The sequence below is a fragment of the Kitasatospora sp. NBC_01560 genome, from assembly GCF_045208415.1.
Classification (GTDB): domain Bacteria; phylum Actinomycetota; class Actinomycetes; order Streptomycetales; family Streptomycetaceae; genus Kitasatospora.
In genome coordinates this window covers 7928955-7985979 of record NZ_CP109364.1, presented here as the reverse complement: position 1 = coordinate 7985979, position 57025 = coordinate 7928955, and the positions used below count along the sequence as shown (strand labels likewise).

At 74.8% G+C, this 57025-nt stretch carries 49 protein-coding genes and 1 riboswitch (1 of these 50 running past the window's edge); of the genes, 23 read left to right on the top strand and 26 right to left on the bottom strand.

Annotated features, from left to right (window positions below; translation table 11 throughout):
- Window positions 1-337 carry the 5' portion of a DUF2975 domain-containing protein gene (locus tag OH807_RS34590; RefSeq protein ID WP_406207291.1) on the bottom strand. Its footprint begins 149 nt before the window's first position, so 337 of the gene's 486 nt are visible here — the first part of the coding sequence; its start codon is at window positions 335-337; its stop codon lies beyond the left edge, outside the window.
- A 596-nt stretch (window positions 338-933) separates the two neighbouring features.
- On the opposite strand from OH807_RS34590, the gene OH807_RS34585 reads away from it, so the two are divergent.
- Together OH807_RS34585 and OH807_RS34580 are read left to right on the top strand one after the other, a co-directional pair.
- Window positions 934-1497, top strand: a complete 564-nt coding sequence (locus OH807_RS34585; RefSeq protein WP_406207288.1) for an EF-hand domain-containing protein — start codon at window positions 934-936, stop codon at window positions 1495-1497.
- A 201-nt stretch (window positions 1498-1698) separates the two neighbouring features.
- On the top strand, window positions 1699-2238 hold the full coding sequence (locus tag OH807_RS34580) for a flavoprotein (protein WP_406211343.1): 540 nt from the start codon (window positions 1699-1701) through the stop codon (window positions 2236-2238).
- 111 nt (window positions 2239-2349) lie between these two features.
- Here OH807_RS34580 and OH807_RS34575 read toward each other — a convergent pair whose 3' ends face one another.
- Window positions 2350-2925 carry a TetR/AcrR family transcriptional regulator gene (locus OH807_RS34575; protein ID WP_406207285.1) on the bottom strand — a complete coding sequence of 192 codons (576 nt, stop codon included), beginning with the start codon at window positions 2923-2925 and terminating at the stop codon, window positions 2350-2352.
- Between the two features lie 116 nt (window positions 2926-3041).
- On the opposite strand from OH807_RS34575, the gene OH807_RS34570 reads away from it, so the two are divergent.
- Window positions 3042-3650, top strand: coding sequence for a dihydrofolate reductase family protein (locus OH807_RS34570; RefSeq protein ID WP_406207283.1), 609 nt, complete (start codon window positions 3042-3044; stop codon window positions 3648-3650).
- On the opposite strand, the gene OH807_RS34565 is transcribed toward OH807_RS34570, so the two are convergent.
- Window positions 3601-4623 (bottom strand): EamA family transporter, encoded by a 1023-nt coding sequence (locus OH807_RS34565; RefSeq protein WP_406207280.1) that lies wholly within the window; start codon window positions 4621-4623, stop codon window positions 3601-3603. The genes OH807_RS34570 and OH807_RS34565 overlap by 50 nt on opposite strands.
- Before the next feature lie 253 nt (window positions 4624-4876).
- Here OH807_RS34565 and OH807_RS34560 point away from each other — a divergent pair, with 253 nt between their 5' ends.
- Window positions 4877-5296: a gamma-glutamylcyclotransferase family protein gene (locus OH807_RS34560; RefSeq protein ID WP_406207277.1), complete on the top strand. Its 420-nt coding sequence runs from the start codon at window positions 4877-4879 to the stop codon at window positions 5294-5296.
- Between the two features lie 33 nt (window positions 5297-5329).
- Here OH807_RS34560 and OH807_RS34555 read toward each other — a convergent pair whose 3' ends face one another.
- Entirely contained in the window at window positions 5330-6790 is a 1461-nt protein-coding gene (locus OH807_RS34555; protein ID WP_406207274.1) for a catalase, read from the bottom strand.
- Between the two features lie 326 nt (window positions 6791-7116).
- On the opposite strand from OH807_RS34555, the gene cbiE reads away from it, so the two are divergent.
- From cbiE to OH807_RS34525, 6 genes are all read left to right on the top strand, one after another.
- Window positions 7117-8352 carry a precorrin-6y C5,15-methyltransferase (decarboxylating) subunit CbiE gene (cbiE, locus tag OH807_RS34550; RefSeq protein ID WP_406207271.1) on the top strand — a complete coding sequence of 412 codons (1236 nt, stop codon included), beginning with the start codon at window positions 7117-7119 and terminating at the stop codon, window positions 8350-8352.
- Window positions 8349-9110, top strand: coding sequence for a precorrin-4 C(11)-methyltransferase (gene cobM, locus OH807_RS34545; RefSeq protein ID WP_406207268.1), 762 nt, complete (start codon window positions 8349-8351; stop codon window positions 9108-9110). Before cbiE ends, cobM begins: the two co-directional genes overlap by 4 nt.
- Window positions 9110-9943 carry a cobalt-precorrin-6A reductase gene (locus OH807_RS34540; protein ID WP_406211342.1) on the top strand — a complete coding sequence of 278 codons (834 nt, stop codon included), beginning with the start codon at window positions 9110-9112 and terminating at the stop codon, window positions 9941-9943. Before cobM ends, OH807_RS34540 begins: the two co-directional genes overlap by 1 nt.
- A gap of 158 nt (window positions 9944-10101) precedes the next feature.
- Complete coding sequence (locus OH807_RS34535; RefSeq protein ID WP_406207265.1) at window positions 10102-10515, top strand: hypothetical protein; 414 nt, start codon at window positions 10102-10104, stop codon at window positions 10513-10515.
- An 86-nt stretch (window positions 10516-10601) separates the two neighbouring features.
- Window positions 10602-11105, top strand: coding sequence for a DinB family protein (locus tag OH807_RS34530; RefSeq protein WP_406207262.1), 504 nt, complete (start codon window positions 10602-10604; stop codon window positions 11103-11105).
- Window positions 11106-11135: 30 nt separating this feature from the next.
- Window positions 11136-11642 (top strand): protein phosphatase, encoded by a 507-nt coding sequence (locus OH807_RS34525; RefSeq protein WP_406207259.1) that lies wholly within the window; start codon window positions 11136-11138, stop codon window positions 11640-11642.
- Between the two features lie 24 nt (window positions 11643-11666).
- On the opposite strand, the gene OH807_RS34520 is transcribed toward OH807_RS34525, so the two are convergent.
- From OH807_RS34520 to OH807_RS34500, 5 genes are all read right to left on the bottom strand, one after another.
- Window positions 11667-13196 (bottom strand): UDP-N-acetylglucosamine 1-carboxyvinyltransferase, encoded by a 1530-nt coding sequence (locus OH807_RS34520; RefSeq protein WP_406207256.1) that lies wholly within the window; start codon window positions 13194-13196, stop codon window positions 11667-11669.
- A 115-nt stretch (window positions 13197-13311) separates the two neighbouring features.
- Entirely contained in the window at window positions 13312-14592 is a 1281-nt protein-coding gene (locus OH807_RS34515; RefSeq protein ID WP_406207253.1) for a cobalt-precorrin-5B (C(1))-methyltransferase, read from the bottom strand.
- A 198-nt stretch (window positions 14593-14790) separates the two neighbouring features.
- On the bottom strand, window positions 14791-16332 hold the full coding sequence (locus OH807_RS34510) for a precorrin-2 C(20)-methyltransferase (protein ID WP_406207250.1): 1542 nt from the start codon (window positions 16330-16332) through the stop codon (window positions 14791-14793).
- A complete protein-coding gene (locus OH807_RS34505; RefSeq protein WP_406207247.1) occupies window positions 16329-16955 on the bottom strand; it encodes a precorrin-8X methylmutase in 627 nt (208 codons plus the stop codon). The genes OH807_RS34510 and OH807_RS34505 overlap by 4 nt, the downstream gene beginning before the upstream one ends.
- Entirely contained in the window at window positions 16952-18268 is a 1317-nt protein-coding gene (locus tag OH807_RS34500; protein ID WP_406207245.1) for a cobalamin biosynthesis protein CobG, read from the bottom strand. Before OH807_RS34500 ends, OH807_RS34505 begins: the two co-directional genes overlap by 4 nt.
- Window positions 18269-18447: 179 nt before the next feature.
- Window positions 18448-18533: riboswitch (cobalamin riboswitch) on the top strand.
- A 112-nt stretch (window positions 18534-18645) separates the two neighbouring features.
- On the opposite strand from OH807_RS34500, the gene cobN reads away from it, so the two are divergent.
- A complete protein-coding gene (cobN, locus tag OH807_RS34495) occupies window positions 18646-22260 on the top strand; it encodes a cobaltochelatase subunit CobN (protein WP_406207242.1) in 3615 nt (1204 codons plus the stop codon).
- Window positions 22261-22386: 126 nt separating this feature from the next.
- Here cobN and OH807_RS34490 read toward each other — a convergent pair whose 3' ends face one another.
- On the bottom strand, window positions 22387-23556 hold the full coding sequence (locus OH807_RS34490; protein WP_406207239.1) for a hypothetical protein: 1170 nt from the start codon (window positions 23554-23556) through the stop codon (window positions 22387-22389).
- A 135-nt stretch (window positions 23557-23691) separates the two neighbouring features.
- Here OH807_RS34490 and OH807_RS34485 point away from each other — a divergent pair, with 135 nt between their 5' ends.
- The gene (locus OH807_RS34485; RefSeq protein ID WP_406207237.1) at window positions 23692-23898 is read left to right on the top strand and encodes a hypothetical protein; all 207 of its coding nucleotides are present in this window, start codon (window positions 23692-23694) and stop codon (window positions 23896-23898) included.
- A gap of 81 nt (window positions 23899-23979) precedes the next feature.
- A complete protein-coding gene (lnt, locus tag OH807_RS34480) occupies window positions 23980-25545 on the top strand; it encodes an apolipoprotein N-acyltransferase (protein WP_406207234.1) in 1566 nt (521 codons plus the stop codon).
- Here lnt and OH807_RS34475 read toward each other — a convergent pair.
- From OH807_RS34475 to OH807_RS34460, 4 genes are all read right to left on the bottom strand, one after another.
- Complete coding sequence (locus tag OH807_RS34475) at window positions 25521-26285, bottom strand: VOC family protein (RefSeq protein WP_406207232.1); 765 nt, start codon at window positions 26283-26285, stop codon at window positions 25521-25523. The genes lnt and OH807_RS34475 overlap by 25 nt on opposite strands.
- A 146-nt stretch (window positions 26286-26431) precedes the next feature.
- Window positions 26432-27340 carry an NADP-dependent oxidoreductase gene (locus tag OH807_RS34470; RefSeq protein ID WP_406207229.1) on the bottom strand — a complete coding sequence of 303 codons (909 nt, stop codon included), beginning with the start codon at window positions 27338-27340 and terminating at the stop codon, window positions 26432-26434.
- Window positions 27341-27507: 167 nt separating this feature from the next.
- Entirely contained in the window at window positions 27508-28017 is a 510-nt protein-coding gene (locus OH807_RS34465) for a DinB family protein (RefSeq protein WP_406207228.1), read from the bottom strand.
- An 87-nt stretch (window positions 28018-28104) separates the two neighbouring features.
- Window positions 28105-28974 (bottom strand): GyrI-like domain-containing protein, encoded by an 870-nt coding sequence (locus tag OH807_RS34460; protein WP_406207226.1) that lies wholly within the window; start codon window positions 28972-28974, stop codon window positions 28105-28107.
- Window positions 28975-29458: 484 nt separating this feature from the next.
- On the opposite strand from OH807_RS34460, the gene ribA reads away from it, so the two are divergent.
- On the top strand, window positions 29459-30166 hold the full coding sequence (gene ribA, locus OH807_RS34455; RefSeq protein ID WP_406207223.1) for a GTP cyclohydrolase II: 708 nt from the start codon (window positions 29459-29461) through the stop codon (window positions 30164-30166).
- Window positions 30167-30575: 409 nt separating this feature from the next.
- Window positions 30576-31589, top strand: a complete 1014-nt coding sequence (locus tag OH807_RS34450; protein WP_406207220.1) for an FAD-dependent oxidoreductase — start codon at window positions 30576-30578, stop codon at window positions 31587-31589.
- 34 nt (window positions 31590-31623) lie between these two features.
- Here OH807_RS34450 and OH807_RS34445 read toward each other — a convergent pair whose 3' ends face one another.
- The 11 genes from OH807_RS34445 to OH807_RS34395 form a co-directional block, all read right to left on the bottom strand.
- Window positions 31624-32916, bottom strand: a complete 1293-nt coding sequence (locus OH807_RS34445; protein WP_406207217.1) for an ATP-grasp domain-containing protein — start codon at window positions 32914-32916, stop codon at window positions 31624-31626.
- Between the two features lie 14 nt (window positions 32917-32930).
- Window positions 32931-34418, bottom strand: coding sequence for a family 16 glycosylhydrolase (locus OH807_RS34440; RefSeq protein WP_406207214.1), 1488 nt, complete (start codon window positions 34416-34418; stop codon window positions 32931-32933).
- Complete coding sequence (locus OH807_RS34435) at window positions 34415-36409, bottom strand: glycosyltransferase (RefSeq protein ID WP_406207211.1); 1995 nt, start codon at window positions 36407-36409, stop codon at window positions 34415-34417. The genes OH807_RS34440 and OH807_RS34435 overlap by 4 nt, the downstream gene beginning before the upstream one ends.
- Window positions 36402-37214 carry a polysaccharide deacetylase family protein gene (locus OH807_RS34430; RefSeq protein WP_406207208.1) on the bottom strand — a complete coding sequence of 271 codons (813 nt, stop codon included), beginning with the start codon at window positions 37212-37214 and terminating at the stop codon, window positions 36402-36404. The genes OH807_RS34435 and OH807_RS34430 overlap by 8 nt, the downstream gene beginning before the upstream one ends.
- On the bottom strand, window positions 37211-38242 hold the full coding sequence (locus OH807_RS34425; protein ID WP_406207205.1) for a glycosyltransferase family 2 protein: 1032 nt from the start codon (window positions 38240-38242) through the stop codon (window positions 37211-37213). The genes OH807_RS34430 and OH807_RS34425 overlap by 4 nt, the downstream gene beginning before the upstream one ends.
- The gene (locus tag OH807_RS34420; protein WP_406207202.1) at window positions 38242-39621 is read right to left on the bottom strand and encodes a lipopolysaccharide biosynthesis protein; all 1380 of its coding nucleotides are present in this window, start codon (window positions 39619-39621) and stop codon (window positions 38242-38244) included. The genes OH807_RS34425 and OH807_RS34420 overlap by 1 nt, the downstream gene beginning before the upstream one ends.
- Window positions 39618-41084 (bottom strand): glycosyltransferase family 2 protein, encoded by a 1467-nt coding sequence (locus tag OH807_RS34415; RefSeq protein ID WP_406207199.1) that lies wholly within the window; start codon window positions 41082-41084, stop codon window positions 39618-39620. Before OH807_RS34415 ends, OH807_RS34420 begins: the two co-directional genes overlap by 4 nt.
- Window positions 41081-42406, bottom strand: coding sequence for a glycosyltransferase family 2 protein (locus OH807_RS34410; RefSeq protein WP_406207196.1), 1326 nt, complete (start codon window positions 42404-42406; stop codon window positions 41081-41083). Before OH807_RS34410 ends, OH807_RS34415 begins: the two co-directional genes overlap by 4 nt.
- Window positions 42403-43281, bottom strand: coding sequence for a glycosyltransferase family 2 protein (locus OH807_RS34405; RefSeq protein WP_406207193.1), 879 nt, complete (start codon window positions 43279-43281; stop codon window positions 42403-42405). The genes OH807_RS34410 and OH807_RS34405 overlap by 4 nt, the downstream gene beginning before the upstream one ends.
- Window positions 43282-43880: 599 nt before the next feature.
- Entirely contained in the window at window positions 43881-45995 is a 2115-nt protein-coding gene (locus tag OH807_RS34400) for a putative bifunctional diguanylate cyclase/phosphodiesterase (protein ID WP_406207190.1), read from the bottom strand.
- Window positions 45992-46798 carry an SAM-dependent methyltransferase gene (locus tag OH807_RS34395; protein WP_406207188.1) on the bottom strand — a complete coding sequence of 269 codons (807 nt, stop codon included), beginning with the start codon at window positions 46796-46798 and terminating at the stop codon, window positions 45992-45994. Before OH807_RS34395 ends, OH807_RS34400 begins: the two co-directional genes overlap by 4 nt.
- 229 nt (window positions 46799-47027) lie before the next feature.
- On the opposite strand from OH807_RS34395, the gene OH807_RS34390 reads away from it, so the two are divergent.
- Together OH807_RS34390 and OH807_RS34385 are read left to right on the top strand one after the other, a co-directional pair.
- Window positions 47028-48809, top strand: coding sequence for a glycoside hydrolase family 15 protein (locus tag OH807_RS34390; protein ID WP_406207185.1), 1782 nt, complete (start codon window positions 47028-47030; stop codon window positions 48807-48809).
- A 162-nt stretch (window positions 48810-48971) separates the two neighbouring features.
- Window positions 48972-49448: an SRPBCC family protein gene (locus tag OH807_RS34385; RefSeq protein ID WP_406207182.1), complete on the top strand. Its 477-nt coding sequence runs from the start codon at window positions 48972-48974 to the stop codon at window positions 49446-49448.
- A gap of 34 nt (window positions 49449-49482) precedes the next feature.
- Here OH807_RS34385 and OH807_RS34380 read toward each other — a convergent pair whose 3' ends face one another.
- Entirely contained in the window at window positions 49483-50064 is a 582-nt protein-coding gene (locus OH807_RS34380; protein ID WP_406207180.1) for an antibiotic biosynthesis monooxygenase, read from the bottom strand.
- A 228-nt stretch (window positions 50065-50292) separates the two neighbouring features.
- On the opposite strand from OH807_RS34380, the gene OH807_RS34375 reads away from it, so the two are divergent.
- The 6 genes from OH807_RS34375 (at window position 50293) to egtD (ending at window position 56897) form a co-directional block, all read left to right on the top strand.
- Window positions 50293-50670: a hypothetical protein gene (locus OH807_RS34375; RefSeq protein ID WP_406207177.1), complete on the top strand. Its 378-nt coding sequence runs from the start codon at window positions 50293-50295 to the stop codon at window positions 50668-50670.
- Window positions 50671-50753: 83 nt separating this feature from the next.
- Entirely contained in the window at window positions 50754-51989 is a 1236-nt protein-coding gene (locus tag OH807_RS34370) for an aminotransferase class I/II-fold pyridoxal phosphate-dependent enzyme (RefSeq protein ID WP_406207174.1), read from the top strand.
- 244 nt (window positions 51990-52233) lie between these two features.
- A complete protein-coding gene (gene egtA, locus OH807_RS34365) occupies window positions 52234-53808 on the top strand; it encodes an ergothioneine biosynthesis glutamate--cysteine ligase EgtA (RefSeq protein WP_406207171.1) in 1575 nt (524 codons plus the stop codon).
- On the top strand, window positions 53744-55063 hold the full coding sequence (gene egtB, locus OH807_RS34360; RefSeq protein ID WP_406211341.1) for an ergothioneine biosynthesis protein EgtB: 1320 nt from the start codon (window positions 53744-53746) through the stop codon (window positions 55061-55063). The genes egtA and egtB overlap by 65 nt, the downstream gene beginning before the upstream one ends.
- Complete coding sequence (egtC, locus tag OH807_RS34355; RefSeq protein WP_406207168.1) at window positions 55063-55800, top strand: ergothioneine biosynthesis protein EgtC; 738 nt, start codon at window positions 55063-55065, stop codon at window positions 55798-55800. The genes egtB and egtC overlap by 1 nt, the downstream gene beginning before the upstream one ends.
- A 125-nt stretch (window positions 55801-55925) precedes the next feature.
- Window positions 55926-56897, top strand: coding sequence for an L-histidine N(alpha)-methyltransferase (egtD, locus tag OH807_RS34350; protein WP_406207165.1), 972 nt, complete (start codon window positions 55926-55928; stop codon window positions 56895-56897).
- The last annotated feature ends 128 nt before the right edge of the window (window positions 56898-57025 follow it).

Here is a 57025-nt window from a genome sequence, read left to right as displayed (position 1 = left end):
GGTCCTCCCGCTGGCCGGGCGCGTTGACGGCGGTGACCGCGAACCACACGAGGGAGGCCGCCACGATCGCGCCGATCACGCCGTCCACGTACCGGAAGGCGGCGTGGGAGAACACCGTCCCGCGTCGCACCATCGCCACCAGCCGCCAGACGCAGACCAGGGCGACCTGCGCCGACATCAACCCGACGATCGTCAGCACCCGGAACGCGGTCAGCGGGAGCGTCCCGTCCTCCGGATCGGTGAACAACGCCCACACCATCAACGCCTGCACCAACACGGTGCCGGTGAGCACCACCGCGAGTACGGCGCGCAGCGCCCGCACGGTCAGCTTTCCCACGATTCATCCCTCCATCGAATTGCGATGGGAATCTATCGATTTTCGATAGATGAAGCAAGGGGCGGCCCGGCGGGGCGGCAGTGCCACTGCGGGCCGCCAGCTCTCCGACGATGCGGCACTCGCGCGGTCCGTCGCAATCCCGCCAGAGCAGTCGACCCCGCCACCGAATAGACCGACCGGTCTACGGATTAGAGTCCGAAAAATATGTCGACCGGTCTAGAGAATCTAAACCCCGGAGAATCTGTCGACCGGTCTACTTATTTCTGCCTCGCGAACTCATCGACGCCGCAACCGACACCGTCCGACGCCTTCCCCGGGGCAGGGTCACACCGTGGCCGCTGCCGCCGGCCGCGCCGTCCGCCAGGGCTCACCGGTTCGAGGCAGCCCACCGACCGCACGCCGACCGCCGACCGCCGACCGCCGACCGCCGACCGCCAGCTGTCCACCGCCCCTCCGCCCCACCGCCGACGGGCGGTCCGCCCCACCACCCCTCCGCCGACGGCGGTCCGCCCGGCATCCCGGAGTTCGCCCGCGGGGCCGGACGCCGACGCGCTAACGTGCCGACGACGAGGGGGATCACCGACCGAGGGGGCACGTTGTCCGACGAACTGTTGCTGGCGAAGATCAACCACGGGTTCGACCACCTCGACGCCGACGGCGACGGGCTGTTGACCGAGCGGGACCACGTCCTGATGGGTCATTCGGTGGCCCGCTCGCTCGGGCACGCCGAGGGCTCGGAGGCCGAGGCGTGGATCGTCCGCGCCTACCTGACGCTCTGGCACGACCTGCACCTGGCCCACCTGCCCGCGGGTACGGACGCGATCACCCGCGAACAGTTCGTCGTCTCCACCGGCTCGCTCGCCGACGATCTGGACGCCGCCCGCGCCAGCCTGGGGGCGCTGGCCGAGGCCTTCCTCTCGGTCGCCGACACCAACAACAGCGGGACGGTGGACGCGGGCGAGTTCTTCGTCTTCCAGCGCGGCCATTTCGCGGGCCTCTCCCGCGACGACGCCGACGAGGCCTTCCGGCGGCTCGACCAGGACGGCGACGGCCTGCTGTCCGCCGCCGAGTTCACCGACGCGATCGTCGAGTACTGGACCAGCCGGGACCCCGAAGCACCCGGCAACTGGTGGACGGGCCGCCCCCCGTTCCCGCTGTAGCGGGCGGGCAGGACCGGCCCGCCCGGGGTACAGCCCGGACCGCCCGGCCGACGGACCTGCCGCGCAGGCCTCGTCGACGGCCACGCCGGCGGACCGCCACAGACCTCGACCCCACACCTGACGCGGCGAGCATCCGCCCGGTCGGCACTCCGCCGCAGGTACCGGCTACCGGCTACCGGGTGCGGCGAGCGGGTGGCCATGATGGAGGGGACTCGTCACCCGAAGGGGAGCCCGCCCGTGTCCTTCCTCTACATCGTCGTCTGTGCCTCCGGGCTCGCCCCCGGGACCGACCGGCTGGTCACGGCTGCGCAGGCCGAGGGGTGGGACGTCGGCGTCGTCGCCACTCCCCAGGCCCTCGACTTCATCGACGAGGCCGCCGTCGCCGCCCGGACGGGGTATCCGATCCGCTCGGCGTGGCGGAAGCCGGGCGAGCCCCGGCCGCTGCCGCCGCCGGACGCGATCGCCGTGGCCCCCGCGACCTTCAACACGATCAACAAGTGGGCCGCCGGGATCTCGGACACGCTCGCTCTCGGCATCCTCTGCGAGGCGTACGGGCTCGGCGTGCCGACGGCCGTCCGGCCGGTGCTCAGCACCGCGCAGGCCGCCCACCCCGCGTACGCCGAGAGCCTGGCGCGGCTGCGGTCGATGGGCGTGCTGATCCGCGAGGACGGCGACCTCGTCGAGGTGCTCGACCTGGTGCGGCCCGTCCTGCGGGCCCGCCCCGGCCCGGCCGGGAGCTGACACCGCGCGGCAGCCGGCCAGGAGCACAGCCCGGCACCGGACGGCACCGCACCGCACAGCACAGCACAGCACCCCACCGCACCGCACCGCACCCCACCGCACGGCAGCCCGTCAGCGTTCCGGGACGATCCGCTCCACCATGGTGTCGATCAGTGCCGCGAGCCCGTCCACGCCCAACACGTCCGGCAGGGTGAGGTGTTCGACGATCAGTCCGGTCATCGCGAGGTAGAGGACGACGACCGTCCCGCGGTCGCCGGGGAGGCCCTCGGCCAGGTGGTAGGCGATGTTGGCCTCCAGCTGGTCGCGGACGGTGTCGGTGAGCCGGGCCCGGATGCCGGGCCGCCGGGTGGCCTCCAGCCGGAGTTCGAGGAAGGCGAGGTAGGCGGCCCGGTCGGCGGCGATCCGGCGCAGCAGGTCGTGCATCAGGGCGGTGACCAGGGCGCGGTCGCGCGGGGCGCGGAGCAGCTCGGCGACGACCGCCGGGTCCGGGGTGAACCGGTGGTGGATGTGGCGGGCGGCCTGGTCGAGCAGGTCGTCACGGTTGGCGAAGTAGTTGGACGCGGTGCCGGCCGGTACTCCGGCCTGGACGTCGACCGCGCGGAAGGTGAGACCGCGGGCGCCCTCACGGGCCAGGACGTCGATGGCGGCGTCGACGAGGGCGGTGCGGCGAGCGGGGTTCTGGGCCATGTCTCCGATTCTCTTTCAGATCCGGGCAGAACAACTCTGGACAACCACTACAAGCTGAGTACTATAGCCGTAGTGGTTTGGGGTACGAGGCTCCCGACCAGGACCCAAGGACATGAATGCGCAAGCTCAGCTACTTCGTCGGCGCCACCATCGACGGCTTCATCGCCTCCCCGGACGGCGGCTTCGACTTTTTCCTCGCCCACACTGTGGGCGAGTACCTGCAGTACCTCACCACCGAGCACACCGACACCCTGCCGACGCCGGCCCGCGCGGCCTTCGGCCTCGACGGGACGCCGAACAGCCGGTTCGACACCGTCCTGATGGGCCGCGGCAGCTACCAGCCGGGCCTGAGCGCCGGGCTCACCAGCCCGTACGCCCACCTGCGGCAGATCGTCCTCTCCCGCACGCCGGTCGCCGGCCCGGACCAGGCGGTCGAGGTCACCGACGAGGACCCGCTCGCCCTGGTGCGCAGGCTCAAGCAGGAGGACGGGCTCGGCATCTGGCTCTGCGGCGGTGGCGACCTCGCCGGTCAGCTGCTGCCGGAGATCGACGAGCTGATCATCAAGCAGTACCCGACCGTGGCCGGCGACGGCATCCCGCTGTTCCGCGCCGGCTTCGCGCTCCACTCGTTCGCGCTCACCGAGTGCCGCCGGTTCGACAACGGCGCGGTCGTCCTCAGCTACGCGCGGACGTCCGGCGAGGAGCCCGCCCCCGCGTCCGGCTGACGCTCACCACCAGGCAGACGCCCGCGACCACGATCGCCCCGCCCAGCAGAGTGGGGCCGGTCAGCGGCTCGGCCAGGATCAGCCAGCCCAGCAGCACCGCCACCACCGGGTTCACGTACGCGTAGGTGGCGACCAGGGTGAGCGGCGCGGACTGCAACAGCCAGGCGTACGCGGTGAAGGCGACGAGCGAGCCGAAGACCACCAGGTAGGCGAGCGCCAGCCAGGACCGGTCCGAGAAGGTGGCCGGGTCCAGGCCGTGCTGCTCGCCGCGGACCAACCCGATCAGCACGTCACCCAGGCCACCCGCGATCATCTGGAAGGCGCTGGCGGCGAACACGTTGCCCGGCATCGGGAGCCGCTTCGAGGCGAACGAGCCGGTCGCCCACGTCAGCGTCGCGCAGATGACCGCGAGCACACCGCCCAGTGCGATGCTGCCGCCGATCGCGGGCGCGGAGAGCACGGTGAGGCCCACCAGACCGAGCAGCACCCCGGCCAGTTCGACGGGCTTCGGCCGGTCACCGCCCGCCGCACTGAGCAGCACCATCCAGAGCGGGACGGCGGCCACCAGCAGGGCGGCCAGCCCGGACGGGATGGAGTTCTCGCCGAGCACCACCAGCCCGTTGCCACCGGTCAGGAGCAGCACGCCGACCAGCGCCGAGGAGCCCAGCTGCCGGACGTTCACCCGGAGTCCGGCCCGGCCGTAGCGGAGGAACACGAAGCCCGTCAGCAACAGGCCCGCACAGAGGAACCGCGCCCCGGCGGACAGGAAGGACGGCATCGTCTCCAGGGCGACCCTGATCGCCAGATAGGTCGAGCCCCACACCACGTACACCACGGCGAGCGCCAGCCAGACCGCCCCGCCCAACCTGGCCGCCGCGGGCCCCGCACCCGCCGGCCCCGCAGCCGCCGGCCCCGCACCGGCGGGCGTGGCGGCGGAGGGCGCGGTGGCCTTCCGGGGGGCTGGAGCTGTCATGGGTGTCTCCCTTGGACGGTACTGGCGGGTCTTCGGGACATAACAGCGCATCAGCGGCCCTTCACGCCAGTGGGTATCACCGGACGGTTGCAGGCACTACGGTGGGCGGCCCGACCGGGGGCCGCCCGACCCAGGGCGGCGACCGCCCGACCACGGCCCCCCGACCACGGCCCCCCGACCGAGGACGACCCGGCCGGACCGGACGGCGGACAGATGCCCCACCCCCACCCCCACCCCGCCAGGAGGAGAGCCCGTGCCCACCGACGCCCTGCCGTTCTTCGTCTACGGCACGCTCCGCACCGGCGGCGGCAACCACGCCGTCCACCTGGCCGGCCGCTGCGCCGACGTCCGGCCCGCCGTGCTGGACGGGGCCGCGCTGCACGAAGGGCCGGGATTCCCGTACGCCGTACCGGACGCGGCACCCGGCCGCCGGATCGTCGGCGAGCTGATCGCGGTGCGCCCCGGCACGTACGCCCCCGTGCTCGCCGCGCTCGACCGGCTGGAGGACTGCCGGGCGGACGGCACGGGCGAGTACGTGCGGGAACGGCTCACCGTCCGGACGGCGGACGGCGGGACGGCGGATGCCTGGGTTTACCTGGCCGGCCCCGCCGTCGCCGCGCACCTGCGCACCCACCCGGCGCTGATCCCGTCCGGGGACTGGACGCACCGCTGAGGGCCCCGAAAGATCGGCCCGGGCCGTCCGGCGTCAGGCCCTGCCCACGCCCGAGGCGACCCGCTCGCCGAGCGCCCCGTCGACCTTGCGCCAGTACTCCACCGCCCGCGCCAGCACCGGGTCGCTGACCCCGGCCGTGAGGTGGCCGACGATGTTGGAGACCAGCCGGTCGCGCGCCGCGTCGTCCAGTACCTCGCGGACCATCGTGCCGGCCTGCCCCCAGTCGTCGTCCTCCGCCCGCAGCGAGTACGCCTCGCGCACCATGTCGCCGGAGGTCTGCCAGCCGGCGGCCGGGTCGTCGTACGCCCGCACGTCCGCCGCCGGACCGCCCTTGCTGTTGGGCGCGTAGGGCGCCGCGGTGCGGGCCGCGTCGAACCGCATCGGGCCGTCCTTGGCGTAGGAGTGGACCGGGACGTGCGGCCGGTTCGGCGGCAGCTGCGCGTAGTTGGGGCCGATCCGGTACCGGTGGGTGTCCGGGTAGGAGAAGATCCGGCCGAGCAACATCTTGTCCGGCGAGACGCTGATGCCGGGCACCAGGTTCGAGGGCTCGAAGGCGGCCTGCTCGATGTGGACGAAGTAGTCCTCGGGGTTGCGGGTCAGCGTCATCCTCCCGACCTTGATCAGCGGGTAGTCGCCGTGCGGCCACACCTTGGTCAGGTCGAAGGGGTTGAACCGGTAGCCGGGCGCGTCGTCGAACGGCATGACCTGGACGAACAGCGTCCAGGACGGGTGGTTGCCGCCCTCGATCGCCTCCCAGAGGTCCTGGCGGTGCAGGTCCGGGTCGGAGCCCGCGAGCCGGTCGGCGTCCGTCTGGGTGAGGTGGTCGACGCCCTGGTCGGTCTTGAAGTGGTACTTGACCCAGAACCGCTCGCCGCTCGCGTTGATCCACAGGTAGGTGTGGGAGCCGTAGCCGTTCATGTGCCGGTACGACTTCGGGATGCCGCGGTCGCCCATCAGCCAGGTCACCATGTGCGCGGACTCCGGGGAGAGCGTCCAGAAGTCCCACTGCATGTCGTGGTCGCGCAGGCCGTTGTCCGGGCGGCGTTTCTGCGAGCGGATGAAGTCCTGGAACTTGATGGTGTCGCGTACGAAGAAGACGGGCGTGTTGTTGCCGACCAGGTCGTAGTTGCCGTCCTCGGTGTAGAACTTCAGCGCGAAGCCCCGCGGGTCGCGCCAGGTGTCCGGGCTGCCCTGCTCGCCCGCCACGGTGGAGAAGCGGGCCAGCAGCTCCGTCCGCCGACCGGGCTGGAACAGGATCGCCCGGGTGTAGCGGCTGACGTCCTCCGTCGTCTCGAAGACGCCGTAGGCCCCGGCCCCCTTCGCGTGCACCACCCGCTCGGGCACGCGCTCCCGGTTGAACTGGGCCATCTTCTCGATCAGGTAGTGGTCGTGGAGCAGAATCGGACCGTCCCGGCCCACCGTGAGCGAGTGCTCGTCGCTCGGCACCGGGATTCCGGTGTTGCCGGTGGTGTGCGGGACCGCTGACTCGGGCATGGCGTCCTCCGTTGCGTGCCGGGATCCCCCGGACGACGCTAACCCCGCCCCCGGAGGGCCTGCACCCCGGCGGTTGCCCCCGGACACCCCCGGACACTCGCGCTACGGGTCAGCACCGCCCCCCGCCCGGCCCCGCACCCACCCCGCGCCCGCACCGCGCCCGGCCCCGCCCGCGCCCCCCACCGGCCCGCCCACCCTGGCCGGGAGCCGACCGCATACCGCCAGGTAGGCTGCCCCGGCGGCACCCCGCCGACGCCGCGCCGACGCCCCGCCGCCCCGCCCGGGTGCCGCGCCGCGCCACGACCCGACCGACGAGGAGCCTCCCGGTGCCCGAGCTGCCACCCCCGATCACCGTCGTCGGGATCGGGGCCGACGGCTGGCCCGGCCTCGCACCCACCTCGCGCGCGGCCCTGCACACCGCCGAGGTGGTGATCGGCGGCCCCCGCCAGCTCGCCCTGCTCCCCGACGACGTCGCCGCCACCCGGATCCCCTGGCCGTCGCCGCTGCGGCCGGCCGTCCCCGGGCTGCTCGCCGAGCACGCCGCACGCCGGGTCGCGGTGCTGGCCAGCGGCGACCCGATGTTCTACGGCATCGGGCGCACGCTCGCCGAGACCGTCGGCGCCGAGCGGCTGCGCGTCCTGCCGCACCCCTCCTCCGTCTCGCACGCCTGCGCCCGGCTCGGCTGGCCGGTGGAGTCGACCGAGGTGGTCAGCCTGGTCGGCCGGCCGCTGGACGGCCTGGCGCTCGCCCTGCACCCCGGCCGCCGGCTGCTCGTCCTCAGCGCCGACGCCGCCACCCCGGCCGCCGTCGCCACCCTGCTCACCGCGCGCGGTTTCGGCTCCGCCCGGCTGCGGGTGCTGGAACAGCTCGGCGGCCCCGGCGAACGCGTGCTGGACGGCCCCGCGGACGGCTGGCCGCACCCGGCCGGCGACCCGCTCAACGTCATCGCGGTCGAGCTCGGCGACGGCCCGCGCAGCTCGCTCGTCCCGGGCCTGCGCGACGACGCGTACGAGAGCGACGGCCAGCTGACCAAGCGGCACGTCCGCGCCGCCACCCTCGCCACCCTCGCCCCCGCACCCGGCGAACTGCTCTGGGACGTCGGCGGCGGCTCCGGCTCGATCGCGATCGAGTGGCTGCGCGCCCACCGCGACAACCGGGCGGTCAGCGTCGAGCGCGACCCGGTCCGGGCCGAGCGGATCGCCCGCAACGCGGCCTCGCTGGGCGTCCCCCGGCTGCGGGTCGCCACCGGCGCCGCACCCGCCGCGCTCGCCGGTCTGCCCACCCCCGACGCGGTCTTCGTCGGCGGCGGCCTCACCGCGCCCGGGCTGCTGGACGCCTGCTGGGCGGCGCTGCCGCCGGGCGGCCGGCTGGTCGCCAACACCGTGACCCTGGAGTCGGAGGCCCTGCTCACCGAGTGGTACCGGCGGCACGGCGGCGAGTTGCTGCGCCTGGCCGTCGCGCACGCCGTGCCGGTGGGCGGGTTCACCGGCTGGCGGCAGGCCATGCCGGTCACCCAGTGGTCCGCCGTCAAGCCCCCCACCCCTCAGGAGGACGCCTCGTGACCGTCTACTTCATCGGAGCCGGCCCGGGCGCCGCCGACCTGATCACCCTGCGCGGCGCGCGCATCCTGGCCCGCGCGCAGGTCTGCCTCTACGCGGGCAGCCTCGTCCCGCGCGAGCTGCTGGCCGAGTGCCCGGCCGGGGCCCGGCTGATCGACACCGCGCAGCTGAACCTGGACCAGATCGTCGCCGAGCTGGTCGCCGCCCACGCGGCCGGCCAGGACGTCGCCCGGCTGCACTCCGGCGACCCGTCCGTGTTCAGCGCCGTCGCCGAGCAGATGCGCCGGCTGGACGCGGCCGGTGTGCCGTACGAGGTCGTCCCCGGGGTGCCCGCCTTCGCCGCCGCGGCTGCGGCGCTCAAGCGCGAGCTGACCGTGCCGACCGTCGGCCAGACCGTCATCCTCACCCGGATCGCCAAGCGGGCCACCCCGATGCCGGCCGGCGAGGACCTCGCCACCCTCGGCCGCAGCGGTGCCCTGCTGGTGCTGCACCTGGCCGCGGGGTACGTGGACGACGTGGTCGAGCAGCTGCTGCCGCACTACGGCGCCGACTGCCCCGCCGCGGTGGTCGCGATGGCCAGCCGGCCGGACGAGCTGGTGCTGCGCGGCACCGTCGGCGACATCGCCGGGCAGGTCAAGGCGGCGGGCGTGGTCCGCACCGCGGTGATCCTGGTGGGCCGGACGCTGGCCGCCGAGCAGTTCCGCGACAGCCACCTCTACTCGGCCGACCGCGAGCGCCCGCACGAGCCCTGCGGCGCGTGATGCCGCGCCACCTGCTGATCCTCGGCGGCACGACCGAGGCCCGCGCCCTCGCCGCAGCACTGACCGGAACCGCGCAGGCCGGAACCCCGCAGGCCGGTCCGTCCCCGGCAGGTCCGCCCGCGGGCACGCCGCCGCTGCGGGTCACCAGCTCGCTCGCCGGGCGCGTCGCCGCACCGCGGCTGCCCGCCGGCGAAGTCCGGATCGGCGGTTTCGGCGGCCCGGACGGGCTCGCCGCCTGGCTGCGCGCCGAGGCGGTGGACGCGGTGGTGGACGCCACGCACCCGTTCGCCGCCGTGATGTCCGGCAACGCCGCAGTCGCCGCCGCGGCGGCCGGCGTGCCGCTGCTCGTGCTGCGCCGCCCAGGCTGGGCCCCGGTCGCCGGGGACCGCTGGCACCGCGTGGCCTCGCTGGGCGCGGCCGCCGCGGCACTGCCCGCCCTCGGCCGGCGGGTGTTCCTGACCACCGGCCGGCAGGGCATCGGCGCTTTCGCCCACCTCGACGGCCTGCACTTCGTGGCCCGCTCGGTCGACCCGCCCGAGCCGCCGATGCCGGCCTCGACCGACGTCCTGCTCGACCGCGGCCCGTTCACCCTGGACGGCGAGCGGGCCCTGCTGCGGGCGCACCGGATCGACGTCGTGGTCACCAAGGACAGCGGCGGGGCGGCCACTGCGCCGAAGCTGACCGCCGCCCGCGAACTCGGCCTGCCGGTGGTCGTCGTGGACCGTCCGCCGCTGCCCGCCGGAGTCCCGGTCGCCGCCTCGGTGCCGGCCGCGGTCGACTGGCTGGCGCAGCACCTCGGCCGGGCTGCGGTGCCGGACGCCGGGCCGCAGTAGGCCCCGGGAGCGCCGGGCCCCGGTAGGCCCCGGGAGCGCCGGGCCCCGGTAGGCCCCGGGAGCGCCGGGCCCCGGTAGGCCCCGCGGCACCGGCACCGGCCGTGGTCGGCTACCGGGGGGCATGGCGGGAGCGCCGGCCGGCGTGCGAGCATGCGACCGTGCAGCTCCCCACCACCGCCGACATCGTCGAACTGATCGAGGCCGTCCGCATCGATGACCCGCACGGCTGGCCGGCCTGGACGGACACCGTGCCGGGCACCTCGATCGGCGTCTGGGAGGACGCCCAGGAGGTGCTGGCGCTGGTCACGGCGCTGCCCGCCGCACCCCGGATGCGGTGCTTCGTCCCGGGCTACGCCCTGCGCGCGCGGACCGGGGAGCACCCGGTGTTCCCCCGGGTCACCCTGTTCGAGATCGCGTTCTGCTTCCGGTGCAACGGGGCCTGGTCCTACGGTCCGGCCGTGACCGGCGACAAGGCCCTGGCGCACCAGACCTTCGACCCGGCCAGTGCTCCGGCCCGCGCCCTGCTGGACCGCTTCCGACGCGCGAACGCCGCCCTGCAGCCGACCGACTGACCCCTCCTCGGCCCGGGCAGGCCCGCCCCCGTCGGCCCTGCCGTAATCCCCGCGACACGCCGCTCCCGCGCTGCCATCATGGCGCGATGGACGACGATCAGCGCACCCGGACCCTGCAGACCGCCGGCGAACGCGAAACCCTGGCCAGTTTCCTCGACTTCCAGCGCGACACGCTCGCCATGAAGTGCGCGGGGCTCACCACCGAGCAGCTCCGCAGCCGCATCCTCCAGCCGTCCGGACTGTCACTGCTCGGGCTGGTCCGCCACCTCGCCGAGGTGGAGCGCGGCTGGTTCCGCAACGTCTTCAACAACGAGGCGAAGCCCGGTTTCTGGAAGCGCCCCGACGACAGGCTCGCCGACTTCGACGTGGAGACCGCCGACCCCGAGGAGGCGTTCGCGGCCTGGCGCGGCGAGTGCGACCACGCCAGGGAACTCGTCGCCGCCGCAGAGTCGTTGGACGTCCTGGGGTACCACGGCGAGGAGGCGCTCTCGCTCCGCTGGATCCTCACCCACATGATCGAGGAGTACGCCCGCCACAACGGGCACGCCGACCTGCTGCGCGAGCACCTCGACGGCGTGACCGGGGAGTAGCCGGGCCCCTGAAGGACGGCGGAGCAAGCGATGCGGACGCGCCGGAAGGACCGCGACACCCCGGGGCCAACGGGGGCGTGGGACGAGATCGTCCCCGGGCTCTGGATGGGCGGGCACTTCGTCACCCCGCCAAGCAAGGCGCTCGAACCCGTCGTCGTGGAGCGGCAGTTCGACCTGGTGGTGAGCCTGTTCAGCCGACCCGGGCACGGCCCGGCGGCCGGGGTGGAGCACCTGGTGCGCGAGGTGCCCGACGGGCCGCTGTCCGCCGGGCAGCTGCTGGCCGTCCAGGAGGCGGCGACGTACACGGCCGAGGCCGTGCGCCGCGGTCGCGCCACGCTGGTGCGCTGCCACTCCGGCTACAACCGCTCCGGCCTCGTCGTCGCGCAGGCCCTGGTCGAGCTGGGCCACGACGTCGACCGGGCGATCGGGCTGGTCCGCGAGCGCCGTTCGCCGTGGGCGCTGAACAATGGACTGTTCGTGGAGTACCTGACCGCCGGGCCGGGCGTCGCCGCGCTGCCGGCCGGCCTCGACGGGTGAGGCCGGCCGGCGGCGGGCGGGCCGTCAGATGTCGCGGAAGGTCTCGATCTGGGCGCCGATCGAGTTGAGGCGCTCGGCGAGGTCCTCGTAGCCGCGGTTGATGACGTACACGTTGCGCAGCACCGAGGTGCCCTTGGCGGCGAGCATCGCGAGCAGGATGACGACGGCCGGGCGCAGGGCCGGCGGGCAGACCATCTCGGCGGCGCGCCAGCGGGTGGGGCCCTGGACGAGCACGCGGTGCGGGTCGAGGAGCTTGATGTCCGCGCCGAGCCGGGTGAGTTCGGTCAGGTAGATGGCGCGGTTGTCGTAGACCCAGTCGTGGATCATCGTGGTGCCGTGGGCGGCGGCGGCGATCGCGGCGAAGAACGGCACGTTGTCGATGTTGATGCCGGGGAACGGCATCGGGTGGATGGTGTCGACCGGCGCGGTCAGCTTGGAGGGGCGCACGGTGAGGTCGACCAGCCGGGTGTGGCCGTTGGCCGCCCGGTACTCGGGGGTGCGGTCGTAGTCGAGGCCCATCCCCTCCAGCACCGCGAGCTCGATCTCCAGGAACTCGATCGGCACCCGGCGGATCGTCAGCTCGGAGGAGGTGACGACCGCCGCGGCGAGCAGGCTCATCGCCTCGACCGGGTCCTCGGCGGGGGTGTAGTCGACGTCGCGGGTGATCTCGGGGACGCCGTGCACGGTGAGGGTGGTGGTGCCGATGCCCTCGATCTTCACGCCCAGCTGCTCCAGGAAGAAGCAGAGGTCCTGGACCATGTAGTTGGGGGAGGCGTTGCGGATGACGCTGACGCCGTCGTGCCGGGCGGCGGCGAGCAGGGCGTTCTCGGTGACGGTGTCGCCGCGCTCGGTCAGCACGATCGGCCGGTCCATCGGCGTGCCGGGCTGCACGGAGGCGTGGTACGCGCCGGCGGTGGTGGCGACCTCCAGGCCGAAGCGGCGCAGCGCGGTGAGGTGCGGCTGGACGGTGCGGGTGCCGAGGTCGCAGCCGCCGGCGTACGGGATGGCGAAGGTGTCGGCGCGGTGCATCAGCGGGCCGAGGAACATCAGCACGCTGCGGGTGCGGCGGGCGGCCTCGACGTCCATCGCGGCGAGGTCGAGCTCGGCCGGCGGGGTGAGTTCGAGGTCGCGGCCGTCGTTGGTCCAGCGGCTCTTGACGCCGATGCTGGTGAGCACCTCAAGGATGCGGTAGACCTCTTCGATCCGGGCGACCTGGCGGATCGTGGTGCGGCCGGTGGTCAGCAGCGAGGCGCAGAGGATGGCCACGCAGGCGTTCTTGCTGCTGCGGACGTCGATCGCGCCGGAGAGGCGGGTGCCGCCGGCGACGCGCAGGTGCATCGGGCCGGCGTAGCCGAGGGAGACGATCTCGCTGTCGAGGGCTTCGCCGATGCGGGCGATCATCTCAAGGCTGACGTTCTGCTTGCCCTGTTCGATGCGGTTGACCGCGCTCTGGCTGGTGCCGAGCGCCTCGCCGAGCTGGGCCTGGGACCAACCACGGTGCTGACGTGCGGTGCGGATGAGGGTGCCGATACGGGTGAGGTAGTCGCCTGTCACTCGGCAGACCATATCTCATGGCTGAGATAGCACCAGAATCGACAGGGGGTACGTCACCACTTTTGTCCGTTTCTCACCCCGTATGATCGTCAGATCTTCACATCATGGCACCGGTTCAGTGCGGACCGGACGAGGGGCCTGCCGGCTCCGCCCGGCCGACGATGGTGCCGGCCCGGTCGATGCAGATGACGTCCACCGCCACCGGCGAGCCGACCAGCACGCCGAGCGCGGTCGCACGGGCCGCCTCGGCGACCATGTCACCGAGCGGGACGCCGGCCGCGCGGCAGAGCTGGATCGCCTCCAGCGCGGTGTTGGCCGCCGCCACCGCCTGCGCGAGCGCCTCGTCCGCGCCGCCCCGGCGCGCCAGCTCGGCCAGGTACCCCTTGTCCACCTGCGAGCGCGCCGAGTGCAGGTCCAGGTGGCCGGCCGCGAGCTTGGACAGCTTGGCGAACCCGCCCGCGACGGTCAGCCGCGGCACCGGGTGGCGCTTGAGGTACTTGAGCACCGCCCCGGCGAAATCGCCCATGTCCAGCAGCGCGTCCTCCGGCAGGCCGTGCTCGGCGACGGCGACCTTCTCCGAGGTCGAACCGGTGCAGCCCGCCACGTGGGTCCGCCCCGCCGCCCGCGCCACGTCGATCCCGCGCCGGATCGAGTCGATCCAGGCGGAGCAGGAGTAGGGGACGACGATGCCCGTCGTCCCGAGGATGGAGAGGCCGCCGAGGATGCCCAGCCGGGGGTTCCAGGTGGAGCGGGCGATCTCCTCGCCGTGGTCGACGGAGATCTCCACGACCACGTCCGCACGGCCACCGGAGGCGGCGGCCACCTCGGCGACCGCGTCGCGGATCATCTGCCGCGGCACCGGGTTGACGGCCGGCTCCCCGACGCCGAGCGGCAGCCCGGCCTTGGTGACCGTCCCGACCCCCGGCCCGGCCCGGAACACCACCCCGGTGCCCGGCTCGCCCGCCCACACCGTCGAGCGGATCAGCGCGCCGTGCGTCACGTCCGGATCGTCACCGGCGTCCTTGACCACCGCGGCCATCGCCCGCGCACCCGTGGGCCGCACGCCCGGCCGCGCAGCCCCCGGCTCCAAGGCTCCCGGCCGCGCAGCCCCCGGCTCCAAGGCTCCCGGCCGCGCAGCTCCCGGCTCGACGGCTTCCGGCTCCACGGCGGGCATCCCGTCGACGGCCGGCTCCTCGACGGCCAACTCCTCGGCAGCCAGCGCGAAGGCGGGCTGCTGGCCCTTCGGCAGCGTGATCACCACCGGGTCCGGGAACTCACCTGTCAGCAGCGCCGTGTACGCCGCCTTGGTCGCCGCCGTCGCACAGGCGCCGGTCGTCCACCCGTGTCGCAGCCCACTGCTCCGCAGCTGCCCGGCCCGGCCACCGACCTCGCTCACGACCACTCCCTGGAACCGCACCCGATCTCGGACGAAACGACCGCCATTGTCCCCCGCCGGCCCACCCGACGACCCACCCGGCGGGCCCACCGGGACGGCCGGAAGCACCAGGCGGGCCGGGTGGGCCGGGTGGGCCTGTGCGACGACCGTGGGCGGGGAGTCGGGCGCGCCGGCTCCCCGCTCACGGACGCCCGGGCCTCACGCCTCCGGGTAGCGCCGGGGCGTCCAGACCACCTCGGTGTCGTTGCCGCGTTCGACGGCGCGGGTCTGCGACGAGCCGATCAGCAGGATGGTCCGCATGTCGACCTGGGCGGGGTCGAGCTCGGCGAGGCGGACGGTGCGCACGCGCTCGGTGGGGCCGCCGACATCGCGGGCCATCACCACCGGGGTCTCCGGCGCGCGGTACTCCAGCAGGAGGTCGCGGGCCAGGCCGACCTGGACGGTGCGGGACTGCGAGCCCGGGTTGTAGAGGGCGAGCACGAGGTCGGCCTCGGCGGCGAGGCGCAGGCGCTTGGCGACCACGTCCCAGGGCTTGAGCCGGTCGGAGAGCGAGACGACGGCGTAGTCGTGGCCGAGCGGGGCGCCGGCCCGGGAGGCGGCCGCGTGGGCGGCGGTCATGCCGGGGACGATCCGGACGGGCACGTCGCGGTAGGCGTCCTCGCAGGCCACCTCCAGGACGGCGGTGGCCATCGCGAACACGCCCGGGTCGCCCGAGGAGACGACCGCGACCCGGTGGCCGCGGCGGGCCAGGTCGAGGGCGAACTCCGCGCGCTCGGACTCCACCTTGTTGTCGGAGCCGTGCCGCTCCTGTCCGGGGCGGACGGGCACCCGGTCCAGGTAGGTGGTGTAGCCGACCAGGTCGGTGGCGGCGGCGAGCGCGCCGCGGGCCTCCGGGGTGAGCCAGAGCGGCCCGGCCGGGCCGGTGCCGATCACCGTGACGCTGCCCGGGCCGTCGGTCACCGGGGCGGCCGGCTCCAGCGGCGCGACCTTGCTCGGCAGGACGGCCACCGAGAAGTAGGGGACGGTGTCGGCGTCCACCTCGGCCAGCGGCAGGGTCCGCTCGCCGGGCATGAAGGCCCGCTCGACGTACTGGGCGTCGGCGAGCCGGCCGGCCCGCTCCAGCGCGCTGCGGACGGCGGGGAAGGTCCGCCCCAGCTTCATGATCACGGCGGAGTCGGCGGAGGCGATCCGGGCCGTCAGCTCCTCCTCGGGCAGCGTGCCCGGGATGACGGTGAGCGTCTCCTCGGCCTCGGTGAGCGGCTGCCCGAGACGGGCGGCGGCGGCGCTGATCGACGTCACGCCGGGGACGACCTCGGTCGGGTAGCGGTGCGCGAGCCGCTTGTGCATGTGCTGGTAGGAGCCGTAGAAGAACGGGTCCCCCTCGGCGAGCACGACGACGTCGCGGCCGGCGTCCAGGTGGGCGGCGAGCCGGGCGGCCGCCTCCTCGTAGAAGTCGTCCAGCGCGCCCCGGTAGCCGCCGGGGTGGTCGGTGGTCTCGACCGTGATCGGGTAGACCAGCTTCTCCTCGACCTGGCCGCCGGTCAGGTACCGCTCGGCGATGGACCGGGCGATCGAGCGCCCGTGCCGGGCGCTGTGGTAGGCCACCACGTCGGCCTTGCCGATGAGTTCGGCGGCGCGGACGGTGACCAGGGACGGGTCACCGGGGCCGAGCCCGACGCCGTACAACCGGCCGACGGCGGGAAGGTCGGTGGCCGGACGGTCGGCCTGCTGCTCCGTCACTCTTCTTCACTCGCAATCGCGTTGATGGCGGCGGCGGCCATCGCGCTGCCGCCGCGCCGGCCCCGCACCACCAGGTGCTCCAGGCCGGACGGGTGCACGGCCAGGGCCTCCTTGGACTCGGCGGCACCGATGAAGCCGACCGGGACGCCGATCACCGCGGCCGGGCGGGGCGCACCCGCCTCGATCAGCTCCAGCAGCCGGAACAGCGAGGTCGGCGCGTTTCCGACGGCGACCACCGCACCCTCCAGCCGGGGCAGCCAGAGCTCCATGGCGGCGGCGCTGCGGGTGTTCCCCGTGCTCCGGGCCAGCTCGGGCACCGACGGGTCGGTGAGGGTGCAGATCACCTCGTTGTCGGCGGGCAGCCGCTTGCGGGTGACGCCGCTGGCGACCATGTTGACGTCGCAGAGGATCGGCGCCCCGGCGTGCAGGGCCGCCCGGGCGGCCGCGACCACACCGGGCGAGTAGACCAGGTCCTCGACCAGGTCGGTCATGCCGCAGGCGTGGATCATCCGCACCGCGACCTGGGAGACGTCGGCGGGCAGGGCGGCGAGGTCGGCCTCGGCCCGGATGGTGGCAAAGGACTGGCGGTAGATGGACGCGCCGTCCTTCTCGTACTCGATCACTTCGTGGTCCTCCGTGCCTCGGCGACCGCCTCGGCCATTTCCTCGTTCGTCACATCCACGACGGCGTCCTGCCCCCGGGAGACGCCTTGCCCCGGCGGGGCGCCTTCCGCCCGCGGCGCGCCTTCCACCGCCACCCGGTATCCCTGCCCGGTCGCCAGCACGTCGACCCACGGGCCGGCCGGGTGACCGCAGCGCCGCTCGCAGCCGGACCAGTGCACCCGCAGGCCGCCCGCCGGAGCGAGCTCCAGCGCGCGGGCCGCGTCCGTCCGGACGTCGGCCAGGGACTTGGCGCAGCCGGGCAGCCCGGTGCAGGCGCTCGCGCCGTCCCAGGCGGTGCCGGGCGCGGTGCGGAAGCCGGCCGCGGCCAGCGCGGGCAGTTGGTCGGCGGGCGCCCCGGGCAGGACGGCGCCGCGCCAGGGGGTCAGGCGCAGTTCACCGGCCGACGCCGCGGCCAGGGTCCGCCACTGCGCGGCGGTGGCCACGCCGAAGCGCAGGCCGACGGAGAGTCCGCCGGGCAGCGCGCCGAGCGGCGGGGGTGTACCGGGCAGGGCGGGGAGCGGGGCGGTACCGGGCGGCAGCAGGCCGGGCACCTCGCGCAGGTGCCAGGCCTTCCGCCCGCTCGCCCGCAGCGCGTCCAGGAACTCGCGGGCCGCGTCGAGCGCCGCCCGCACGGCTCCGGCGGCGGGGACGGCGCGCGCGGTGGCGGCCCGGCCGAGCCGCAGCAGTACCGTGCCGCCGGCGCCCGCACCCGTGTCCGCCACGTCTTCCGCACCCTCGGCGGGGCCCGCGGACGGGCCCGGGGCCGAACCTGCGATCAATGTCACATCGGCGTCGAGCGCGGCGACGTCGCCCCGCCCGTCGTCCAGCGCGAACAGGAACTTGCCGGAGAGCCCGGCCGCCCAGCCGCTCGCGCAGAGCGCCGCGTCCAGCTCGCGCGCCCAGGCCTGCACGTCGGCGTGACCGCCGGAGGGGCCGGGCGAGGCGACGATGTTGCGGACCCGCTCGTGCGTCTCGGAGGGCAGCAGCCCGGCGGCGCGCAGCCGGTCGGCCAGCTCCCGGCCGCAGTCCGAAGCCAGGCCGCGCAGCTGGACGTTGCCGCGCGAGGTGGTCTCCAGCCGGCCGTCCCCGAGGGCCTCGGCGGCCTCGGCCAGTGCGAGCGCCTGACGGCCCGTCAGCAGCCCGCCGGGCAGCCGGACCCGCGCCAGGGCGCCGTCGTCCGCCGTGTGCAGACGAAGGGCCCCCGGACAGACGTCCGCACGGCCCCGGTCGGGCACGGCGGCGCCCGGCTCGGCGGCGTCGGGTGTCGGTGGCATGGCGGCGAGCATACAGATGATCCGATGGGTTGCCCCCGTCCGTCGCGTCACACTCCCGGCTCCGCGCCGGTCGTGCCCCGGCTCCCCCACCGGGGGCACTCCCCCAGGTCAGCCGCACCCCGTACGATGCTGCCCGGGCGGCCCTCGCGGGCCGTCCGCACGCCAGCGACGGCGCAGGGGAGGAAACCGGTGCAAGCCCGGTGCGGTCCCGCCACTGTGACCGCGGTTCACCGGAGCTCCGGTCGGCCGCGGGAGCCAGGAACTCCTGCCGTCCTCCACCGCCCGGGGCGCGGACCCCGAGGAAGGCTCGAAACCATGCGCCGCCGCATGCCCGCACTCGCGGTCCTGTCCACCGACAAGGCCGGGAGGGCCTTCGCATGATTCTGCTGCTGTCCACGTCCGACACCGACCTCCTCAGCGCCCGCGCCTCCGAGGGCCCGGTGCGCTACCGCCTCGGCAACCCCGCCCGGCTCTCGCCCGAGGAGCTGCCCGCACTGCTGGAGGGCACCGACCTCGTCGTCGTCCGGCTGCTGGGCGGCCGCCGCGCCTGGCAGGAGGGCCTGGACGCGCTGCTCGCCGGCCCCCGCCCGGTCATCGTGCTCACCGGCGAGCAGGCGCCCGACGCCCAGCTGATGGAGCTGTCCACCGTCCCGGCCGGCATCGCCGCCGAGGCGCACGCCTACCTCGCGCACGGCGGCGCGGCCAACCTGGCCGAACTGGCCGCGTTCCTCTCCGACACGGTGCTGCTCACCGGCCACGGCTTCGCCGCGCCGGCCTCCGCGCCCGCCTGGGGCCCGCTGGTCCGTGAGGCCCGGACCACCGAGGGCCCGACCGTCGCGGTGCTCTACTACCGCGCCCACCACATGAGCGGGAACACCGCCTTCGTGGAGACCCTCTGCCGCGCGATCGAGGACCAGGGCGCGCAGGCCAGGGCCTACTACTGCGCCTCGCTGCGCGGCGCCGAGCAGGAGCTGCTGGCCGAGCTCGGTGCCGCCGATGTCCTCGTCACCACCGTGCTCGCCGCCGGCGGCACCCGGCCCGCCGACGCGCAGGCCGGCGGCGACGAGGAGGCCTGGGACGCGGGCGCGCTGGCCGCGCTGGACCGCCCGATCCTCCAGGCGCTCTGCCTGACCTGGTCGCGCGCCCAGTGGGAGGCCAGCGACGACGGCCTCTCCCCGCTCGACACCGCCACCCAGATCGCCGTGCCCGAGTTCGACGGCCGGCTGATCTCCGTCCCCTTCTCCTTCAAGGAGCTGGACGAGGACGGCCTCACCGTCTACGCCGCCGACCCCGAGCGCGCCGCCCGGGTCGCCGGCACCGCCGTCCGGCACGCCCGGCTCCGGCACATCCCGGCCGCCGAGCGGCGGCTCGCCCTGGTGCTCTCCGCCTACCCGACCAAGCACGCCCGGGTCGGCAACGCCGTCGGCCTGGACACCCCGGCCAGCGCGATGCGCCTGCTGGAGCGCCTGCGCGCGGAGGGCATGGACCTCGGCACCGACCTGCCCGGCCTGGACACCGTCGAGGACGGCCTGCACGAGGGCGACGCGCTCATCCACGCGCTGATCGCGGCCGGCGGCTACGACCAGGACTGGCTCACCGAGGACCAGCTGGCCCGCAACCCCGTCCGCATCCCGGCCGCCGACTACCGCCGCTGGTACGCCACGCTGCCCGCGGCGCTGCGCGCGAACGTCGAGGAGCACTGGGGCCCGGCCCCCGGCGAGCTGTACGTGGACCGCTCGCAGAACCCGGACGGCGACATCGTGCTGGCCGCGATCCGCTCCGGGAACCTCCTCGTGCTGATCCAGCCGCCGCGCGGCTTCGGCGAGAACCCGGTCGCGATCTACCACGATCCCGACCTCCCGCCGTCGCACCACTACCTGGCCGCCTACCGCTGGATCGCGGCCGCCCAGGAGGACGGCGGCTTCGGCGCCGACGCGGTGATCCACCTCGGCAAGCACGGCAACCTGGAGTGGCTGCCCGGCAAGACCGCCGCGCTCTCCGCCGAGTGCGGCCCGGACGCCGTCCTCGGCGACCTGCCGCTGATCTACCCGTTCCTGGTCAACGACCCGGGCGAGGGCACCCAGGCCAAGCGCCGCGCCCACGCCACCCTGGTCGACCACCTGGTGCCGCCGATGGCCCGCGCCGACTCCTACGGCGACATCGCACGGCTGGAGCAGCTCCTCGACGAGCACTCCAACATCGCCGCGATGGACCCGGCCAAGCTGCCCGCCATCCGCGCCCAGATCTGGACCCTGATCCAGGCCGCCAAGCTGGACCACGACCTCGGCCTGGACGAGCGCCCCGAGGACGACGGCTTCGACGACTTCCTGCTGCACGTCGACGGCTGGCTCTGCGAGATCAAGGACGCCCAGATCCGCGACGGCCTGCACGTCCTCGGCCAGGCGCCGGCCGGCACCGACCGGGTCAACATCGTGCTGGCCATCCTGCGCGCCCGGCAGATCTGGGGCGGCGTCAGCGCCCTGCCCGGCCTGCGCGAGGCGCTGGGCCTGGACGAGGCCGCCCTCACCCTGGGCGCCACCGACGCCGCCGAGGCCCAGGCCCGCGCCCTGGTCGAGGCCATGGAGGCCGAGGACTGGGCGCCGGAGGCGGTCGAGAAGGTCGCCGCCGGGCAGCCGGCCGCCGTCGCCGAGGTGCTCGCCTTCGCCGCCGCCCAGGTCGTCCCGCGCCTGGCCGCCACCACCGACGAGCTGGACGCCGTACTGCACGCCCTGCAGGGCGGCTTCGTCCCGGCCGGGCCGTCCGGCTCGCCGCTGCGCGGCCTGGTCAACGTGCTGCCGACCGGCCGCAACTTCTACTCCGTCGACCCGAAGGCGGTGCCCAGCAAGCTCGCCTGGGAGACCGGCCAGGCGCTCGCCGCCTCGCTGGTCGAGCGCTACACCGCCGACAACGACGGCGCCTACCCGCCCTCGGTCGGGCTCTCGCTCTGGGGCACCAGCGCGATGCGCACCGCCGGTGACGACATCGCCGAGGCCTTCGCCCTGCTCGGCGTCCGCCCGGTCTGGGACGACGCCTCGCGCCGGGTCACCGGCCTGGAGCCGATCTCGCTGGCCGAGCTGGGCCGCCCGCGCATCGACGTCACGCTGCGCATCTCCGGCTTCTTCCGGGACGCCTTCCCGCACGTGGTCGCCCTGCTGGACGACGCCGTGCGGCTGGCCGCCGCCCAGGAGGAGGCCGAGGCCGACAACTACGTGCGCGCCCACGTCCAGGCCGACCTCGCCGTCCACGGCGACGAGCGCAAGGCCACCGTCCGGGTCTTCGGCTCCCGCCCGGGCACCTACGGCGCCGGCCTGCTCCAGCTGATCGACAGCCGCGACTGGCGCACCGACGCCGACCTCGCCGAGGTCTACACGGTGTGGGGCGGCTACGCCTACGGGCGCGGACTGGACGGGCGGCCGGCCCGCGAGGAGATGGAGACCGCGTACAAGCGGATCACCGTCGCCGCGAAGAACACCGACACCCGCGAGCACGACATCGCCGACTCGGACGACTACTTCCAGTACCACGGCGGCATGGTGGCCACCGTCCGCGCCCTCACGGGCAAGGCCCCGACCGCCTACATCGGCGACTCGACCCGCCCGGAGACCGTCCGCACCCGCACCCTCACCGAGGAGGCGGCCCGGGTCTTCCGCGCCCGCGTGGTCAACCCGCGCTGGATCGAGGCGATGCGCCGGCACGGCTACAAGGGCGCCTTCGAGATGGCGGCGACCGTCGACTACCTGTTCGGCTACGACGCGACGACCGGCGTGGTCGCCGACTGGATGTACGAGAAGCTCACCCAGGAGTACGTGCTCGACCCGGTCAACCGCGAGTTCCTGGCCGGCGCCAACCCCTGGGCCCTGCACGGCATCAGCGAGCGCCTCCTGGAGGCGGCGAGCCGCGGCCTGTGGGAGCAGCCGGACCCGGAGCTGATCGCGCAGCTCCAGGCCGCGTTCCTGGAGACCGAGGGGGACTTGGAGGGCGACGAGGGCTGACCGCCCCCCGCCCCTCGCGGCCGCCGCCCCCGCCTCCCGCGGGCGCGGCGGCCGCGTCCGTCACACCTGCCGCAAAGGCCTGCCGTCACGCCCCTGCTGCCACGCCCCTGCCGCCAGGCCCTGCTGTCACGCCTCGCCCTCGGCCTCCCGCCACGCGGCTTCGAGGTCGACGGTCAGCCGGGCAGCCTCCTCGGAGCGGCCCGCGGCCGTCAGGATCTCCAGGCGGACGACCCGGAAGGTCATGGCGTAGCGCTCGTCCGCGGCATGCACGTCCGACAGGGCCAGCGCCTCGTCGTACCGCCCCGCCGCGACCAGGATCCGGGCCAGCACGAGGCCGACGGCCGCCACCTCCTCCGCGGCCGGCCGGAGCACCTCCTCCGCCTCGGTGAACTTGCCCTGGAGCGCGAGGGCCTGGCCGAGCCAGTGCGTGACCTCGCCGACCGCGAGGAACGGTGCCCGGCGGGCGTGCGGGTGCGCGGCCCGGCCCACCCGCTCGGCCTCCGGGAACTCGCCGGCCAGCACGAGGCCCTTGACGTACCCCCCGACACAGGTGTCGTCGTCCGGGCCGAGTTCGGCCGCCCGCCGGTGGTAGGGGAGCGCCTCGTCGAAGCGGCCGAGCCGACCGAGGTGCTCGCCCACGGACGCGGCATAGAATGCGTTTCCGGGATCCCGCAAAAGGGCGTTCTTCATGTGCAGGCAGGCCGCCTCCCGATCGCCGAGGAACGCCTCGCAGTACAGCGCGACGGTCTCTGCGGACTCCGCCGTCTCCATCTCCACGTCACGGACGTCGACCAGGACATTCATGAATTCGTCCAGGTCGAGTCGGTCGAGACAGTGCAAATAGAGACCCATCAGCCCACTGCCGAGATGCGAACCGATTTCCCTCTTCAGGAGTTCCGCCGCCTCCGCGTGACGGTCCTCGGCGAGCAGTCCCTCGGCGATCCGGGCCGCGGCGAGCTCACGGCCGCGGTGGATGTCCTGCCAGCTCGCCAGCCGGTACCGACGGCCCTGCCCGGCCGGCAGCGGCCCCGGCCTGGCGGGCGGGCTGCTCTCCAGTACCCGTGCGGCCTTCCAGCCCTCCCGGAACTCCTCCGGTGCTCCCCCGAGCGCCTCCACGATCAGCTCCAGCGCCCCCCACCTGGGCAGACGCCGCCCCGTCAGCGCCTGGTGCACGGTGCTGTGGCTGACCGCGCCCCCGGTCTGCTCGGCGATCCTGCGCGTACTCGGCTCACCGGCGTCCAGGTGCAGTTCGCGGAGCCGGCCGGCCAGATCCGCGAGCAGTCCACCGTTGTGCACGTTGTACCCCCGTATTCATGTAAACCCCTGTCAGACGTTACACCCGCCGCGTCTCGCCCGGTCCCGGTCCGTACCGTCCGGTATTTCTTTGCCTCCGGCCGTAATCGATACATTCCGGCGGGCCAGGGTCGAGCCATGACGACGAACAGCGACCGCCGGCCTTCCCGCATTTCCCGCACTCCGCGTTCCTCCCGCACTCCCCGTTCCTCTCGTTCCTCCGGCGGCGAGCAGGCCAGGTCATCGAAGCTCCGCGGGCGGCTCGGAATTGCCGTGGGCCTGCTTTCCGCGGCCGATCTCCTGGCCCGATTGATCGCCGACGTGGTCGGGCTCGTGTCGCCGTGAGGCCCCGCCCGCCCCGCCCCGGCGTCAACACCGTGTGCGCAGACGTGGCACCGAACGGCGGCCGGGCGGACAATACGGGGCATGTCACGCCGCCTCGCACCGCTCCCGCCCGCCCTCGGGGCCGCCGGCCCCCTGGACCGTGACCTCCGGGCCCACCGCTACCGCGCACGGGTGGCGGCGCTCGCCGCCGGGGCGCTGCCGGTGCTCGCCTTCCCGGGGGCGGGGCAGGCCCCGCTGGCCTGGATCGGGCTCGTCCCCGGGCTGCTGCTGATGCAGCGCGCCCCCGGGGGTCGGGAGGCGGCGGTACGCGGCTGGTGGTTCGGCGCGGGGTTCATCCTCACCGCGATGTACTGGCTGATCCCGTCCATCGGGCCGGCCCTGCCACTGCTCGCGATCGTCTTCGGCGCGCTGCAGGCCGCGCTGGGGCTGGCCGTCTGGCTGCTGCTGCACCCGCCGCTGACCACCCGTCGGGCGCTGCTCGCCCTGGTCGTCGTCCCCTCGGTCTGGCTGACCACCGAGTACGCGCGCTCCTGGCACGCCCTCGGCGGGCCGTGGGCGCTGCTCGGTGCCACCCAGTGGCAGCACCCGGCGATCCTCGCGCTCGCCTCGGCCGGCGGCGTCTGGCTGGTCAGCGCGGCCGTGGTGGCCGTCAACACCGGGGTACTGATCCTCCTGACCGCGACCGCGCGCCGGCCACGCGCCGCCGCCGCGCTCGCCACCGTCCTCGTCCTGGCCGCCGGGCCGCTGCTGTTCGCGCTGCGGGACGCGCCCGCCCGGACCGGCAGCGCCACCGTCGCCCTCGTCCAGCCCGGCATCGTCGAGGACCCGCAGGCCCGGTTCGACGCCAGTGCCACCGCCACCGCCGGGCTCGGCGGCCGCCCCGTCGACCTGGTCGTCTGGGGCGAGTCCAGCACCACCGCGGACCTGGAGCGCGACCCGGCGACGCTGGCCCTGCTGCGCCGGCTCTCCGCCACCACCGGCGCCGAGATCCTGGCCGGGGAGGACGCCCGCAAGGCCGACGGCCGGATCTCCAAGGACGCGGTGCTGATCTCGCCCGCCGGAGCCGTCGACCGCTACCGCAAGATCCGGCTGGTGCCGTTCGGCGAGTACATCCCGCTGCGCCCGCTGCTCGGCTGGATCGCCGGCGTCAGCCGGGCGGCGGGCGAGAACCGCGCACCGGGGACGGCGTTCCACGTCCTCCCGGCCACCGACCGCACCGGTGCACCGCTGCCCGTCGGGGCGCTGATCTGCTTCGAGTCGGCCTTCCCCGACATGTCCCGGACGGCCGCCCGGGACGGCGCCCGGGTGCTGGTGTACCAGTCGTCGACCTCGACCTTCCAGCGCACCTGGGCGCCCGAGCAGCACGTCTCGCTGGCCGCGATCCGCGCCGCCGAGACCGGGCGCCCGGCCGTCCAGGCCTCGCTGACCGGCGTCTCCGCCGCCTTCGACGCCCAGGGCCGGGAACTCGCCCGGCTCGGCACCGACCGCACCGGCACGCTGACCGTGCGGCTGCCGCTGACCGAGCCGTCCGGGCTGACCTGGTACGACCGGGTCGGGGACGTGGTGCCGCTGACCGCGCTCCTGGTGACGGCCGGCGCGGCGGCCGCCGCCTGGCGCCGGCGTCAGTCGTCGGCGCGCGCCCGGTAGATGCCGAAGGCCGCACCCGCCGGATCGCGCAGGACGGCGATCCGCGGACCGTCCGGCATCGAGGACGGCGGCATCAGGACGTCCGCGCCGAGGTTCCCGGCCCGGGCCGCCGTCACGTCCACGTCCTCGACGACGAAGTACGGCAGCCAGTGCGCCGGCACCTGCGGCGGGAAGCGGTCGTCCATGGTCAGCATGCCGCCGAAGTCCGCCCCGGCCAGACCCCACTGGGGGTACTGGTCGGACGGCGTGACCGTCCAGCCGAACACCGCCGGGTAGAAGGCCAGGGCGCCCCCCGGATCGCGGGTCAGCAGCTCCACCCAGCCGAGCGCGCCGGGCGCGTTGAGCACCTCGGCACCGACCAGGCGGCCGGCCTGCCAGAGGCCGAACAGCGCACCCGACGGGTCGGCCGCGATCGCGAACCGGCCGAAGTCCAGCGCGTCCATCGGTGCGACGACGATGCTCCCGCCGGCCCCCGTGATCCGGTCGGCGGTGGCGTCCGCGTCGGCGACCGCGAAGGAGATGCTCCACGCCGTCGGCTGGCCCTCCCCGAACAGCGGGCTCACCGCGGCGGCGAACGCACCGTCCAGCTTCATGAAGGTGTAGCCGCCGGCCTCCGGGCGCTCGTCGGTCTCCGCCAGCCAGCCGAAGAGTTCACCGTAGAACCGCGTGGCCGCCTTCGGGTCGGCGCTGCCGTGCTCGACCCAGCAGGGCCCGCCGGTGGTCACCTTGTCCTGCTTCATCTCGCCGTTTCTCCCTGCCCGGCCGGTACGCCCGGCCGTTGTGCGTACCCCGAGGCGTGCTCGGGCGGGCTGTTTCGAGCGATGTCCCGGCCGCAGTCCCGGCCGACGTCCCGGCCGACGTCCCGGCCGACGTCCCGGCCGACGTCTCAGCCGATGTCGAGGATCACCTTGCCGCGCGCGTGCCCGGACTCGACCAGGGACAGCGCCTCTGCGGCGTGGGCCAGCGGGTGGCGCCCGGTGATGTGCACGTCCAGCTCGCCGGCGGCCACCAGCCGCGCCAGCTCGGCGAGCGTGTCCGGGGTGGTGGACCGGGTGATGTAGCGCCCGCCGAGCTCGGCGACGGTGGCCGGGTCCACGGTGGAGACCAGCTTCGAGCGGTCGGCCAGCGTCTCGGCGGCGGCCCGCACGTCCTCCCCGCCGACCAGGTCGAGGATGCCGTCCACCCCGTCCGGCGCGGCCTCCCTGATCCGCTCGGCCACGCCGTCGCCGTAGCGCACCTGGACGGCGCCCAGCGAGCCGACGTACCCGCGGTTGGCGTCGCTCGCCGTGCCGACCACCCGGATGCCCCGGCTGCGGGCGATCTGCGCGGCCGCACTGCCGACACCGCCCGCGACACCGAGGATCAGCAGGATCTGCCCGGAGCCGACGCCGACGTCCCGGATCCCGTCGTCGGCGGTCGCGGCCGCCACCGGCAGCGTCGCCGCCTCCGCGAAGCCGAGCTCCTTCGGCTTGACCGCGCTGGCGGCGGCGATCAGCAGCGTCTGCTCGGCGAAGGCGCCCGTCGCCGCGATCCCGAACACCTCGTCGCCCGGCGTGAATCCCGTGACCCCCGGGCCGATCCGCTCGACCACGCCCGCCGCCTCCTGGCCGAGGACGGCCGGGAGCTCGCGGTCCTGCCCCAGCAGCCCGCGGCGGATCTTCCAGTCCACCGGGTTCACCCCGGCCGCCCGGACCGTGATCGCCAACCGGCCCGGTCCCGGCTCCAGCACCGGCCGGTCCAGGAACTCCTGAGTCTCCGGCCCGCCGTACCCGACGAACCCGAACGCCTTGGCCATCTTCGATCCACTCCTTCGCTGGGCCCCTCCCCGGCCCAGCATGCGGGCCGCCGGTGGCCTCGGCCCGCCGCTGCTGCGCCGAACGGGCGGGGCGGCGGGGGCGAACGCTCTCCGTCAGCTGCTCTCCGTCGGGCCCCCGGTGGCTGCCGGTTCCCGGCCGCCGGACATCAGGCGTCCCCCCGGTTGTGGTCCCCCGTCCGGCCGTCGATCAGCTCACGGAGGATGTCCATGTGTCCGGTGTGCCGGGCCGTCTCGGTGGTCATGTGGATGAGGACCCAGCGCAGCGAGACCTCGTCGCCGAACCAGGAACGGCCGAGGTCGTCGAGGTCCAGGTCCTCGATGACCTGGTCCGCCGACGCCCGGGCGCGGGCGTAGAACGTGAGGATGTCGGCGGTCGACTCGTCCGGCCCGATCGTGAGGTCGGACTCCTCGTCCTCGTCGAGGTCGAACGGCAGCGGCCCGGTCTCGCGGCCGAACGTCTCGCAGAACCAACCCAGTTCGACGCCGCCGAGGTGCTTCACCAGCCCCAGCAGCGTCGTCCCGGACGCCGTCATCGGCCGCCTCAGCTGCTCGTCGTCCAGCCCCTCCAACTTCCAGAGCACCGCGTCGCGGTGCCGGTCGAGAGCCACGAACAGGCTCTCCTTCTCCGCCCCTTGGAAGGGCACACGCTTCATCATGCGCGGACCCTAACAGCCTCCGGGCCCGCCGGCCCCACCCTGCGCCCGGCCGGCGGGGCGGTCAACACCCCACCGACCGGCGCGGGTTCACCGCGCGACCCGCTCCACCTGGATCCAGAGCTGTGCCTCCGCGTCGCCCCCGGCCAGGAAGCGGACGCGCAGGATCTCCGGCCCCGGGCGGGTCTCGTACGGATTGGACGGGAACCACTGCGTGTAGACGTCCCGCCACATCTCCTGGAGGGCCTTCGGGAAGGTCCCCGTGTTGGAGAAGACGGCCCAGGTGCCGGCCGGCACCTCACGCACGTCCAGGCCGTCCGGCACGTCGGCCTCCACGCCCGCCACCACCGCGTGGTAGTAGTCGAGTTCGACGCCCTCCTCGCGGCTGTCCGAGAAGAACTCGGTCACCGAGACGATGCCCTCCGGCTCCTGCTCCGACAGGGCCGCGATCCGGTCGATGCCCTCCTGGCCGAGCCCCTTGATGAACGAGGCGATGGCCGGGTTCACCCCCTCGTGGACGAGGGGCACCCGGGCCCGACGCCCGACCACCCGGAACGCGGGCCTCTCGACAATCCGGTACTCCATACTGCTGCTCCCTTCGACGACGAGTCGGAAGGACATCCGGGGCTGGGACTTGAGCACCGCGCCGGCACGCCGGGCCTCCCCCGGACCGATGCCGTGCATCGCCCGGAACGCCCGGGCGAACGCCTCGCCCGAGGTGTACCCGTACCGGACCGCCACGTCCAGCAACGTCCTTTCGCCGGAGAGCACTTCGGCGCCGGCGACGGTCAGCCGCCGGCGCCGCACGTACTCCGACAGCGGCATCCCGGCCAGCGCGGAGAACATCCGCCGGAAGTGGTACTCCGACGTCAGCGCGATCCGTGCCAGCTCGGCCACGTCGATCGTCGCGTCCAGGCGCTCCTCGATGTGCTCCATCGCCCGGTTCAGGTGTTCCAGCATGCCGGCCCCGTCCTTCCCTTCACTGATCACCACCGTAGGAAGGACCCACCCTGCCGCACCCGACTTCCCGTGCCCGCTCCGGTCGGGTCGCCACGGCCCGGTGGCCCGACGGCGCGACGGTTCGGCGGCCCGGCGGTTCGGCGGCGGTCCCCCTCGTCATTGAGGGCATCGCGCTGTCCATGCACGCCGGGGCGGCCTACCGGACCGCTGTTTCGTCGCCGAGTCTTCCAGTGTTAACACTGCATGTCCGGCCCCATCCACATACTGAAACCCCGTCGAACCTGCCCGGAACACGCCAGGACGCCCCGAAACACCCCGGGAATGCCCCCGGTCCCCCCGCCTCGGGGGAGGCGCCCGCCCCGGCCTCCGGCGCGATCCGTGAACGGCCTCCGACCCTGACCGCGACGAACGGCAGTTGTTCAAATTGGAACTACCGAGTACGGTCGGGAGCCGACCCACCTCACCGGTAACGGAGGCCCCGTCCATGCCGCAGTCCGCCCCGCCGCGCCCGGGCGCCGCCACGGTCCGCTCCCGCGTCCGCATCCCGCTGACCTTCCCGGACGGCTACCGCACCGAGGCCGAGGTGTTCACCTTCCACGGCCTGGCCGACGGCGCCGAGCACCTCGCGCTCGCCTTCGGCCCCACCCGGGCCCCCACCGCCCCTGCCGCCACCACGCCCGCCGGCCCCGACGACAGCGCTGCGCCCCGCCGGACGCCCCTGGTGCGGCTGCACTCGGAGTGCCTCACCGGCGACGTGTTCGGCTCGGACCGGTGCGACTGCGGCCCGCAGCTGCGCGAGTCCGTCGAGCTGATCACCGAGACCGGCGGCTACCTGCTCTACCTGCGCCAGGAGGGCCGGGGCATCGGCCTCTACAACAAGCTGGACGCCTACGCCCTCCAGGACTCCGGCCTCGACACCTACGACGCCAACACCGCACTCGGCCTGCCCGAGGACGGTCGCGACTACACCGCCGCCGCCCAGATGCTCACGGCACTCGGCGCCACCGGCATCGACCTGCTGAGCAACAACCCGGACAAGGCGGAGCAGCTCTCCACCCTCGGCATCACCGTCGAACGCCGCGTGCCGACCGGCGTCCACCTGTCCGCCAGCAACGTCCACTACCTGCGCGCCAAGGGCCGCGGAACGACCCTCTCACTCGCTCACGACCTCTTGCAGGGGCGCGTCGGCTGACCACAGGCCGATCACGGACGCCCCCCGGCCGGATCGCCGGGTGCTGCTCCCTGCTCGTTCCGGGCCGCGTGGGGTGGCTCGTCGGTCGCTCTGATGCCGTCATGCCCCCGTGGGCGCATTCTGGAGGGACCGCGGAGCACCGGGAGGCGTCCATGCAGACAGATCACCTGCCGGTCGCGGTGGTGGGCGCCGGCCCGTACGGGCTGGCCGTCGCCGCACACCTGAAGGCCCGTGGAGTGCCGACCAGGGTGTTCGGGGAGCCGATGGAGGGCTGGCGCGCGCACATGCCGGCCGGGATGTTCCTGAAGTCCACACCGCGCGCCTCCACCATCTCCGAGCCGGACGGCCGGCACCGGCTGGCCGACTTCCGGGCCGCGGAGGGGCTCCCCCGGTCGGCGACCGCTACCCGGTGCCGATCGCGGAGTTCATCGCCTACGGCGACTGGTTCCAGCAGCACTGCGTGGCGGAGCTGGAACGCACAGCGGTGCTCGGCATCGACTACGAGCCCGGTGCGTTCCGGCTGCGCCTGGGGACCGGCGAGGAGGTGGTGGGCCGGGCCGTAGTGCTGGCGACCGGGCTGACCCCGTACGCCCACGTGCCCGGGATGCTGGCCCCGCTCCGCGCGGCGGGCCTCGCCTCGCACACCTCCGAGCACGCGGACCTGGGCGTCTTCGCCGGACGCCGGGTGGCCGTGGTCGGCGCGGGGCAGTCGGCCCTGGAGAGCGCGGCCCTGCTGCACGAAATGGGGGCGGAGCCGACGGTGGTCGCGCGGACCGACCGGCTGGTCTTCGGGTGCACCCCGGAGACCGATCTGCCGGGTGCGCGGCCGCTCTCGACCCGGGTCCGGTTTCCGGCGTCGAACCTCGGCCCCGGCTGGAACCTGTTGAGCTACGCCCGTGCCCCCTGGGCGTTCCGCCACCTCCCGGACGATCTGCGGGCCCGCCAGGTCCGGACGGTCCTGGGCCCGGCCGGTGCCTGGTGGCTCCGCGAACGGGTCGAGGGCACGGGCATCGGCGGCACGGGAGTCGGCGGCACTGGCATCGGCGGCGCGGACGGCGAGGGCAAGGGTGTCCTGGTGCTCACCGGTCACTCCGTCGCGTCCGCCCGGGAGCACGGCGGGGCGGTCCGGCTCCGGATGCACGGCCGGGCGGGCGAGTTGGAGGCCGACCACGTGCTCGTGGCCACCGGCTACCGGGTCGACGTGGAGCGCCTCGACGTGCTCTCCCCCGGCGTCCGACGGGCGGTGCGGCGGACGGCACGGGGTGCGCCCCGGCTCTCCGGCTCCTTCGAGTCCTCGGTACCGGGCCTCTACTTCACCGGGCTGTCCGCCGCGGACACCTTCGGCCCGTTGCTGCGTTTCGTCTGCGGCACGGACTTCGCGGCGCGCCGGATCGCCGCAGCGGTCTCCGCCGCCCGCGGGTGAGGCACCGGCAGCGGACGGCGGGCAGGCGGGCGGCTCAGCAGGGGCGGCGGGCGGCCGACACCGCGGACAGCCGGGCGGCCGCCGCGTTGCCGGCCCGGCGCGCGGCGTACCGGGCGGCGTAGCGGGCCGCGCGGCCGCCGAACCGGGCGGCCTCGGCCAGCGCGGGCGCCGGGTCGTCCCGGCAGAGCCAGGCCCGCTCGGTGCCGCGGCTCGGGCGCAGGTCCGGCGGCACGCGGTGCAGCCGCCGCAGGCTGGAGCCGGCCGAGAGCAGGTCGAGCTGGCCGAGGCCGTAGCAGCGGGCGAGTTGCGGGCCGGCGGGCACCGGGCGCCCGGTGAGCCACAGGTGGAGGGCGCGCACGACGTCCACCCCGTCCACGGTCTCGAACAGCCGGAACTGGGCGCCGGTGCGCGGGTTGAAGTCGACCAGCTTGTAGCAGCCGTCGCGCAGGTCGAGCCGCCAGTCGAGGTCGGCGATCCCGCTGTAGCCGATCCGCCGGCAGAGCCGGGCGGCCAGCGCGGCCAGCGCGGGGTTGGCGACGGCCCGCGCCCGGGTGGTGATGCCCGCGCCGGGCGGCCAGGAGCGCAGTTTGACGCCGGTGAAGAGCGCGAGCGGCTCACCACCGGCGCCGCAGGTCAGGTGCGTGATCCAGTCCTCCGCCTGCTCGGCCGGCAGGTACTCCTGGGCGAGGACGGCGAACGGCCGGCCGCCCGGCGGGCAGTGCGACAGCAGCTCCGCCTCGTCGTGGACGACGGTGGTGTGCCCGACGACCGGCCGCTCCAGCCGGCTGAACGGCGCCCGGTTCTTCAGGACGAGCGGGTAGCCGAGCAGCCGGGCGGCGGCCAGCAGCCCGGCGCGGTCGGCGGCGGCGCGGGTGCGCGGGGTGGGCGTCCCGGTGGACTCGCAGATGTCGTACAGGCCCGCCTTGTCGGCGAGCCGCCGGGGCAGGCCGGCCTCGGTCGGGGGCAGCAGGAGGTCCGCGGAGAGCTCCGCCGCGTGCTCGGCGAGCAGGACGGCGGCCTCGTCGTCGGTGGCCACCGCCACCGCGCGGCGCCCCGTCCGGCGCCGGACCTCGCCGGCCGCCTCCCGCAGCGCGTCGAGCAGCCGGTCGCGCGGTTCGCGGCCGGTGGTGGGGCTGACGATCGCTCCGGTGAGGTAGCGGGACGCCGCGGTGGGGGTGAACCTGTCCTCCACCATCGCGTAGACCGGGACGCCGAGCCGGCCCAGCGTGCGCACCGCCCCGACGGCGCTGTGCGACTGCGGATAGTGGCCGACCTTCACCAGCAGCGCCGGAGCGCTGCGGTCGGCGGCGAGACGGCTCGGTGCCATGGTCCTCCTGCCCGTCAGTGCTGCCACACCTGGACCCACTGCACGTCCGTCGTGGCCGAGTCGGTCGTGTCGGGCGGCAGTTCCAGGTACCCGACGGCGAGATTGATCACGACCTCCATGGCCACGTTCGGGATCCGCGAGGGGTCGGTGAACCGGAACCACTCCCGGCCGTCGATGTACCACGTCACCGCGGAGGGCTCCCAGTCGACGGCGAAGACGTGATAGCCCGCGGAGAAGGCGGCCGGTCCCCAGTTCTGGCCGATGTGCTGGTCCGAGCCGTCGGCGCCGCGCCAGTGCAGGTTCATGTGGACGTACTGGTCGGTGTTGGGGAACTCCGCGATGTCCACCTCGGGCGGGGTGCCGCGCGTCGCGGCCGGGATCAGCCAGAAGGCGGGGAAGAACCCGGCCGGATTGGCCGGCACCTTCAGCGAGGCGGCGAAGTAGCCGTACGTGAAGGCGTGCCGCGGCGGGGCGTTCCAGTTGTCCCGGCCGGTGCTGATCATGCCGGACACCCAGGGGTAGGTCCTGCCGTCGCTGCCGGTCACCGTCCGGCGCTGCGCGGTGAGGGTGAGCCGGTTGTCCGCGACCTTGGCCTGTCCGGGCTGGTACCACTGCCGTTCGCCGTTGCCCGCGTTGGTGCAGCCGGCGTTGTTCCAGTCGTAGCACGTCGTCCAGTCCTTCCCGTCAAGAGTCGTGCCGGAGAACTCGTCCTGGAAGACGAGCCGCCAGGACCCGCCGGCCGCCGGAGCGGCCGGGACGCCGCTCTTCGGCTGCGCGGCGTCCGATCCCGCCGCCGTCGGACCGGAGCCTCCGGTGGAGCCGGTGGAGCCGGAGCAGGCGGCGAGCAGCGTCAGCAGCGCCGCACCGCCCGCCGCGGCGGCGCCGCGGTGCACCCGGTGCGCGCGGGGCGACTGTCGCGGGCGGTGCGACTGCTCCGCGCGGGGCGCGGGGCTCCGGCGGGGAGCCGGCGGCACCGCCTCGGACGGCCCCTCGCCCGACACGGGGCCGGGCGAGGGGCGGAGCGGGCGACCGGGCGAGGGTCCGCGCGGGGGTCCGGGCGGAGGTCCGGACGGGGAGCCCGGTGGGGAGCCCGGCGGGGAGCCGGCCGAGGAACCGGACGCCGCCGGGGCCCGCCGCACCCGGAGCGGCAAGAGCGGCAGGAGCGGCAGGACGGCCAGCAGGGTGGTCACGCCGGCCAGTACCGCCACCGCGCCCGCCACGGAGAAGTCCCGGGCGAGGAAGAAGGCGACGGCGACCAGCGTGGCGCACGCCGTGCTGATCGCCACCGCGAGCGAGGCCGAGGCGAGCCGGTCCGTCCCGTCCGCCGTCCGGGCGACGGTCGGCCGGCCCAGCAGCGCGGCCGTGCCCGGGCCGGCCAGCACCAGCGCGCCGACGAGGGCGACGCGCAGCGGGTTGGCGGCGGGCAGCGCGGTGGAGGCCAGGGCGGCCCAGCCGAGGAGGGCCAGCAGCAGGCGGGGAACGGTCCGGGGCGGCGTCCTCATGACTGACCACTCTCGTCGAACGGGCCCGGCTCGGCGACCGGGGTGACGTGCCGGTAGACCACGGAGTCACCGTCGGTGAACACCACCCGGAGCGTGGCGGAGGCACCGGCCGCGGCCCTGACCCGGTCGACGGTGTCGGCGGGCAGGGTGCCGGTCAGCACGCACTCCTCGACCTGGGACCTGGTCAGCACCAGGTACGAGGGACCGGTGACGGCCGGGTTGCTGAGCGCGGCCTCGACGGCGGCGGCCGGGTCGGCCAGCAGGAGCCGGCGGTCCTCGGCGCTGCCGAGGGCGAGCGCGGCACGGCTGTGCTCGTCGTAGCGCGCCTCGCCGCCGGGCAGGTCGGCGGTGACCGAGACGATCCGCGAGCCCGTCGGCGCCGTCCGCGCGACGTACTGCAGCGCGGCGACCTCACCGGGGGTGAAGCTGTTCATCGCCTCCTTGCTGTAGTAGCCGAAGATCAGGCCGCCCAGGAGGGAGAGCAGGACCGCGGTGGTGAGCACCGGCCGGAGGACGCGCAGGGCCCGGCGCGCACCGGAGGGCGGTGCGGCGGCCGGCGGCGGTGCGGCGGCCGGGCGGGCGGGCGCCGGCGCGGCCGACAGGGCCGGCGACACGGCCGCCGACGGGGTCGGTGCGAACAGCACGGTGGCGATGAGCAGCGCCGCGGCGGGCAGCGCGAACAGGTACGCGCGGAAGACCATCTCGCCGCCGTAGTTGTTGGCCAGCAGCAGCGGGACGGGCGCGACCAGCAGCAGCGGCAGCGCCGTCCGGCGCACCCAGCGGTGCCGGACGACGGCCGTGACCGCCAGGAGCAGCACCACGGCGGTCAGGCCGCGGTCGATCCAGGAGGCGAACACCTGCGCCTCGGCGGGCCGGGCCAGCCGTTGCAGGGCGGGCAGGGCCTTGTTGTCGGCGGACGTCAGGGCGGCGACCAGGTTGTCGATGTTCCGCGAAAGGTAGGGTCGCGCGACGGTGGCGTCCCAGGCGAAGGTGAGGGCGACCGAGGCGGCCAGGGCCGGCAGCACGACGCGGCGGTTGCGGCGGGGCAGCGAGAGCATCAGCAGGGCGCTGATCAGCATCAGCGGGGTGAGCTGGTGCGAGCAGACGATGGCGGCCGTCAGGACGAGCAGCAGCGCGAACGGCAGCGGCCGCCAGCCGCCGCGCGGGGGGATGTCGGACACCCACGTCACGGCCCGCGCCCCGGTGCCCTTGCCGGGCGGCACCCCGTCGGGGGCCCGGAGGGCCCGGGCCGCGGCCAGCCGGCGGAGCACGAGGATCAGGACGCCCAGGAAGAGCAGGTAGGTGAAGGCCTGCGGGGAGAAGTAGTCCTGGCCGACCCAGGAGACGCTGAAGTAGATCCAGATCCCGCCCCAGACCAGCCGGCGGTCCTGGGTGACGGCCCGGAACAGCAGCAGCAGCGCGCCGAGCAGGGCGACGTTGGCGATCACCGGGTACCAGGCGGCGTAGCCGAGGGCGGAGTGCAGCCCGGTGGCGCGCAGCAGCAGGGCGTTGAGCTGGAAGAAGCCGGGCCACTGGTTGTAGATGTCGAGGTCGCCCGCGTGGGGCACGGGGCCGTCGTGGCGCAGCATGGCGTCGACGACCATCACGTGCTTCCAGGCCCAGGCGTAGCGCAGCGTCGGGTAGAGCAGGGTGGGGGTGGCGTGGATGAAGGCGATGAGGGCGAGCACGTAGCCGGCCGCCCAGCGCTGGCGGATCCGGGGGTCGCGCAGGACGGCGACGAAGCCGGTGGTGAGCAGGGCCAGGCCGGCCCAGTACAGCACCGGGAGGACTTGGACGAGCCCGAGGTCGCCCATGCCGGCGAGCCGGACCCTGGTCAGGGCGATCAGCCAGAGGACGAGGGCGACCGGCAGGACGGCGCGGGCGAAGAGGCCGAGGGCGCCGAGCGGTTGCCGTCCGCCGGCGGGTGCGGTGCGGGCGTCCGGGGGGCCGCCGTCCGGTGCTGTCCGGGCCCGGGCCACTTGGTCAACCATTGGAGGGCCGCCCGACCGGGCTGCCGACGGCGGTGCGCAGTCGGCGGTAGTTGCGCCACAGGCGCGTGTAGAGGCCCTCGGGGACGGGCCCCGTGCGGGCGCCGCGTCCCTCCGTCCAGGCGCGGAGCACCCGGTCGGGGGTGTCGGCGCGGACCATCAGCCGGCAGATCCGCAGGACGTTGTCGGAGGCGGAGCTGAACTTGTTCTCGACGGCGGTGGCCGAGGTCCAGCCGGCCTCGCGGACCTTGCGCCGGACGGCGGGGCTGGAGTAGCCGTGCGGGTAGGCGAAGGCACTCGTCCCGTGGCCCAGCGCGTCCTCCAGGCGCCGCTTGCAGTCGACGATCTCGTCGGTGCAGCGCCGCCCGTGGACGGTGTCCAGCTGGGCGTGGGTGACGGAGTGGCCGCCGATCTCGAAGCCCATCGCGTCCAGGGTGGCGATCTGGCGCCAGTTCAGCATCTCCGCGGGCGGGAAGAGGCTGCCGGTGGGGCGTCCGCCGGGCGGGTGGACGGCGCCGACGGTGACGTAGAGGGTGGCCGGCAGGCCCCGCTCGGTGAGCAGGGGGGCGACCGTCCAGTAGAAGTCGGCGAAGCCGTCGTCGAAGGTGAGCACGGCCGCCCGGGAGGGCAGCGGCGGGCCGCCGAGGATCGCCGAGACGAGGCGGCGCAGCGGCACCACCTCCAGTCCGCTCTCACCGATCAGGTCGATCTGGCGGCGGAAGCTCTCGGGCGTCACCGTCCAGGGGGCGATCCACGGCGGCGGGTTGTCGGACACCGAGTGGTAGAGGAAGACCGGCACGGATCTCATGGCCTGCTCCTCGTCACGGCCTCGGCGGGGGCCGGGCCGGCGCTCGGCCCGGGCGCGTCGGCGCCGGCGCGGTGGCCGGGCCGGGCGAGCCGGCCGGTGGTGTAGCCCACCGCCGCCAGGCAGGCGCCGGTGCCCAGGGCCGCGGCGGCGCCGACCCGGCCGCGGCGCAGGGCGCGGCCGACGGCGGCGGGCAGCGTGCGGCGTACGTAGCGGCGTTCGGTGGCGAGGGCGGAGCGCGCGCCCGCGTGCCGGGCGACGACGGCCTTGGAGCGGCCCTCGGCGTAGCAGCGGGAGGTGAAGTAGCGCCAGGTGGCGCGGGCGGGCGGGACGTGCTGGCGGACGACGGCGGCGGGCTCGTGGCGCAGCTCGCCACCGGGGTGGCGGGCGGTGAGGCGCAGGCAGAGCTCGGTCTCCTCGCAGCCGAACGGGCTGGTGCCGATCCGGCCGAGGTCGCTGCGGAAGCCTCCGGCGGCGACGACGTCGGCCCGGCGGAACGACATGTTCGCGCCGATGAAGTTGCGCACCGTCCCGGTGGCCTCGGGCGCGCCGGGGTACGAGCAGCCGACCACCCAGTCGTACTCGGGCGGGAACCAGTCCGGGCGGCCGGTCTCCCACCAGGAGTCCACCGGGCCGCCGACGCCGATCACGTGCGGGTCCCGGTAGCCGTCGAGCAGGGCCTGCGTCCAGTCGGGTTCGGCCACGGCGTCGTCGTCCAGGAAGGCGACGACCTCGCCGTAGGCGGCCGTCACGCCGGTGTTGCGGGCGCCGGAGACGCCCGGTTCCTCCGGGCTCTCCACCAGGCGCACGTCCGGTCGGCCGGCGAGACGGGCGGTGAGCCGGGCGGTGAGCCCGGGGCAGTGGTCCACCACCACGACGGTCTCGTCGGGCTGCCGGAGCTGGGCCGCGAGCGAGTCGAGGGCCGCGCAGATGTCGTCCCACCGGTCGAGGGTGTAGCTGCACACGACGACGGACAGCGTCCGCGGGAGGCCCTGTGCGGTGTCCGCCCCGGGGTTCGGCACGGTGTTCATCACGATCTCCGATCGGCGGGGTGGGGCAGCCAGCGCGGGAGCGCGACCAGCAGGGGAAGAGCCAGGACGGTGCCGGCGATCAGCCAGGCCAGGCCGACGCCGGTGAGTCCGAGCACGGGCAGGAGTCCGGCGGTGAGGGCGATGACGAGGACGGCGTAGACGAGTTGCAGCCCGATCATCCAGGGGAGGGCGCGGCGCACCCGGGCGACGTCGGTGGCCAGGCTGAGCACGACATTCGGCAGGGCGGAGAGGGCCATCAGCCGCAGCACGGTGGTGCCGTGCTCGGCGTAGCCGGGGCCGAACAGGCGCAGCAGCCACGGCGCGCCGATCACGATCACGGCGACCGCGCCGAGCACGAGCAGCCCGGTGTGCCGCAGCATCCGGCGGGCGTGCTCGGCCAGCCGCTCGGGTGCGTGGGCGGCCTCGACGACCAGCGAGCTGCCCATGCTGTAGGCGGCCATGTAGAGGCTGTCGGCGATCACCCAGGCGAGCGAGTAGTAGGCGTTCTGCGCCGCGCCGAGCGTGGCGAGGACCATCAGCGGGACGACGCTGCAGGCGACGATGCCGGAGATGTTGCCGAGGAAGTCCGCCACCGCGTACCGGGCCACCCGCGGGGGCACCGGGGCGGCGTCCGCGCCGGGGGCCCGCTGGTGCGTCGGGATCGCACGGCGGAAGAGCACGATGTTGGTCAGCAGCACGGTGACGAGCAGGGCCGCCGCCCAGGAGACGAGGATGCCGGTGCCGACGGCGAACAGGGCGCAGACGGCGAGCGCGGCCGCTTTCACGACGGCGAAGAACGCGTTCTCGCCGAGCACCCAGCCGGTGCGCCGCAGGCCGGTGAGTGCGCCGTCCTGGAGGACGAACAGCGAGTAGCCGGCGGTGACGACGACGAACGCGACGGCGACCAGCGGCTCCCGCAGGAAGTTCAGGCTGGGCGAGATCCAGGGGATCAGCGCCAGGAAGCCGACCGCGGCGAGCGCGCTGGCGACGGCACTGGCGATGTAGCAGCGCAGGACCAGGCGGCGGGTGTGGCGGCCCGCGCCGGGGAGGAAGCGCACCAGGACGCTGTTGAGGTTGAAGCGGCCGACCGCGGAGAGCAGGCCGGCGGCGGAGACGGCCGCGTAGGAGAGGCCGACGGTGGCGGGGCTGTACCAGCGGGTGGCGAACACCCAGAAGATCGCGCCGAGGGCCGCCGCGACGATCGAACTCGCCAGCAGTATGTGGCCGTTGTGCAGCAGCGGCTCCCCCGCGAACCGCACCCGGACGGACCGGAACCGGGCCTTCAGCAGCGCCGGGTAGGAGCACTCGCAGGGCAGCGGCAGCGGGCAGGAACAGGCCCGCTCGGAGGTGGGGGTGCGCGCGGTGGGGAGCAGCATCACGACCGGCTTTCCGCCCGGAACCTGCGGTCCTGCCGGAGGCTGACCAGGTAGCTGAACGGTCCGTGGACCAGGCCGCGGAGTTCGAGCCGGCCGAGGCGGGCCAGCGCCGGGTCGCCGTCGGCGGCGGGCGCGGGCGCCGGCTCCGTACGGCGGTGGGTTGCGGGTTCCGTAGCGGTGGCGCCGCGTGCGGTGCGGCGGGTCGGCGTACGGCCGGTCGGGGCCCGGCCCGCCTGCGTACGGCCGGTCAGCGCGCGGCGTACGGCGTAGCGGGTGCCGGCCGGGAGGCGGCGGAGCAGGTCGACGAGCAGGCCGGGGCGGTGGGCGACGGCGGCGGTCAGGTAGGCGCCGAGGCCGACCCCGAAGCCCTTGATCTGGGCGTCCAGCGCCGCCATGGTGCGGCGGTGCCGGTGCCAGACGACGGCGTCCGGCCGGTAGGCCAGGGTGTGCCCGGCCACCAGGACGCGCAGGAAGGCGAGCAGGTCCTCGCCGCCGCGGGTCGGCGTGCCGGCTCCGGTGGCCGGGTCGAACCCGCCGATGTCCCGCAGGACGGAGGTACGGAAGGCCATGTTCGCGCCGGTGCCGAAGCGGCCGGCGGCGTAGGGGAAGAGCGGGTCCGGGCCGTCCGTGCGCAGCGACCAGTCACGGGGGGCGAAGCCCTTGCCGAAACCGCAGTAGCGCTCGAAGACGGCCTGGGCCTCGGTGTCGAGTTCGGCGGGGACGACGAGCCCGGTGACGCAGGAGATCCGCGGGTCGGCCCGGAAGGCCGCGACGATGGCGGCCACCCAGCCGGGGTCGGCGAGGGCGTCGTCGTCCGTGAAGGCCACGAACTCGCCCCGGGCGGCGGCGAGGCCGCGGTTGCGGGCCCGGGCGAGGCCCGGGACGGGCTCGCAGAGGTAGCGCAGCCGGCCCGGCGCGAGCGTGCGGATCAGGTGTTCGGTGGTGTCGTCCTCCGGCGCGTTGTCGACCACGAGGAATTCGGTGCCCGGGTAGTCGGTGCGCAGCAGCGCGCGCAGGCTGTCGCCGAGCAGTGTCGGGCGTCCGCGCGTACAGACGATGACGCTCACCAGCGGCGCGGAGGTCACGCCCGGCGCGGGGGCCGCGGGCGGCGGGGTGGTGACGGCGGCGGGGCCGGAGCCCGGGCCGGAGCCGGAGCCGGCCTCGGGGCCGAGGTCGCGTTCGGCCGCCTCGACCAGCCGCCGGCGCAGGCCGTCGCCGTCCCACGGCCCGTCCGGGTCGTCGCCCGGGCGGACGTCGGAGTTGTCCGGGCGGACGCCAGGAGGGACCTCCGGGCCGGCCTCCGGGGTGAGGGTGACCAGGCCGAGGGGTCGGCCGGCCCGGCGGACCAGGGCCACGACGGACCCCTCCGGGCGGACCGGGGCCGCGAAGCCGGGCCGCCACGGCCCACCGGGCCGGTCGAGATCGAGTTGGACCACTTGCGCGGGCACCGGGAGCGTGGTGCTCATGACGCACCTCCACTGCGCACGGCGCGCTCGCGCCGCACGCTCAGCAGGTAGCCGAAGGGTCCGGCCAGCAGGCCGCGGAACTCGCGGCGCCCCAGCTTCAGCAGGACGGCCTCGCCCTCGACCGGACCGCTGCGGGCCCGGTGGCGGCGCACCGTCTGCCAGCGCCGGATGCCGCCGGGGACGCGCCGCACGAGTGCGGTGAGCACGCCCGGCCGGTGCGAGATCACGGCGGTCAGGTAGGCGCCGAAGCCGAAGCCGAAGTTGAAGATCTGCCGGGTCAGGTCGTCGCAGGTGCGGGGGTGGCGGTGCCAGACGATGGCGTCCGGCTGGTAGGCGACGGTGTGCCCGGCGTCGAGGGTCTGGAAGAAGGCCAGCAGTTCCTCGCCGCCGCGCGCCGGCGTGCCGGCGCCCGTCGCCGGGTCGAACCCGCCGATGTCCCGCAGCACGGCGACCCGGAAGGCCATGTTCGCGCCGGAGCCGAACCGCCCGACCGAGAACCGCATCAGCGGGTCGTCCGGCCGGCCGCGCAGCGTCCAGTCGCGGGCGGCGAAGCCGCGCGAGTAGCCGCCGTACTGTTCGAGGGCGGCCTGCGCCGCGGTTTCGAGCTCGGCCGGCAGGACGAGCCCGGTGACGCAGCCGATCCGGTCGTCCGCGTGGAAGGCGCCGGCCAGCGACTCCACCCAGTGCTCGTCGATGATCAGGTCGTCGTCGGCGAACGCCACCACCTCGCCGCGCGCGGCGGCCAGGCCGCGGTTGCGGGCCCGGGCCAGGCCCGGCACCGGCTCGCGCACGTAACGCACGCGATCCCGGTACCGGGTGGCGACGAGGTGTTCGGTGGCGTCGCTCCGCGGAGCGTTGTCGACCACCAGGATCTCCGTGGACGGATAGCCGTTCCGCAGCAGGGAGTCCAGGCAGCTCCGCAGTTGTCCGGTCCGGTTGCGGGTGCAGATCACCACGCTGACCGTGACCGGGCCCGCGGGCACCCGGGCGCGGCCGACCCGACCGGGACGCGCCGCGGGTGTCGCGGTGGACAGGGCGGGAACACGCAGTTCCCGGTGAGCGGCGTCGACCAGCGCCCGGCGCAGCGTGGCGGTGTCGCCTGCTGTTCCGGTGGCCGTGACCAAGCCGAGCGGGTGTCCGTGCAGCCGCACCAACGCCAACACGCGGCCGGCCGGGTCGACGGTGCCGAAACCGCCGGGCGGGCGCAGCCCGCTCGGTTCGTCCAGGTCCAGTTCGACGACACGAACGGGGGTGTAGAGCGAGTCGCGGGCGGCAGGGCGCGGGCAGGCAGCTGCGGTGCGCCGGTCGGAGCCATTCATCATCGCTCCTCCGCAGGGGCGGCCGCCGAGGCCCGGGCGCCGGGACGCTCGGAGATCAGGGTCCTCAGCACCCGGCGGCCGTCGGAGATGGCGTGGAGGTGGGAGCGACCGCTGCGGCGGGGGAGTTCCAGGCTCGGCACTTCGGCGATCCGCAGTCCGGAGCACAGCGCGTGCGCGATCATCTCGGCCTCGATCTCGAAGCCGGTGGAGCGCAGGTCGAGGGCGTCCAGGAAGGAGCGGCGGAAGGCGCAGTAGCCGTAGCACAGGTCGGTGAGGCTCGCGTCGTACAGGCGGTTCACGACGGCGAGCAGGGCCCGGTTGCCGAGCGAGCGGACCCTGGTGAAGTCCAGCGAGCCCCCGCCGGCTATGCACCGCGAGCCCTTGACGAAGTCGTAGCCGTGGTCGAGGAAGTGCAGGTAGTGCGGGATCTCGCCGGGCCACATGGAGCCGTCGGCGTCCATCATGACGATGTACTCGCCGGTGGCGGCCGCGAAGCCGGTGCGCAGGGCGTTGCCCTTGCCGGGCCCGCTCTGCTGGACGCTGCGGACGGTCGGCAGGCAGTGCCTGGCCACCGGGACGGTGGCGTCGCTGGACGAGCCGTCGACCAGGATCACCTCGTCGACGCAGCGCGGGATCTGCTCGAACACCCAGGGGATGTTGCGGGCCTCGTTGTGGGCGGGCACGACCAGCGAGACGCCGTGCTTGCTGGCGACGCCGTCCCCGGAGCGGCGCATCGGCCGCCGGGCGGTGACCCGGTCCTCGGCGCGGCGCTGCGGCCGGCCGTTCTGGTCCGGATGGACCCGGTCCTCGGCGCGGCGTTGCGGCCGGCCGTCGTGGTCCGGATACGGAACGACGTGGGGGGGCAGGGTGGTGCTCATCGGGGACGGCCTCTCGGGGGGAGGCGGCAGGCGGCGCCGGGCACGGCGCGGCCCCTGGGGAAACGGGGCGGGCCCGGTGCGCGACGGATACGCGGAGGGCAGGGCCCCGGAAGGGAAGTCCCCGGAGGGACTGCCGGAACGAGGAGAGCGATCCCCGGCGGTCGGATGGGGTGCGCACCGCCGACGCTCTCGGGCGCCGAAGCGCCGGTCTGTCGAACTGGCCGAATGTGCTCCCCGCACCGGGAGGGTGCGAGGTGTGCCAGGGCCTCATCGTGCCCAGGTGACCGGCGTCACGTCAATAGATTTGCGGTAATTGGTTGCTTATGCCCGATTCGACATAGGTCGCCCGGCCTGACCGGCGAGGCCGCCGACGGGGCCACGGAGGCGCCACGAACGGGCCGCGAACCGGCCACGGACGGCCCGGGGACGGACCGGCGGACGCACCGGCGGACGAACCGGAGCGGCCACGAACCCGGCGCCGCCGACGCCTCCCGCACCGGGGCCCGGAGGATGCCGTCACGGAGCCCGGCCCGTACCCGCACGCGGATTTACCGGACGGCACCGCACCACGACCGGCGGGCCCGACCCCCGACGTGGCGTCAGCCCCCGACCGGGCGCCCTTCCGGCTCCTCGGCGATCCGGCGGGCGATCTCGGCCGGCCGCACCGGCCGCCCGAAGTGCCAGCCCTGCGCCCAGTCGCAGCCGATCGCGCGCAGCCGCTCGGCGTCCTTGCGGGTCTCCACGCCCTCGGCCGTGACGGTCAGGTTGAGCGCGTGCGCCATCGACACCAGGCCGCTGACGATCCGCCAGCCGGTGGCCGCGTCCTTGGCCGGGTCGTGCAGGTCACCGACGAACGAGCCGGCGATCTTCAGCCCGGAGACCGGGAGGTCGCGCAGGTAGGCGAGGTTGGACCAGCCGGTGCCGAAGTCGTCGACAGCGAGCGAGACACCCTGGTCGACCAGCCCGTGCAGGGTGCGCAGCGCCTCGTCCTCCGGGCCGACCACGGTGGACTCGGTGATCTCCAGCTGGAGCCGGGCCGGATCCAGGCCGGTGGAGTCGAGGATCCGGCCGAGGTCCGTCACCATGGCGGCGTTGCGGGCCTGACGGACCGCCAGGTTGACGTTGAGCTGCGGGGCGTCGTCGCCGAACCGCTTGATCCAGTCGGCCGCCTGGCCGCAGGCCTGCTCCAGCACCCAGCGGCCGAGTGGCAGGATCAGGCCGGTCTCCTCGGCGGTGGTGACGAACTCGTCCGGGCCGAGCACCCCGAGCTGCGGGTGACGCCAGCGCACCAGCGCCTCGACGGCGGCCAGCCGGCCGTCGGCCAGCGCGTACAACGGCTGGTAGTCGATGAAGAACTCGCCGCGGTCGAGGGCGGCGGGCATCCGGACGGAGACGGCGTAGCGGCTGACGGCGCGGGCGTTCTCCTTGGGGTCGAAGAGCGTCCAGCGGCCGCGGCCCGCCTCCTTGGCCCGGTACAACGTCAGGTCGGCGGCGCGGACGGCGGCGCCCGGCGTGGTGGTCGAGACCCGCCGCTCCAGCACGCCCACGCTGGCGCCGACGGCCAGCTTGTGATCGCCGATCAGGACGGGACCGGCCAGTGCCTTCAGCACGGTCTTGGCGGCGGCGACGGCCTCCTGCTCGCCGCGGCAGTTCTCCAGCAGCACCACGAACTCGTCGCCGCCGAGCCGGGCGACCAGGTGGCCGAGCGGGGTGAGGGCGGCCTTCAGCCGGGCCGCGACGGCGGAGAGCAGCTGGTCGCCGGTGTCGTGGCCGAGGCTGTCGTTGACCACCTTGAAACCGTCGAGGTCGACGTAGCAGAGGCCGAACCGGGCGCCCGGGTCCGGCTCCTCGAAGAGCTTCTCCAGCCGCTCGAAGAAGGCCGCGCGGTTGGGCAGGCCGGTCAGCGGGTCGTGGGTCGCCTGGTGGCGCAGGCGCTCCTGGAGCCGGTAGCGGTCGGTGACGTCCTCCAGCATCGCCACCTGGTACTGCGGGCGGCCGTCGTCGTCACGGATCAGCGAGACGGTCAGGTGCGTCCAGACCACCTCGCCGTCGTGCCGGTAGTACGGCTTGTCGAACTGGAAGTAGTCCCGCTTGCCGCTGATCAGCTCCTCGTACGCCTCCCAGACACCGGGCGTGTCCTCGGGGTGCACGAGATCGCCGACCCGGCGGCCGGTCATGTCCTCGGGGGTCGCGCCGAACAGCTCCTGGAGGGCCTTGTTGACGGCCAGGATGTTGCCGTCCGTGTCACCGATGCCGATGCCGATCGCGGCGCTCTCGAACAGCGCGCGGAAGCGCGCCTCGGAGTCGCGCAGGGCCCGTTCGGCCTCCTTGCGGGCCACGTCGGCGGCGGTCCGGATGGCCTCCTGCTCGCGCAGGGTGCGCTCGCGCAGGGCGGCCGCCCAACCGGCGGCGAAGGCGCCGCAGAGGGCCGGCCCGCGGTCGTCGCCGACCGGCTGCTCCTGGAGCAGCTCGACGGCCCGGGCCAGCACCACCGGGTCGGTGAAGTGCGCGTCCACCAGTTCGGCGCCGGCCTGGGCCGCCAGGTGCGGCTCGAACGGCTGCTCCTGCTGGGCACGGTGGAGCAGCGCGGCGGTCCGGGCCACCAGCCTGCCGAGCAGACCGGGGTGGACCGCCGTGCCGTGGTCACCGGAGAGCAGCCGCGACCAGTCCTCGTGGAACCGTTCGGCACTGCTCGGCACCGGCGCATCGTTCACGGGCGGAACCCAACGCCCGCCACCCCGGTCATCCGCTCGGGGTGCTGGCCGACGGCCGCCGGCTGGTCGGGCCGCCACTGCGGCAGGTAGACGACGCCCGGCTCGACGAGCTCGAAGCCGTCGAACATCGCGGTGATCTGCTCGCGGGTGCGCATGGTCAGCGGCGTGGGCGTCATCCGGTACAGCTTCTGGTGGTCCTCGGCCTGGTCCGGGCGGCCCTCCAGGGAGGCGTGGCACAGGACCAGCGCGCTGCCGGGCGGGAGGGCGTCACGCAGCACCTGGACCAGCTTCCACGGGTCCTCGGAGTCACTGACGAAGTGCAGGACGGCCACCAGCAGCACGGCCACCGGCTCGCCGGCCGCCAGCAGCGCCGTCACCTCGGGACGGGACAGCAGGTCGTCGATGTCCCTGACGTCGGCCTGGACGACGGCGCTGCGCGGGTCGTCCTCCAGCAGCAGGCGGCTGTGCGCGACGGCGACCGGGTCCCGGTCGATGTAGACGACCTCGGCCTCCGGGCGGATCGCCCGGGCGATCTCGTGCACGGCGCCGAAGGTGGGGATGCCGGAGCCGATGTCCAGGAAGCGGGTGATGCCCTCCTCGGCCACGAACTGGACGGCGCGGCGCAGGAAGGCCCGGTTGGAGCGCATGATCTGCGGCAGCTCCGGCCACAGGGCCATCGCCTGGCGGGCCATCTCCCGGTCGACCTCGAAGTTGTGCGAACCGCCGAGGTAGTAGTCGTAGACCCGCGCGGCGTTCGGTTTGTCCAGGTCCGTGCCCTCCGGTACCCAGTTCGGTCGCCGCATCTAGGGACTCCTTCGCTCCGGTTCCGGGAAGCCAGCTGCCTGAGAGACGGCTGTGACTGATGAGACTACAAGCACAAAAGATCCTCCCTTGCACGCCGAACGCGTGCAAGCGGAGTTCTCCCGTCCCGCGGAGGCGGCGGCTCCGTCCCGGCGGAGGCGGTGGCTCCGTCCCGCCCGGGCGTGGCGCCCCCGTCCTGCCGGGTGGGCCACGGCGGCCGAGAATGAAGTGATGGCCGGACGCATCGAGGACTACGCGCTGATCGGCGACCTCCAGACCGCTGCCCTGGTGGGCCGGGACGGATCCGTCGACTGGCTCTGCCTGCCCCGGTTCGACTCCCCCAGCTGCTTCGCCGGCCTGCTCGGCGACCGGCAGCACGGCGCCTGGCGGCTCGCCCCGGTCGGCGGCACGCAGTGTTCCACCCGCCGTTACCGCGGCGACAGCCTCGTCCTGGAGAGCGACTGGCACACGCCCGGCGGCTCGGTCCGGATCACCGACTTCATGCCCCAACGCGGACAGGACAGCCGGCGCACCCCGCAGCTGATCCGGATCGTCGAGGGCCTCGACGGCACCGTCGCGGTCCGCGGCGAACTGCGGCTGCGGTTCAACCACGGCCGGATCGAGCCCTGGGTGCGCCGCACCGGCCGCCACCGCGTCGCCGTCGCCGGGCCCGACTCCGCCTGGCTGCGCGTCCCGCCCGGGGTGCACACCTACGGGGTGGACGGCGTCACCGCATCGGACTTCAGCATCGCCGCCGGCCACCGCATCGCCTTCGTCCTCACCTGGCAGCCCTCCCACCTGCCCACCACCCCGCGCACCGACCCCGAGACGGCCCTGCTCACCACGCTCCGCGACTGGCAGCTGTGGGCGGCCGGCTGCCGCTACCACGGCGAGTGGCGGGACGCCGTCCTGCGCTCGCTGATCACGCTCAAGGCGCTCGCCTACGCCCCCACCGGCGGGATCGTCGCCGCGCCCACCGCGTCACTGCCCGAGCGGATCGGCGGCGTGCGCAACTGGGACTACCGCTTCTGCTGGCTGCGCGACTCGTCGATGACGCTCTCCGCCCTGCTCCGCGGCGGCTTCCGCGAGGAGGCGGCGGCCTGGCGGCGCTGGCTGTTGCGCGCCATCGCCGGCGACCCGGGCGACCTGCAGACCGTCTACGGGGTGGCCGGCGAGCGCGTCCTCGGCGAGGCCGTCGCCGAATGGCTGCCCGGCTACGAGGGATCCCGGCCGGTCCGGTTCGGCAACGCCGCCGTCGACCAGCTCCAACTCGACGTCTACGGCGAGGTGGTGGACACCCTGCACCTCGCACTGCTGGCCGGCCTGCCGATGGAACGGCACGTCTGGACGCTGCTGCGGGCCCTCATGGCGTACCTCGAACAGCACTGGCGCGAACCCGACGAGGGCCTGTGGGAAGTGCGCAGCGGGCGGCAGCACTTCGTCCACTCCAAGGTGATGTCCTGGGTCGCCGCCGACCGCGCCGTCCGGCTCGCCGAAGCCACCGGGCTGCCCGCGCCCGTCGACCGCTGGCGGGCGATGCGCGACGCCATCCACGCCGACGTCTGCGCCCACGGCTACGACCGGCGGCGCGGCATCTTCGTCCAGCACTACGGCGGGCAGGGGCTCGACGCGGCCACCCTGTTCGTGGTCAAGAGCGGCTTCCTCCCGCCGGACGACCCCCGGGTGATCCGCACCGTCGACGCCGTCCGGGACGGCCTCGACCACGGCGGACTCGTCCGCCGCTACCAGGCCCACCGGCGCGCCGACGGCCTGTCCGGTGGTGAAGGCGCCTTCCTGGCCTGCTCGTTCTGGCTGGCCGACGCCCTCGCCGCCACCGGCCGCCGGGGCGAGGCCCGCGAACTCTTCGCCCGCGTGGTCGGCCTCGCCAACGACCTCGGCCTGCTCTCCGAACAGTGGGACCCGCGCGCCCGCCGCCAACTCGGCAACACCCCACAGGCGTTCAGCCACGTCGCGCTCGTCAACACCGCCTTCGACCTGGCCGAACCCGGGTGACGCGCTCCTCCCCGCGGACCCTCGGCCAGGACGACCGGGCGGACTTCGACGCCGCGCTCGCCGGTGACCGCCTCCGCGGACCGGCCTCCGGCCCGGCGAGCGCCCGGCCGAACGCCCGCCGGGGCGGACCGGGAGCGGGCCAGAGGGCCTAGAGTGCAGGGCGTGGACCCCAACCACTACCGGTTCCGCGACGTCTGGCGGCTCTCCGCGCCGCCGGCCGCCGTGTACGCGGCCCTGGAGGACGTCCGGAGCTACCCGCTCTGGTGGCCCGAGATCCTGACGGCCCGGGAGACCGGCCCGGACTCCGGCGAGGTGGTGGTGCGCGCGCTGCTGCCCTACCGGCTGGTGATCGGGCTGGAGACGGTCCGCCGCGATCCGGCCGCGGGCGTGCTGGAGGCCGTCATGCACGGCGACCTCACCGGCTGGTCCCGCTGGACGGTCACCGCGGACGGCCCCGGCAGCCGGGCGCTCTTCGAGGAGGACACCCGCCCCGGCAAACCCCTGCTGCGCCGCCTCGCCCTCCCGCTGCACCTGGTCTTCCGGGCCAACCACGCCGTGATGATGCGCCGGGGCCGGCGGGGCCTGGCCGCCCACCTCACCCGCCCGGGGGCCGCGCCACGGAGCACCGAGGACGGCTGACCGACCGCCGTCGCACCGCCGGGCCCGCCGGCCGTCACCGCTCGAAGAGCCACCGCCGCAGCAGCCGGGTGACCACCGGCAGCGCCGCGTACGTCATCAGGCCGCTGATCAGCGGCGCCGTGACGAGTGGCCGCACGGCGACCGGCAGGCCCGCCAGGTGCGGGGTGAGGAGCAGGCCCGCGGTGACGGTGAGCGGTGCGATGGCGATCGTCGAGGCGACCGCCATCTTCCAGCGCACCGGCGGGCGGCCCTTCGACGCTCCGGCCCTGGTGGTGGCGAACCAGCCCTCCATGCCGAGGATCTCGTGCCGGTGCACCTCGTGGTGGTGGCCGTCCGCCGCCTCGAAGCAGGCCGCCCGGGCGGGGGACGCCTGCCAGGAGCGGAACGCGTCGCCGTCGCGGAAGTGCAGCAGCAGGTGCCAGGGATCGTCCGGGCCGGCCGGGCGCAGCAGGCCGGTGCCGAGGTTGCCCTCGTGGGCGGCTGCCGCGGCCAGGATCTCCTTCGCCCAGAGCTCGAAGGCCTCCTCGTAGCCCGGCTCCACCCGGCGGGCCACGAAGAGGGTGACCTCCTCCTCCTGCTCGTGCCCGGCCACCGCGTCCTGTGCCGTCGTCGTCATGGTCTCCCCGTTCTCCCGTTCTCCCCGCCGCACGCCACCTGCCCCGAACCGGTGCCGTGCGCCCTGCCAGGGCGGCAGCGTACGGCGCGCACGGGATCCGCGCGTTGTCGTCCCAGCGGGCGGGCCGAGTAGTTGATCATCAGCCAGTCGGCGCCGGGGCTCCGGCCGACGGGTTCGAACGATCGTCCGATGGCGAACGGCCCCGGCGCGCTGCTACGTTCGGGCGCCATGACCACGCCCGAAACCCCGATCACCACCACCGACCCGGCCGGCTCCCCCGCCGACCACCGCGACGCCGAGATCGCGGCCCTGCGCGCCCGGCTCCAGGCGCAGGAGGCCCAGCAGAAGGACGCCGAACTCGCCGCCCTGCGCGCCCAGGTGGCCGGCCATGCTCCCGTGGCGGCCACACCGCCGCAGATCATCATCAACAACTCGGCCGCGTCCAGCGCCAGTGCGGCGGCTGCGGCAGCGGTCGCCGCGGGCCGGCCGCCGCGCCGCCGGCAGTCGGCGGCACTCCACGTGCTGCTCTTCCTGTTCACCGCCGGGATCGGCAACATCCTCTACGCGATGAGCGTCAGCTCCTGGAACCGCCGACACGGCTGGTGACGCGCGGCCCCCGCCGCCGCCGGACAGGGCCTACCGTGGCTCGGGATGTCCCTCGCCCGCCGCCGCACCGGGAGGCACCAGCCGTGAGCACCCCGCCCGACGACCCCGGCCGGCCCGACGGCGCCGTCGCCCCCGCCACCCGCTCCCCCGCCCGCTCCGGCCCCGACGTCAGCTTCGGCCTCGGCTTCGACTTCGACCGAGCCTTCGACCGCGCCGGTACCGGGAGCAGCAAGTGGGCCCGGTCCGCCGACGGGGTCGTCCCCATGGGCCTGGCGGACATGGACCTGCCCGGGCCGCCCGCCGTGGCGGGGGCGCTGGAGCAGCGGGCCCGGCACCGCGCGTACGGCTACACGGTGTGCGATCCGGCCGGTCGGGCGCTGGTGGCCCGGTGGTACCGGGAGCGGCACGGGGTGGTGGTGGACCCGGCCTGGGTGCTGCTGCTCCCGTTCGGGCCGCGGACCGCCGTCCGGCTGCTGCTGGAGGCGGTGCGCCCGCTCGGGCCGGTGCTCTTCCCCACCCCCGAGTGGGCCGGTTTCGCCCAGCTCTGCCTGGCCGCCGGGCTGCCGTACGAGGAGGTGCCGCTGGCCCGGGACGCCACGGGGTACCGGCTGCCGGTGGCGGCGTTCGGGGGGCGCCGGGCCGGGGCGGTGCTGCTGAGCAGTCCGCACAACCCGTCCGGGCGGGTGTGGCACGAGGCGGAGATCCGGGCGCTCGCCGAGGCCGCGGCGGGCGCCGGCGCCGTGCTGGTCTCGGACGAGGTGCACGGCGACCTCACCCACCCCGGCCGGCGGCACCCGGTGGCCGTCGCCGTGGCGGGCCCGCACCGGGAACGGACCGTGACCCTCAACTCGGTGGGCAAGACCTTCAACGCCTCGGGCATCCCGAGCTGTTTCGCGCTCGTCCCGGACGCCGCACTGCGCGAGCGGCTGGTCGCGGTGATGGCCGGGTACGGCCTCTGGGAGGGCGGGCTGGTGGAGCAGGTCGTCCAGCAGGCGGCGTTGCGGCACGGCGGCCCGTGGCTGGACGCGCTGCTCGCCCACCTGGCGGGCGCCCGGGACCGGCTGACCGGCCTGCTCGGCGAGGCCGTCCGGTCGGCGCCGGAGGCCTCGTACCTGCTCTGGGTGGACGCCGCCGCACTCGGTCTGCCCCCGGCCGGGGCGCGGGCGGCACTGCTGGAACGGTGCGGCCTGGACGCCTCCGACGGAGCCGACTTCGGCCCGGGCGGACACGGCTCGTTGCGGCTCAACTACGCACTGCCGGAGCCGGTGCTGGTGACCGTGCTGGAGCGGCTGGCGAGGCTGCCGCGCCGGGCCGGCTGAACGACGCCCGGGGCGCCGCGCGGCCCGGCCGAGCCGCCCGCCGGGCCGCCCCCGCCCGGTCCCCCGACAGGCCCCACGCGAGCCCCACACAGGCCCCCGAGAGGCCCCGATCACCCGATTGCACCACCCCTGACCTGCGCGGACCCGTCTTCACGAGATGTTTGCGAAGCGCCTCCGCATGGTCCGTAGCAGACTGGGCAGGGTAGACCGGGCCGCAATCGTGATCCCGAGGATGGTGAGTCCGGTGATACCCGTTCGCCCGACCAGCCCGACCGACCGACCGAGCACCGATCCGCCGCCGACCGCGGTGACACCGCTGACCGAATCGGCCGCCCGCCGCCACATGGCCGGCGTCTGTTTCAAGATCGGTCCGCCCCGCCTGGTCGGTGTCGAGGTCGAGTGGTTCGTCCACGACGACCGATGTCCCGGCAAGCCCGTCCTACCGGAGCGGCTGCACGCCGCACTGGACGCACTGCCCCTCGGCGGGCCGGACGGCACGTCGCTCCCCTCCGGGGCCCGCCTCACCCTCGAACCCGGCGGACAGGTCGAGCTCAGCTCCCCGCCCGCCGACGGCCTCGTGGCCTGCGTCGCCGACACCCGACGCGATCTCACCACCCTGCGGGCCGCCTTCGCCGCCCAGGGTCTGCGACTCACCGGCACCGGCACCGATCCCCTGGCGCGCCCTCGGCAGATGGTGCTGGACCACCCCCGCTACCTGGCGATGGAACGTTTCTTCAACTCGGCCGGCCCCTGGGGCCGGATCATGATGACCGGCACCGCCTCCGTCCAGGTCTGCGTGGACGCCGGCCTGGAGTCCGGGCGAGGCGGCCCGAAGATCGGACCGCACGCGCTGGACCGCCGCTGGCAGCTCACCCACCGGCTCGGTCCGGTGCTGGTCGCCGCCTTCGCCAACTCGCCGCTGCTGGACGGCAGGCCCACCGGCCACCGGTCCACCCGGCAGACCGTCTGGTCCCGGATGGACCCGACCCGCACGCTCGCCCCGGCGCCGGACCACGGCGACCCGCGCGAGGCCTGGACGCGGTACGTGCTGGACGCCGAGGTGCTCTGCGTCCGCCGCCCCGGCGGCCGGCCGTGGACGGCACCGGCCGGGCTGACCTTCGCCGGCTGGCTGCGCGGGGACGGCGAGCGCCCGCCCACCCTGGCGGACCTCGACTACCACCGCACCACGCTCTTCCCGCCGGTCCGGCCGCACGGGCACCTGGAGCTGCGGATGATCGACGCCCAGCCGGGCGACGGCTGGATCGTGCCCACCGCGCTGGTCACCGCGCTGCTGGACGACCCGGTGGCCGCCGACACCGCGCTCGCCGCGCTGGAGCCGCTGGAGCGCACCGAGGGCCCTCGCCCGCCGCGCAGCGACGCCTGGCGGCGTGCCGCCACCCTCGCGGTCGCCGATCCCGAGCTGCGCCGCGCCACCCTCGCCTGCTTCGCCGCCGCCGACGCCGCGCTGGGCCGCCTGCCCGGCGCCGGGCGGCTGCGCACCGCCGTCGCCGAGTTCGCCGAGCGCTACCCCGCGCGCGGCCGCTGCCCGGCCGACGACCAGCTGGACGCGCTGCGCTCCGGCACCCGACGCACTCCCCGGAGGAGGCCGCACCATGATCGACGACGCCCGCCCGGCCGGCGCCCGCCCCTCCGGGCCCAGGGCCCCCGGCGCCCCCGCGCGCTCCGCCTCCGCACCGGCCGCCTCCTCACCCGGCGCCCCCGCACCGGCCGCCGCGCCGCCGCCCGCCGCGCCGCTGGACACCGTGCCGCTGGAGGTCCTGCGCGAGACGATCGCCGCCGAACTGCTGGCCGCCCGTGACCGCACCGCCGCGCTCACCGACTGCGTCGAGGACCACGACCTCACCGCCCAGCACTCCCCGCTGATGTCGCCCCTGGTCTGGGACCTCGCGCACATCGGCAACCAGGAGGAGCTCTGGCTGCTGCGCAACGTCGGCGGCCGGGATCCGATGCATCCCGAGATCGACACGCTGTACGACGCCTTCGAGCACCCGCGCGCCGAGCGGCCCGGTCTGCCGCTGCTGCCGCCGCACGAGGCCCGCGCGTACGCGCACGAGGTGCGCGGCCGGGTGCTCGACCTGCTGGGCGCCAGCCCACTGGAGGGCGCCCCGCTGCTGGACGCCGGATTCGCCTTCGGCATGATCGCCCAGCACGAACAGCAGCACGACGAAACGATGCTGGCCACCCATCAACTCCGGAGCGGTGAGCCCGCCCTCGCCGCTCCCCCGCCACCGCCGGCCCCGGCGGACGCCGCCGCGCTGCCCGCCGACGTCCTCGTCCCGGCGGGCCCGTTCACCATGGGCACCGACACCGAGCCATGGGCGCTGGACAACGAACGCCCGGCGCACCAGGTCGAGCTGCCGGCCTTCCGGCTGGACACCACGCCGGTCACCAACGGGGCCTACCTGCGGTTCATCGCCGACGGCGGGTACGACGACCCGCGCTGGTGGACCACCGACGGCTGGGAGCACCGGCAGCGGGCCGGCCTGACCGCCCCGCTGTTCTGGCGGCGCGAGGGCGGCCAGTGGCTCCGCCGCCGGTTCGGCGTGCTGGAGCCCGTACCGGCCGACGAGCCGGTGCTGCACGTCAGCTGGTACGAGGCCGACGCCTACGCCCGGTGGGCCGGGCGGCGGCTGCCGACCGAGGCGGAGTGGGAGAAGGCCGCCCGGCACGACCCGGCCTCCGGCCGCTCCCGCCGCTACCCGTGGGGCGACGCCGCACCCGGGCCCGAGCACGCCAACCTCGGCCAGCGCCACCTGCGCCCGGCCCCGGCCGGCAGTTACCCCGGCGGCGAGTCCCCTTACGGGGTACGCCAGTTGATGGGTGACGTGTGGGAGTGGACGGCGAGCGACTTCCGTTCGTACCCCGGCTTCCGGGCCTGGCCGTACCGGGAGTACTCGGAGGTCTTCTTCGGGCCCGAGTACAAGGTGCTGCGCGGCGGCTGCTTCGCCGTCGCACCCGTCGCCTGCCGGGGCACCTTCCGCAACTGGGACTATCCGATCCGGCGGCAGATCTTCGCCGGGTTCCGCACCGCCGCCGATCCGGAGCACGACTGATGTGCCGGCATCTCGCCTATCTGGGCGAGCCGTTGGCGCCCCGGGAGCTGCTGGTGGAGCCGCCGTCCGGGCTGCACCGGCAGTCCTGGACGCCCCGGATGCAGCAGTACGGCACGGTCAACGCGGACGGCTTCGGGCTCGGCTGGTACGCGGACGGCGACGAGGTGCCGGCCCGGTACCGGCGGGCCGGGCCGATCTGGGCCGACGCGTCCTTCGCCGATCTCGCCCGGGTGATCCGCACCCGGGCGCTGGTGGCGGCCGTCCGCTCGGCCACCGAGGGCTGTGCTGCGGGCGAGGAGGCCGCCGCGCCGTTCGCCGCCGGCGGCTGGCTGTTCAGCCACAACGGCGCGCTGGCCGGCTGGCCGGAGAGGCTGGACGCGCTGGCCGGGCTGCTGCCGCCGGCCGAGCTGCTGGAGCTCGTGGCCCGGACCGACTCGGCACTGCTCTGGGGCCTGGTGCAGCACCGGCTCCGCGCGGGGGCCGGCCTCGGCGAGGCGCTGGCCGGCACGGTCGCCGATGCGGCCGGGCACACCACCGGACGGTTCAACCTGCTGCTCACCGACGGCCGCGCCCTGGCGGCGACGGCCTGGGGCGACACCCTGCACCACCGGTCCCTGCCGGGCCGCGGGGTGGTGGTGGCCTCGGAGCCGTACGACGACCACCCGGACTGGACGGCCGTCCCGGACCGCTCGCTGCTGCTGGCCGGACCGGACGGCATCACCGTCACTCCACTCTGAGCCCCGACGCCCCCGAGGCCACCGAAGCCTCCGAAGCCACCGGCCCGGGGCCCGCGCCCCCGGCCTGCCTCCTTGCATTCCTGTCCGGGCTTTTCTTCACTTCCTGAACAGAGGACCCATCTGTCATGAGCACCTTTGATCTCACCCGGCTCCTGCCCTCCGACCACTTCAGCACCGCACTGCGGCACGACGTGCAGCACGGCCTGACCGCCGAACCGAAGTGGCTGCCGCCGAAGTGGTTCTACGACGCCCGGGGCAGCGAGCTGTTCGAGGAGATCACCCGGCTCCCGGAGTACTACCCGACCCGCGCCGAGCGGGCCATCCTGACCGCCCGGGCCGGCGAGATCGCCGCCGCCACCGGGGCCCGCACCCTGGTCGAGCTCGGCTCCGGCTCCTCCGAGAAGACCAGGCTGCTGCTGGACGCCCTGCGCGACCTCGGCACGCTGCACACCTACGTCCCGGTGGACGTCAGCGAGAGCGCGCTGGACGCCGCCGGCAAGGCACTGGCCGGCGAGTACCCCGGGCTGACGGTGCACGGCGTGCTGGCCGACTTCACCGCCCGGCTCGGGCTGCCCCCGGACGGCGGCCCGCGCCTGGTCGCCTTCCTCGGCGGCACCCTCGGCAACCTGCTGCCCACCGAGCGGGCGGCCTTCCTGCGCGGCCTGCGCGGCGCGCTCGACCCGGGCGACTCGCTGCTGCTCGGCACCGACCTGGTCAAGGACCCCGACGTCCTGGTCGCCGCCTACGACGACGCGTCCGGGGTGACCGCCGAGTTCAACCTCAACGTGCTCAACGTGCTCAACCGGGAGCTGGCCGCCGACTTCGACCCGGAGGCCTTCGAGCACGTGGCGGTCTGGGATCCGCAGCAGGAGTGGATCGAGATGCGGCTGCGCTCGCTGCGCTCGCAGACGGTGAAGATCCCGGCGCTGAACCTGCCGGTGCACTTCGAGGCGGGCGAGGAGCTGCGCACCGAGGTGTCGGCGAAGTTCCGCCGGGAGCGGGTCGCCGAGGAGCTGGCCGCCGCCGGGCTGCGGCTGCGCCACTGGTGGACGGACGACGAGGGACGGTTCGGACTGTCGCTGGCCGAGCCGATTTGATTTTTCACCTTACGAATAGGCGAGAGTAGATGGAGGGCATCCCACGTACAACACTTGAACATTGACGGGTTACGATCTCGGCTACCAAGCGGCTACCAAGCTCAGCGTTGAGTACCAGGAGTCAAGAT

Excerpts from the sequence above, each read along its gene's own strand:
- OH807_RS34390 (WP_406207185.1), top strand. The coding sequence starts at position 47,028 with ATGGCCGGACGCATCGAGGACTACGCGCTGATCGGCGACCTCCAGACC.
- OH807_RS34575 (WP_406207285.1), bottom strand. The coding sequence starts at position 2,925 with ATGGCCCAGAACCCCGCTCGCCGCACCGCCCTCGTCGACGCCGCCATC.
- OH807_RS34525 (WP_406207259.1), top strand. The coding sequence starts at position 11,136 with ATGCGGACGCGCCGGAAGGACCGCGACACCCCGGGGCCAACGGGGGCG.
- ribA (WP_406207223.1), top strand. The coding sequence starts at position 29,459 with ATGCCGCAGTCCGCCCCGCCGCGCCCGGGCGCCGCCACGGTCCGCTCC.
- OH807_RS34555 (WP_406207274.1), bottom strand. The coding sequence starts at position 6,790 with ATGCCCGAGTCAGCGGTCCCGCACACCACCGGCAACACCGGAATCCCG.
- OH807_RS34375 (WP_406207177.1), top strand. The coding sequence starts at position 50,293 with ATGACCACGCCCGAAACCCCGATCACCACCACCGACCCGGCCGGCTCC.
- OH807_RS34460 (WP_406207226.1), bottom strand. The coding sequence starts at position 28,974 with ATGCTGGAACACCTGAACCGGGCGATGGAGCACATCGAGGAGCGCCTG.
- OH807_RS34565 (WP_406207280.1), bottom strand. The coding sequence starts at position 4,623 with ATGACAGCTCCAGCCCCCCGGAAGGCCACCGCGCCCTCCGCCGCCACG.
- OH807_RS34540 (WP_406211342.1), top strand. The coding sequence starts at position 9,110 with ATGCCGCGCCACCTGCTGATCCTCGGCGGCACGACCGAGGCCCGCGCC.
- cobN (WP_406207242.1), top strand. The coding sequence starts at position 18,646 with ATGATTCTGCTGCTGTCCACGTCCGACACCGACCTCCTCAGCGCCCGC.
- OH807_RS34380 (WP_406207180.1), bottom strand. The coding sequence starts at position 50,064 with ATGACGACGACGGCACAGGACGCGGTGGCCGGGCACGAGCAGGAGGAG.
- OH807_RS34395 (WP_406207188.1), bottom strand. The coding sequence starts at position 46,798 with ATGCGGCGACCGAACTGGGTACCGGAGGGCACGGACCTGGACAAACCG.
- OH807_RS34500 (WP_406207245.1), bottom strand. The coding sequence starts at position 18,268 with ATGCCACCGACACCCGACGCCGCCGAGCCGGGCGCCGCCGTGCCCGAC.
- egtC (WP_406207168.1), top strand. The coding sequence starts at position 55,063 with ATGTGCCGGCATCTCGCCTATCTGGGCGAGCCGTTGGCGCCCCGGGAG.
- OH807_RS34430 (WP_406207208.1), bottom strand. The coding sequence starts at position 37,214 with ATGAGATCCGTGCCGGTCTTCCTCTACCACTCGGTGTCCGACAACCCG.
- OH807_RS34470 (WP_406207229.1), bottom strand. The coding sequence starts at position 27,340 with ATGGCCAAGGCGTTCGGGTTCGTCGGGTACGGCGGGCCGGAGACTCAG.
- OH807_RS34485 (WP_406207237.1), top strand. The coding sequence starts at position 23,692 with ATGACGACGAACAGCGACCGCCGGCCTTCCCGCATTTCCCGCACTCCG.
- OH807_RS34415 (WP_406207199.1), bottom strand. The coding sequence starts at position 41,084 with ATGAGCACCACGCTCCCGGTGCCCGCGCAAGTGGTCCAACTCGATCTC.
- OH807_RS34465 (WP_406207228.1), bottom strand. The coding sequence starts at position 28,017 with ATGATGAAGCGTGTGCCCTTCCAAGGGGCGGAGAAGGAGAGCCTGTTC.
- lnt (WP_406207234.1), top strand. The coding sequence starts at position 23,980 with ATGTCACGCCGCCTCGCACCGCTCCCGCCCGCCCTCGGGGCCGCCGGC.
- egtD (WP_406207165.1), top strand. The coding sequence starts at position 55,926 with ATGAGCACCTTTGATCTCACCCGGCTCCTGCCCTCCGACCACTTCAGC.
- OH807_RS34435 (WP_406207211.1), bottom strand. The coding sequence starts at position 36,409 with ATGGTTGACCAAGTGGCCCGGGCCCGGACAGCACCGGACGGCGGCCCC.
- OH807_RS34475 (WP_406207232.1), bottom strand. The coding sequence starts at position 26,285 with ATGAAGCAGGACAAGGTGACCACCGGCGGGCCCTGCTGGGTCGAGCAC.
- OH807_RS34570 (WP_406207283.1), top strand. The coding sequence starts at position 3,042 with ATGCGCAAGCTCAGCTACTTCGTCGGCGCCACCATCGACGGCTTCATC.
- OH807_RS34405 (WP_406207193.1), bottom strand. The coding sequence starts at position 43,281 with ATGAGCACCACCCTGCCCCCCCACGTCGTTCCGTATCCGGACCACGAC.
- OH807_RS34440 (WP_406207214.1), bottom strand. The coding sequence starts at position 34,418 with ATGAGGACGCCGCCCCGGACCGTTCCCCGCCTGCTGCTGGCCCTCCTC.
- OH807_RS34445 (WP_406207217.1), bottom strand. The coding sequence starts at position 32,916 with ATGGCACCGAGCCGTCTCGCCGCCGACCGCAGCGCTCCGGCGCTGCTG.
- OH807_RS34580 (WP_406211343.1), top strand. The coding sequence starts at position 1,699 with ATGGAGGGGACTCGTCACCCGAAGGGGAGCCCGCCCGTGTCCTTCCTC.
- OH807_RS34410 (WP_406207196.1), bottom strand. The coding sequence starts at position 42,406 with ATGATGAATGGCTCCGACCGGCGCACCGCAGCTGCCTGCCCGCGCCCT.
- OH807_RS34530 (WP_406207262.1), top strand. The coding sequence starts at position 10,602 with ATGGACGACGATCAGCGCACCCGGACCCTGCAGACCGCCGGCGAACGC.
- OH807_RS34425 (WP_406207205.1), bottom strand. The coding sequence starts at position 38,242 with ATGAACACCGTGCCGAACCCCGGGGCGGACACCGCACAGGGCCTCCCG.